The sequence below is a fragment of the Pedomonas sp. V897 genome, from assembly GCF_051304405.1.
Classification (GTDB): Bacteria; Pseudomonadota; Alphaproteobacteria; order Sphingomonadales; family Sphingomonadaceae; genus Pedomonas.
Genome location: NZ_JBPPGG010000004.1, coordinates 29,544 through 83,599 on the forward strand (window position 1 = coordinate 29,544; position 54,056 = coordinate 83,599).

A 54,056-nucleotide genomic window follows, 5' to 3' on the forward strand; every position below is an offset into this window, starting at 1 on the left:
GGGGGGGGGGGGGTTTTTTTTTGGGGGGGGGGGGGGGGGGGGGTTTTTCCCCCCCCCCCCCCCCCCCCACCCCCATTCGTTTGCCGGGAAATGCCCGGCATCAACCGCTGCGCCTTTGCGCCTTGAAGTCATTGATCGGGACGTGCACGGCATCAGCCGTCGAGGGCAGGCTGGCGCCGACCGGAAACCCGGGTGCGGCCCCATATTCCCCGGTCAGCCCGAAAAACGCCGGACACGCGGCCCGATGAAGGAATGGGAGGTGCAGGAGGGGCAAGCCCCTCCTGCAAAAGATCCCCTCCATCACACGGCAAAGCTAGAAATTCACCTCGATGTGCGACTTGACCGAGTTGGCGAGGAAGCAGAGCGCGTGGGAGCGGTGGTGGAGGTCGGCTTCCGTCTCCCGGTCGGGCGCTTGCCCTGAATAGACCACCCGGGGATTGAGGGTGACGCGGGTGACCTGCGTCTTGCCGTCGATGGTTTCCAGCACGCCTTCCGCCGTGTCGGTATAGCTGTCGATCACCAGTCCCTTCTTCGCGGCGAGCGAGAGGAAGAACAGCATGTGGCAGCTGGACAGGGCGGCGACGAAGGCTTCCTCCGGGTCCACGTTCTCGGCGATGGAGTAGGGCAGCGGCACCACATCGGGCGAGGAGGATGCAGGGACCACCGCGCCGCCATCGAAGCGCCAGAAATGGCCGCGGCTGTATCTGTTGTCCGTGAAGCGGGCGTCGCCGCGCTCCCAGGATACTTCGGCGCTGAAGCGGCTCATGCGGGGTCTCCTTGCGGTTGGTGAAGACAGGGGGCGACGTTGGACAGGTGGGCCGAGAGGGCCGCGACCGCTGCCTCGATGTCCTGCCGCGCGCATGCCGCCAAGAGGGCCCGGTGCTCGTCGTAGAGCGTGGCGCGCTGGGGGCTGCCCCTGGGCTGCAGGGCGTAGATGCGGCGGCTCTCGCGGCGCGCCTCCTCGATCATGGTCAGGAGCCGCAGGTTGCCGCACGCGCCATAGAGGAGGCGGTGGAACCGGATGTCCATCTCCTCCAGCTCGGCGGGGTCATCCTCCTGCGCGATCGCGTCGCAGAGGCGGGCCGCCTTGCGGAGGGTGCCCTCGTCCAGCCGGGGCAGGGACAGGCGCAGGGCGTGGGTTTCAAGCGCCACCCGCACGCCGATCAGATCAAGGGCCTGCCGGGCGCTCCATTCGGTCACGACGACGCTGCGGTCCGACCGGTGGGTCAGGAGCCCGGCCACCAGCAGCCGCTCCAGCACGCGGCGGACCGGCTGGCGGCTGACGCCGAAGCGGGCGGCAAGCTCCTCCTGCTTCAGCGGCGTGCCCGGCGGCAGCAGCCCCTGTTCGATCTCGTCCCGCAGGATGGTTTCCATCGAGTTTGGATCCATGGATCCAAATTAGCGCAGGGAAACGCCGCGTCAATGCCGGTCGCACCGGCGGAAGGGGTGAGTGTTCGGGGAAGCCGTGAGTCGGGAGGATCGGCGGGAGTCCGCGCGGGCCGGGGGGTCAGTGCGTGGTGATCACACCGGCCGCGAAGTCCTTGAGGTTTTCGAAGCGCAGGTTGAAGTGGGGCAGGGGCCGGGGCAGGCGGGTGGCGCCGGGCTTGCCCTGGGTGCGGTCGATCCACACGGTCTTGAGCCCGGCGGCCTGCGCCGGGCCGTGGTCGTGGTAGAGGGACTGGGCCACGTGCACCACCTCGTGCGGTTCGATGCCCCGCGCCGCCAACTGGGCCAGCAGGAAGTCGAAGTTGCGGGGGTTGGGCTTGTAGGAGCCGATCTGTTCGGCGGTGAACACGCCGTCAAACGGCACGTCCAGCTGCTTGAGCGAGCCGAGGATGCTGGCTTCATCGACGTTGGAGAGGATGAACAGCCGGAACCGGGTCTTCAGCCGCTTGAGGGCGGGCACCGTATCGGCGAACGGCGGCCAGGAGGTGATGGAGTCGGCGAAGCGGGCGGCGGCCTCTTCGTCCACGGCCACGTCCAGTTCCTGCGCCATCTGGCGGTAGACCTCCGCCACCACCTGCCGGTAGGGCCAGCTGGGGTGGGCGTGCTCCAGATCGGGCTCCACCGCGCCGAAGCCCGCCAGCACCTTGGCGGCCCCGAACCGGCTGACCCAGGGAGCGAGCGCCTCAAGGATGCCGCGCTCCCAGTCGATCAGGGTGCCGTAGCAGTCAAAGCTGAGGGCGCGGACTTGAGACCAGTCGATCATCCTGTCTCTCCGATTATGGGGACGTGGGGGGCGGCGTCTTGCGGCAGCAGGCCGGTGAGCCGGGGGTCCGGCGCGATTTCCACCTTGCGGGCGTAGGCACGAAAGCCGTGTTTCAGATAAAAGGCCAGCGCTCGGGGGTGGTCAAGGGTGCAGGTGTGCAGCCAGACCCGCCGGGGCTTGCGCGCCCAGGCAAGGGCCAGCGCCTGCGTCATCAGCCATGAGCCCGCGCCGCGCCCGGTGAGCCGGGGCAGCAGGCCGAGGAACACGATCTCCACCTCGCCCTCGACCGAGGCATCCAGCTCCAGAAGCCCGACATCCGCCCCGCGCTCGCGCACCGCATAGAGCAGGGTACCGGGGGCGGTGAGCCGGGCGCGCAGGGCCGCGTCGTCGAGCAACAGGCGGCTGAACCACAGCCAGGGCGCGCCGATCGCGCGGAACAGGGCGCGGTACCAGTCCGGCTCGGGATCGGATACCGGCACGAGCTGCAAGGTCATCATCACCGGCCCGGGTTTGGGCCGGGGGCGCTCGGTCATTTCCAGACAGGTCACGACGCTGGCGATGGCGCCGGCGGGAACGTCGATAAGCTGGACCATCACAAACCACGGGTCAGGAAGGAGCGGGCCGCACGCCGGGGGCCCGCGCACCGGCTTTCCTTGTGCCGCAAGCAGCCCCGATGGAAAAGGGGGCGTTGCCGCCCCCTCTCGCAGTAATGCAGTTGTTTGTGGCTTTTCTGCCCGCCCGGCGGACCCGGCTCAGCCCTCGGTCGGGAGGAAGTCGGGGACCGAGAGGTAGCGCTCGCCGGTGTCGTAGTTGAAGCCGAGGATGCGGCTGCCGGCCGGCACCTCCTTCAGCTTGCTGGCGATGGCGGCGAGAGTCGCGCCGGAGGAGACGCCGACGAGCAGGCCTTCCTCGCGGGCGGCACGGCGGGCCATTTCGCGGGCGTCTTCCGCCTCCACCTGAATGACGCCGTCCAGCAGGCGGGTGTCGAGGATGGCGGGGACGAAGCCCGCGCCGATGCCCTGAATGGGGTGCGGGCCGGGCTGGCCGCCGGAGAGCACGGGCGACAGGTTGGGCTCCACCGCGAACACCTGGAGGTTCGGCCACTTCTCCTTCAGCACCTTGGCAACGCCGGTGATATGGCCGCCGGTGCCGACGCCGGTGATGAGGCAGTCCAGCCCCTCGGGGAAGTCGGCGAGGATTTCCTGCGCGGTGGTGCGCTCGTGCACCGACACGTTGGCCGGGTTCTCGAACTGCTGGGGCATCCACGCGCCCGGGGTCTCGTTCACGATCTCGGTGGCCTTTTCCACCGCGCCCTTCATGCCCTTCTCGCGCGGGGTGAGCACGAAGCTGGCACCATAGGCCAGCATCAGGCGGCGGCGCTCGATCGACATGCTCTCGGGCATGACGAGGATGAGCTTGTAGCCCTTGACGGCCGCGACCATGGCAAGGCCAATGCCGGTGTTGCCCGAGGTGGGCTCGACGATCACGCCGCCCGGCTTGAGGGCGCCGGAGCGCTCCGCATCCTCGATCATGGCGAGGGCAATGCGATCCTTGATCGAACCGCCCGGGTTCGACCGCTCCGACTTGACCCACACTTCATGTGTGCCGCCAAAGAGGCGGTTGATGCGGATGTGCGGCGTCTTACCGATGGTGTCGAGAATGCTGTTCGCTTTCATCAATGCCTCCAAATGCCGATCCGGCGCTGTCAGCGAACAAGATAAAGGGAAGCCCTTTCAGGCCAAGGGAGAATTTCTTCTCAGGAGCCGGATGCGGCTTTGGCTTTCCCGGACGGGGCGTGTTCGGGCCCGGCTTCGGGCCCGGATTCGGGCCTGGAGTCCGGCCTGGACTCCGGCTCGGGCGGCACCAGCTTGTTGGCCTTGCGCAGCTCGGGGAAGGCCCAGGCCCACAGCGCGGTGACCAGCATCGCCGCGCAGCCGCCCATCACCACCGCCGGAACCGCGCCGAGGAGGCGGGCGACGAGACCGGCGTAGAACTCGCCCAGCTCGTTGGAGGCGCTGACGAACAGCGTGCCCGCCGAGGCGACGCGGCCGCGCATCTCGTCGGGCGTGTAGAGCTGGAGCAGGGACTGGCGCACGTAGACGCTCACCATGTCCGCCCCGCCCAGCACCGTGAGCGCCGCCAGCGACAGCGGGAAGGAGCGGGACAGGCCGAACACCACCGTGCACAGGCCAAAGAGGCCGACGCAGGCGAACATCCACAGCCCCACGTTGCGGCGCAGGCCGAAGCGGGCCAGCAGCACCGCCACGATGGCCGCGCCCACGGCCGGGGCGGCGCGCAGGTTGCCCAGCCCCTCCGGCCCCACCATCAGCACGTCGCGGGCGTAGACCGGCAGCATGGCCGTGGCCGAGCCCAGCAGCACGGCGAACAGGTCGAGCGTGATGGCGCCCAGAATGATGCGGTTGGTGCGGATGTACTTGAGCCCGGCGAGGATGGACTTCCACGGCCGGTCCTTGGGGGCGACGGTGTGCGGCACGGGCCGGATGCAGAACATGGCGGCGAGCGCCAGGCTCAGCAGCGCCAGACAGGTGCCGTAGACCCACTGCGGGCCGCCCGCCATCAGGTAGCCGCACGCGGCCGGGCCGCCGACGGCCGCCGTCTGCCAGGCGATGGAGTTCCAGGCAATGGCGTTGGGCAGGATCTTCAGCGGCACCAGATTGGGCGCCAGCGCCTGAAGCGACGGCCCCATGAAGGCGCGGCCCACGCCCAGCAGGGTGGCGGCGACGAAGATCGGCCACAGGGTCTGGCCGTCCAGGATCGTGTGGCCGAACAGCCAGGCGAGCGCCACGATCTCCAGCGCGATCGCGCCGCGGGCGACCCAGCGGCGGTCCACCCGGTCGATGACATGCCCGGCGAACAGGCTGCATCCGGCCAGCGCCACGAACTGCACCAGGCCGATCAGGCCGAGGTAGAGCGAGGCTTCCTTGATGGTGTGGGTGCGCCGGGCGATCTCGTAGACCTGCCAGCCGATCCCGACCACGGTCATGAGGCTGGAGAAGCTGGCGAGAAAGCGGGCAGCCCAGAAAAAGCGGAAATCCCGGACGGCGAAGGCCGACTTGGGTGCGGCGTCTGGGGCGGCAGTGTGGCTGTCGGACATGAAAATTGCCTATGGCAGTGAGTCCGGGGCCCGTCGAGAGGGTTCCTTGGTCGCTCATTGGCAACCGTGTGTTCGTGTTCAGGCAACAGTTTGGCCGCGTGCGGGTTCTGGCAACGCTCCGTGCTGGCAGTGGCGCGGCGGGCCGGGATGGGCGATGATGGCCGGGAAGCCGGATTGTTCCGGCGGAAATGCAATGGACGGGTTCAGAAAGACCGAAACGGTTCCTATGTCCTGGTCATGGCTCGCCCGGCCGGCATGCGCGCCGGCCGGACAGCTTGCCGCGCTCCGCCGTTCTTTCGTACCGGGGCGCGTCCCGATGCGTTTGGTGTCCTTAACGAGTGATGGATTCTTATGACTGCTGATGTCTCCCAACCCCGACGGATCTTCCCCAGCGCCACGGAGGAAGCCGGGATCGCCGACAAGGTGGAGGGCACGCCCCAGACCAACCACCCGAGCTATCGCCTGGCCATCGCCGACCGCGATTTCCTGCTGCGCGATGAGCTGCGCCCGGTGCGCTTCCAGCTGGAGATGCTGAAGCCCGAGCTGATCCTCAAGGAGCATAAGATCGCCTCGACGGTGGTGTTTTACGGCTCGGCCCGGATTCCGTCGCCGCAGGCTGCGGAGGCGCTGGTGGCGGCCGCCCGGACCCCGCGCGAGAAGCTGGTGGCTGAGCGGCTGAAGGAGAAGTCGCGCTATTACGACGAGGCCTACAAGCTGGCCTACCGCTTCTCCAGCATCCCGCAGGACCCGGACGGCGAGCGGCATTACGTGGTCTGCTCCGGCGGCGGCCCGAGCATCATGGAGGCGGCCAACAAGGGCGCGCATGACGCCGGCGCGCCCACCATCGGCCTCAACATCGTGCTGCCGCACGAGCAGTACCCCAACGAATACGTGACCCCGTCGCTGAGCTTCCAGTTCCACTACTTCGCGCTGCGCAAGATGCACTTCCTGATGCGCGCGCGGGCGGTGGTGGCGTTCCCCGGCGGCTTCGGCACGTTCGACGAGCTGTTCGAGGCGCTCACCCTGGTCCAGACCGGCAAGATGAAGCCCATCCCCATCCTGCTGTTCGGCCGGGAATTCTGGAACCGGGTCGTGAACTTCGAGGCGCTGGCGGAGGAAGGCACCATCTCGCCGCGGGATCTGGAGCTGTTCCGGTTCGTGGAGACCGCCGAGGAGGCGTGGCAGGTGCTGCACGAGTGCTGGGGCCTGCCGGCCGAATAGCCCCCGGCGTTGCAGCCATCAGGAGAGGCCGGGCCGCCGCCGCGCGCGCCCGGCGTACCCTCAGTTGAGGGCGAGGTCGCCGCAGGGACTGCCGGAGAGGATGTCGGACTCGTAGGTGTAGCAGTGCCCGGGGTAGAGATGGACCGCGCAGGCCATCAGCTCGTCCCGGAGGTCGAGGCAGGCGTAGGTGATGCGCAGGCACGGCGAGAGCGCCGCGACGCCCAGAAGGCGCGCCTCGCTCTGGTGGGGCGTGACGGACTGCGCCTTCATCCGCACCCGACCCGGCGGCTCGCCCAGCGCTTTCAGCTGCTGCCAGACCGGCTCGTGGCCCGGCTGGATCTGCCCGGCCAGCTGCTTCAGGCGCTCGGGCAGGAAAATCTCCACAAGCATGGTGGGCGACGCGCACACCGCCGAGCGGATCGCCCAGCGGCTGCCGACGGCGCAGCCGAGCCGCTGCGCCAACCGCTCGTCGGCCGCCAGCGTGGTCGCGCCGCCGAAGCGGCCGGGCTGAAGAAGCATGGGCGCGGGCTCGGGGCACGCGCTCATCTGCGGGTCGAGAACCGGAGCCGGGGCGGCCCCGTCATGGCGGATGAGCGTGCCCGCGCCGCGACGGCGGGAGATCAGCCCTTCCTGCTGAAGCTGGCGCAGCGCCTCGCGAATGGTGAAACGGCTGACCTGATAATGGGCGCAGAGTTTCTCCTCGGTCGGGAGATATGTGCCCGCAGCGAATTCCTGGCTGGTGATGCGCGCGCGCAGGTCCGCTGCAATCTGGAGGTAGAGCGGCTGGCCTGTCAGCTCGGCTATGTGAGCCGCTTCGGATAAGGTCTCGCTCATCGCACCGACACCCGTCTCGCCGTTAATCTCGACAGACTAGAATAATTCTAGCCGTTTTCAACCTTCGCATTCGTGGGCGCGGCGGACGAAGCGGCGGGGGCCAGCAGCCCGCGACCGGCCGGACGGGCGCGGGCAGACGGGAGTCAGGCGGGGGCAGACGTGAGTCTGGCGGGGTCAGGCGGGATCGGGCCGACTCAGCCGGCGGGGCGGACCGCGCCGCGCGCCGCCCCGAGCGCGCCGTAGACCTTGATGTCGATGACGGCGCCGCGCCTGCGCTGGGCGGCCAGCCAGTCCTCGATGCCTTCGAGCGGCACCACATGGACGGTGATGTTCTCGTGCTCCGTGCCGCCGCCCGGGCCGGCGCGGGTGAGGCCGGTCGCCAGGTAAATGTGCACGGTCTCGGGCGTCAGGCCGGCGGAGGAAGCGCCTTCGTACAGGAAGGTCCAGTGGTCGGCGCGGAAGCCGGTCTCCTCCTCCAGCTCGCGCCGGGCGGCGACCAGCATGTCCTCGTCGGCGTCGTCCTCGTCGCCGACAAGCCCGGCGGGCAGCTCGACGGACGGGCCGCCGAGCGCCGCCCGCCACTGCTCCACCAGCACCAGCTCGCCCGCTTCCGTGACCGGGACAATGCCCACGACCCCGGAGCCGCGATTCCGAACGGCGAACTCCCAGCCATCCTCGCAGACCAGCTCCAGATACCTGCCGGTGCCAAGCACCTCCCGTTTGCGCGCCATGCACGAGGCCCTTTCGTGAAACTCGCGTACCGTTTAAACGCTCAGGTTATGTCCTGCGTCATCCCGCCTGTCAGCTACCGTCTTTATGAAGCCGACTTTCCGGCCTTTGCCAATGCCCTCGGCGAGTCGTATGCGCGCTATGGCTTCGCCGTCGTCTCCGACCATGACGTGCCGGAAGGGCTGATCGAGGGAACGCTCGACCGCTTCAAGACCTTCTTCGCCTGGCCCGAGGCGGACAAGCGCCGCTACCACCGCCCCGGCATCGCCGGTGCGCGCGGCTATACGCCCTTCGGCATCGAGACCGCCAAGGGCGCCCGCGTCCATGACCTGAAGGAATTCTGGCACCTGGGGCGGGAGCTGCCCGATGGCCACGCCTATCGCGCGTTCATGCCGGAGAACGTGTGGGTGGCGGAAATCGAGGGCTTCCGCGAGACGGCCTATGGCCTCTACGAGGCGCTCGACGGCTTCGGCCAGCGGATGCTGCGGGCGATCGCCCGGTATCTGGGCCTCGACCCCGCCTTCTTCGACGACAAGGTGAACGCGGGCAACAGCCTGCTGCGGGTGCTGCATTACCCGCCGGTGCCTGCGGACGCGGCAGGGGCGGTGCGGGCGGCGGCCCACGAGGACATCAACGTCATCACCCTGCTCCTGGGCGCGGAGGAAGGCGGGCTGGAAATCCTCACCCGGGATGGCCGCTGGCTGCCGATCAATCCGCCGCCGGGGTGCATCGTCGTCAACATCGGCGACATGCTCCAGCGCATGACCAACCACGCGCTGCCCTCGACCACCCACCGGGTGGTCAACCCGCCGCCCGAGCGGGCACACCGGCCGCGCTATTCCATGCCCTTCTTCCTCCACTTCAACCCGGATGTGGCGATCGAGCCGCTGCCGCAGTGCGTGACGGCGGACAACCCCTGCCGCTATCCCCGGCCGATCACGGCGCAGGCCTATCTGGAGGAGCGGCTGCGGGAAATCCGCCTGCTCTGAGGGACGGCAGGGTCTCCCGCTCAGTCATCGTCCCATTCGGGGAGCGCCCTCAGCTGCTCGGCGGTCAGCCGGGTGCGGAACTGGCCGTTGTGCACGGTCAGCTGCTCCAGGGGGACAAGCACTTCCCTGTCGCGCAGGCCAAGGAACGTGCCCACCTCGACCGTCACGCCCACGATCTGGTCGCGGTTGTTGGCGATCACCTCCTCCACCTCGCCGATGCGCTTGCCGTCGGCGTCGTAGACCATCGCGTCCTCCATCTGGCGCACGGTCATGTTGGCGGGGCCGCGCAGCGGCTCGTCGTCATCCACTTCGCGCAGGTAGGTGCCGGCCGGGGCCATGCGGTCCTGCTGCCGGGGCTGGGGCTGCGCCTGCTGGCCGCCGAGCTGGCGGTTGATCGCGTCGCGCACGTCCTGAACGACGCCGCCGCTGCCCGGGGAGGTCTGGGTGTCCTGAGCCAGGGCGGAGGCGCTGCCTCCCGCCATCGCCAACACGGTCGCAATCACCATTGCCGTTTTCATGGCGCACCTCGCTTTCCTGAAATTGCGCTTCTGGTCGAACGAGGCAAGCCGCTTCCGCGTTCCCCCCGCGCTCAGGGTTCGGCGGGCGCGGCAGCCTGGCGGCGCTGGTCGTTGGCGGCTTCGTGGGCGAGGCGGGTGGGCTCGGGCAGACGGTAGCCGCGCGTCGCCCGCAGCACCCACTCGACCGCCGTTTCCAGCGACACCCGGTGGCCGGTCGAAATGTAGAGCGGGCGGGCGCGGCGGCGGGTGCGCAGCACCATGGCGATGGTCTCCCCCTTCCACACCAGCGGGGTGCGGTCGCCCGGCTCCTCCCCCAGCGGCCCGAGCGGCTCGCCGACGAGGATGCTCTTGGCAACGCCGATGCTGGGCCGGTCGAGCAGCACCCCCAGATGGCTGGCGATGCCGAGCCCGCGCGGGTGGCTGATGCCGTGGCCATCGACGAACAGGAGGTCGGGCGGCGCGGGCAGCTGGCGGTAGGCTCCCACCAGGCTCGGGCATTCCCGAAAGCCGAGGTAGCCGGGCACGTAGGGGATGGGGCTGGGGGCGCTGAGGGCGGCGGTGGCCTCCCGCTCCAGCGAGGGCCAGCGGAGGAGGACGATGGCGGCATGGATCGGGCCGGTCGAGTCCCGCCATTTCATGCTGGTGTCCACCCCCGCCAGGCGATGGACCGGGCCGAGAGCGTCCTCCCGCACCACCCGCCGGGCCAGCGCGCGCTGCACCTCCGCCGCGACGGCGAGGGAGGGCGGGGAGAGCCAGTCGGTGGGGATCTGCGGGTCGGTCATCGGTTCCACGTCCATGGCCTGTCCTGCCGCGAGCGACAGCTTTTCCGCAAGGGCGATTGTTTGGTAGGACACGCCCGGGGGAAAGGAGAGTTTCATGACCGCACAGTTCCGTCGGCGTCGCAGCGCCCTGTACATGCCCGCTTCCAACGCCCGCGCCCTGGAGAAGGCCAAAACGCTGGAGTGCGATGTGGTGATCCTCGATCTGGAGGACGCGGTCGCACCCGAGGCGAAGGCCGAGGCCCGGGCGGCGGCCGCGGCGGCGGTGCGCGGCGGCGGCTATGGCGAGCGCGAACTGGTCATCCGCGTCAACCGCCTCGACACGCCCTGGGGTCTGGCGGACGTGGAGGAGGCAACCCGGGCAGGGCCGCACGCCATTCTCCTGCCCAAGGTGGAAAGCGCCGCCGAGGTGCAGCAGCTGGACGCGGCGATGGCCGGGCGGGACGGCGGGGCGGGCCCGCGCATCTGGTGCATGATCGAGACGCCGAAGGGCTTCCTCAGGCTGGAGGAAATCGCCGCCGCCAGCCCGCGGCTTGCGTGTCTGGTGATGGGCTTTGCGGATCTGGTGAAGGACTTGCGCGCCATCGACACCGTGGACCGCGCGCCGCTGCATTTCGCCATGAGCCGGGCGGTGATGGTGGCGCGGGCCATGGGTCTCGACGTGCTGGACGGCATGTATCCCAACATCCGCGACGAGGAGGGGCTGGTGCGCCAGTGCCGGCAGGCACGCGAATTCGGCTTTGACGGCAAGACGCTGATCCACCCGAGCCAGATCGGCCCGGCCAACGCGGCCTTCTCGCCCTCCGAGGCGGAGGTGGCGCAGGCCCGGCGCATCGTGGCAGCGTTCGAGGCCGCCGAGCGGGAGGGCAAGGGGCTGGCCGTGCTCGACGGGCAGATGATCGAGGCGCTGCACGCCGTGGCGGCGCGGCGCGTGCTGGCCATGGCGGGCGAGCGCTGAAGGAATTGAGGGACATGAATCGAGAGACGGGGCGCGGCAACCCTGCGGCCGCGCCCCGCCTGCCGGCATGATTACCGCTGGCGGCGATTGGCGGGGCCGCCGCCGCTCCCACCCCCACTACCCTTGTCCGGGCTGTTCGGATCGCCGTTCTCCGCCCGGTCGGCGGTGGGGCGGTCGGCGGCGGTGTTGGCGGCGGGTTCGGCGTGCTGGCCGCCCTCAAGGCTGGTCTGGGTTGCCTGCTGGCCGCCGCTTGTCTGTGTCCAGGTGCGGCTCGACTTGAAGCCGCCGGGCAGGGAGGTCTGCGCCATCGCCCCGCGATCGCCGCTCTCGCGCACCCCGGTCCCCTCGCCCTGCTGCTGGCCCTGTTGCTGGTCCGGCTGTTGCCCCGGCTGGGGCGAGAAGGCGGCGTTCTGGTCGGCGATGCCCTGCACCGCCTGCGCCTGACGCGGCACGCGCGGCACGGAGCCGGATTGCAGGAACTGGCGGCCCTCATCGGCCAGCCCGCCGGAGCGCTGGCCGCTTTGCAGCCGCTCCATCGGGTCGCGGTGGGCCTGCTGCGCCTGCCGGTTGGAGCCGGAGCCCTCGCCCCGGATGTTCTGAAGGGAATCGGTCTCGTCCGCCCGGCCCTGCTGGCTCTGCTGACGGTCCGCCTGCATGCCCTGGCCAAGCTGGCCCTGCTGGTGGGCCTGCTGGTGGGCTTGACCCTGCTGTTGCCCCTGCTGAGCCTGCCCGCCCCTGTTCTGGTTCCGCTTGTCGTTCGTCATTCTCGTCTCTCCCGCTACCCGATCGGCGGATTGCTCACTGGTCAGGGGCAACGGATCGGGGGCCGGCCTGTTCCGCCGCATCCCGGCGAAGCGCCGCCGTCCGCCCGGCAGGCGGGACGGATGGAGACACCCCGGGCCCGGAGCGTTGCTCGGCGCGTTGCTCGGCGTTCTGTTGGGCTCAGCGTTTGGTGGCGCCGGGGGTGCGGGTGCCGGGCGCGTTCTCCGCCTGCTGCTGGGTCTGCTCGCGGGAGCGGCGCTCGTCCTGCTGGCGGGCGCGCTCCTTCGGCGCGGTGTCCGGCCCGGTGCTGACCGTGCCGCGGTTGTCCTGACCGGGCTGGCCGCCTGCGTCCCAGTTGCGGGGCATGGACGACTCGCCAAGCCCGCGCCCGCTCTGCTGGGCGCTGGCGTACATGCCGGCGCCGTGGAGAACCTGCCCGCCGGCGGCGGTCATGCCGGCTTTCAGCGGGTCCTCCACCGCGCCGCCGTGCTGCGTCTGGCGGGGCGTGGTCTGGTTCGGTTGCGCGTTCTGTTGGCTGTTCGGTTGTCTGTCTGGTTGCCTGGGGGGCTTGCGGTCCTGGGTCATGGGCGGCTCCTTGCCGGAGAGAGGAAAGTCTCTCCCCGGGCAACGCCGCCCACGGAGCGCCTGTTCCGCCCGCCGGGACGAGGGGCTAGCCGGACACGCCCGCCCGTTCGAGCCAGGGCTTCAGGCGGCCCGTCAGCCACAGCCCGTACATGCGGAAGTCCGAAATCAGCGACCAGAAGGGATAGCGGAACGTGGCGGGCCGGTTCTTCTCCACGAAGAAGTGCCCGATCCACGCCGGGCCGTAGCCCGCCACCAGCAGCGCCGGCAGCCAGGCCAGCTTGCCCGTTGCAATGATGGCGGCAGCGCCGAGGAGAACCAGTGTGGTGCCCGCATAGTGCCAGCGCCGCGTCGAGGGGAGGCGATGCTCCCGCAGGTAATAGAGGAAGAACGCGTCGTAGGATTCAATGCGGTTGCTTGAGCGATGGTCGGTCATGTCCCTCTCTCCCGGCTCCCCTGCTTCTGGCTCCCGCTGTCTGGTTGGCTGTTCCCTATTCTACCACACGGCCGACCGGCGGGGTGTTGCCCGGCCGGGGGGTATGCCCGGGTCGCGATTGACGTTTACGTAAACGTCAACTAGAGTCCGGGCCATGACAGCCGAAGCCGCAGATCGCATCCAGTCCTTCTTCTCGGGACTGCGCATCCCGGATCTTCCCGGGCCATTCACGATCACCGATCTGGCCGTGGCGTTCAACATCACGCCGCGCGCCATCCGCTTCTACGAGGATCAGGGGCTCATCAATCCCGAGCGGCGCGGCCAGAACCGTATCTATCACCGCCGGGACTTCGTGCGCCTGGCCTGGATCCTGCGCGGCAAGCGGGTGGGTTTCTCCCTCGCTGAAATCCGCGAAATGCTCGACCTCTACGATCTCGACGACGGCCGCGCGCGCCAGCGGCAGGTGACGCTGGAGAAATGCCGCGCCCGCATCAGCGCGCTTCAGGAGCAGCGGGCCGACATCGACAACATGATCGACGAGCTGGAACAATTCTGCCTCATGCTCGAGTCCCTCGTGCCGTCCGACGCGAAGGGCGCGAAGGAAACCAACAAGGAGTAGGACATGCCTGTCTATGCCGCACCGGTGAAGGAAACCCAGTTCATTCTGAACAACGTTCTGAAGCTGGAGTCTTACGCCAACCTTCCCGGCTTTGCCGAGGCGACGCCCGACATGGTGCAGGCGATCCTCGATGAGGCGGCGAGCTTCGTCGAGGGCGTGGTCCAGCCGACCAATCAGCCGGGCGACGAACACGGCTGCACCCGGCACGAGGACGGCAGCGTCACCACCCCGCCGGGCTTCAAGGAAGCCTACGAGAAGTTCGTCGAGGGCGGCTGGGGCACGCTGACCGCCTCGCCGGAGTACGGCGGCCAGGGCCTGCCCTATGTGCTCGGCACCGCCTTCGAGGAATTCCTGATCTCGGCGAACCTGGCCTTTGCCATGTACCCCGGCCTTACCCACGGCGCGGTGGCGGCCCTCGAGGCGGTGGGCTCGGAGGAGCAGAAGCGCAAGTATCTGCCCAACATGGTCTCGGGCAAATGGTGCGGCACCATGAACCTGACCGAGCCGCACTGCGGCACGGATCTGGGCCTCCTGCGCACCCGGGCCGAGCCGCAGCCGGACGGCACCTACAAGATCACCGGCACCAAGATCTTCATCTCGGCGGGCGAGCATGACCTCGCCGAGAACATCATCCATCTGGTGCTGGCGAAGATGCCGGACTCGCCGGACAACGTGAAGGGCATCTCCCTGTTCCTCGTGCCCAAGTTCCTGGTGAACGACGATGGCACGCTCGGCGCGCGCAACGCGGTTTCCTGCGGCTCCATCGAGAAGAAGATGGGCATCCACGGCAACGCCACCTGCGTGCTCAACTACGACGGCGCGACCGGCTGGCTGGTGGGCGAGAAGGAAAAGGGCCTCGCCGCCATGTTCATCATGATGAACGCGGCGCGGCTGGGCGTCGGCCTTCAGGGCCTCGCCCTTTCCGAGGTGGCCTACCAGAACGCCGTCCGCTACGCCCGCGAGCGCTTGCAGGGGCGGGCGCTCACCGGGCCGGTGAACACGGAGGGCAAGGCCGATCCGATCATCGTCCACCCGGACGTGCGGCGCATGTTGATGGACATGCGCGCCTTCAACGAGGGCGCGCGGGCGCTCGCCCTGTGGGCGGGCCTGCTGGTGGACCTCACCCGCAAGGCCCCGACCGAGGAGGAGCGGCAGCAGGCGGATGACCTGATCGGCCTCCTGACGCCGGTCATCAAGGGCTACTTCACCGATCGCGGCTTCGAGAACGCGGTGGCGGCCCAGCAGGTGTTCGGCGGCCACGGCTACATCCGCGAGAACGGCATGGAGCAGTTCGTGCGCGATGCCCGCATCGCCCAGATCTACGAAGGCGCCAACGGCGTGCAGGCGATGGATCTGGTGGGCCGCAAGCTGGCCCGCAACGGCGGCCGGGCGCTGCAAGCCTTCAACAAGCTGGTGATGGAGGAAATCGCCAGCGCCAAGGGCGACGCGCAGCTGAAGCCGCTGGCGGAGGCGCTGGAGCGCTCGCTGGGCCACCTCCAGGCCGCCACCATGTGGCTGATGCAGAACGCCATGACCAACCCCAACAACGCGGGCGCGGCGGCCTATCCCTACATGCATCTGGCCGGGCTGGTCGGCGTTGGCCTCATGTGGCTGAAGATCGCCCGGGCCAGCCTTGACGCGCTGGCCAGCGGCGAGGGCGACGAGCGCTGGCTGCGCAACAAGCTGGTGACCGCGCGCTACTTCGCCGAGCGGCACCTGCCCGACACGGCCAGCCTGCGCCGCAAGGTGGAGGCGGGCGCGGAGACGGTGATGGCGCTGGCCGCGGAGGATTTCTGAGGCAGTTCCCAGGGCGAGGATTTCCCAGACGCACCCTGCGCATCCGGGACGGAAGGACCAAGGAGAGGGAAAGACATGGCTGAAGCCTATATCTACGATGCGGTCCGCACCCCGCGCGGCCGGGGCAAGCCCGACGGCGCGCTGCATGAAATCACGCCGATCCAGCTGGCGACGCAGGTGTTGCAGGCGCTGCGCGACCGCAACCGGATCGACACGGCGGACGTGGACGACGTGATCCTCGGCTGCGTCACCCCCGTGGCGGAGCAGGGCGCGGACATCGCCCGCGTCGCGGTGCTGAACGCGGACTATGCCGAGACCACCGCGGGCGTGCAGATCAACCGCTTCTGCGCCTCCGGCCTTGAGGCGGTGAACATGGCGGCGGCCAAGGTGATCTCGGGCGAGGCGGACATGGCCATCGGCGGCGGTGTCGAGTCCATGAGCCGTATCCCCATGGCGTCGGACGGCGGCGCGTGGGCCACCGACCCGGCGGTCGCCATGAAGACCTACTTCGTGCCGCAGGGCATCTCGGCCGACCTCATCGCCACCAAGTACGGCTTCAGCCGCGACGACGTGGACGCCTACGCCGTCGAGAGCCAGAAGCGCGCGGCGCAGGCCTGGGCGGAGGGGCGCTTCGCCAAATCGATCGTGCCGGTGAAGGACGTGATGGGCGAGGTGGTTCTCGACCGCGACGAGCACATGCGCCCCGAAACCGACATGCAGTCGCTGGCGCAGCTGCGGCCCTCCTTTATCGACCTCGGCGAGACCATGCCGGGCTTCGACCATGTGGCGCTGCTGAAATACCCGGAGGTGGCGCGCATCAACCATGTGCACCACGCCGGCAATTCCTCCGGCATCGTGGACGGCGCGGCGGGCGTGCTCATCGGCTCGAAGGAAATGGGCGAGAAATACGGCCTCAAGCCGCGCGCCCGCATCCGGGCCATGGCGTCCATCGGCTCCGAGCCCACCATCATGCTGACCGGCCCCTCCTTCGCCACCGAAAAGGCGCTGAAGAAGCTGGGCATGACCCCGGCGGACATCGACCTGTTCGAGCTGAACGAGGCCTTCGCCGCCGTGGTGCTGCGCTACATGCAGGCGCTCGACATCCCGCACGACAAGATCAACGTGAACGGCGGGGCCATCGCCATGGGCCACCCGCTCGGCGCGACCGGCGCCATGATCCTCGGCACCGCGCTCGACGAACTGGAGCGGCGCGACCTGGCGACGGCGGTCGTCACCCTGTGCATCGGCGCGGGCATGGGCACCGCCACCGTGATCGAGCGGATCTGATTTAGGCGCAAAGGAGCGGTTCCCATGTTTGACACGATCAAATTCGATGTGGATGCGGACGGCGTTGCGCTGCTCGTGATCGACGTGCCCGGCCAGTCGATGAACGTCATCACGCCGGATTTTGTGCGCGACCTCAACGCTGCCATCGACCGCATCAGCGGCGAGGACGCCATCAAGGGCGCGGTCATAACCTCGGGCAAGGACAGCGGCTTCATGGCCGGCGCCGACCTCAAGTGGATCGGCGGCCTCATCGCCAGCGTGCGCGCCAGCGGCGGCGCGAGCGCAGGCCAGATCTTCGAGCAGGCGTTCTCGCTCAACGCCGTGTTCCGGCGGCTGGAGACCTGCGGCAAGCCGGTGGCCATCGCCATCAACGGCCTCGCCATGGGCGGCGGGCTGGAACTGGCGCTCGCCTGCCACTACCGGGTGGTGGCGGACAACCCGAAAATCCAGCTGGGCGTGCCGGAAGTGCTGGTGGGCCTGCTGCCCGGCGCGGGCGGCACCCAGCGCCTGCCGCGCCTCATGGGCATTCAGGCCGCGCTCATGACCATGGCGCAGGGCAAGAGCCTGCACCCGGCCGAGGCCAAGGCGATGAACGTGGTGCACGAAGTGGCCCCGGCGGCGGAAATCGTCGCCCGCGCCAAGGCGTGGGTGCTCGCCAATCCCAAGGCCGTCCAGCCGTGGGACGTGAAGGGCTTCAAGATCCCCGGCGGCTCGGGGCCGTTCAACCCGGCCATTGCCCAGCTGTTCATGGGCGCCGCGCCCATGGTGATGAAGGAGACGCTGGGCAACTACAACGCGCCCAAGGCCATTCTCTCGGCGGTCTACGAGGGCACGCAGCTGCCGTTCGACCGGGCGATCCGGCTGGAGAGCAAGTATTTCACCAAGCTGCTGATGGACCCGCAGGCGGGCAACATGATCCGCACGCTGTTCGTCAACAAGCAGGCCGCCGAGCGCGGCGCGCGCCGCCCGAAGGACATCGAGAAGCTGCCGACAAAAAAGCTCGGCATGTTGGGCGCGGGGCTCATGGGCGCGGGTATCGCCTACGTCTCCGCCAAGGCGGGCATCGAGGTGGTGCTGCTCGACCGGGACATGGCCAGCGCCGAGAAGGGCAAGGACTACTCCCGCAAGCTGGTGGAGAAGGACGTGAAGCGCGGCAAGCTCAGCGCCGAGAAGGGCGAGGCGCTGCTGGCCCGCATCACGCCGACGGCGGACTTCGCGGATCTCAAAGGCTGCGACCTCATCATCGAGGCGGTGTTTGAAGACCGCGCGGTGAAGGCGGACGCCACGCAGAAGACCGAGGCGGTGATGGGAGCGGAGACCATCTTCGGCTCCAACACCTCGACGCTGCCCATCACCTCGCTGGCGGAGAGCTGGAGCCGGCAGGAAAACTTCATCGGCATCCACTTCTTCTCGCCCGTCGAGAAAATGCCGCTCGTCGAGATCATCACCGGCAGGAACACCGGCCCCAAGGCCATCGCCAAGGCGCTGGACTATGTGGCGCAGATCAAGAAGACGCCGATCGTCGTCAACGACAGCCGAGGCTTCTACACCTCGCGCTGCTTCGGCACCTACGTGATGGAAGGCTACACGCTGGTGGGCGAGGGGGTGAACCCGGCGCTCATCGAGAATTGCGGACGGCAGGCGGGTATGCCGGTCGGCCCGCTGGCGGTGGGCGACGAGACCGCCATCGATCTGGCCTGGAAAATCAAGAAGCAGACCATGCTCGACCTGGGCGACGCCTACCGGCCGACCGAGGGCGACCGGGTGGTCGATCGCATGTACGAACTGGGCCGCTATGGCCGCAAGGCGGGCAAGGGCTTCTACGAATACCCGAGCGACGGCGGGAAGAAATATCTCTGGCCGGATATCGCCAGGGAATTCGGCCGCCTGCCCGAGGACGAACAGCCGGACCCGGCCCTGGTGCGCAAGCGCCTCATCTACCGCCAGCTGGCCGAATGCGCCCGCTGCTATGAGGAGGGCGTGCTGACCACCCCGGAGGACGGCGATCTCGGGGCCATCTTCGGCTGGGGCTTTGCGCCCTTCACCGGCGGTCCGTTCAGCCTGATGGATACGATCGGCATCGCCAAGGTGGTGGAGGAACTGGATCGCCTCGCCCAGCAGTACGGCGAGCGCTTCAACCCGCCCCAGCTGCTGCGCGAAATGGCCGCCCGGGGCGAGACCTTCTACAGCACCGCAGGCGCCCGCAAGGCAGCGTGACGGCGTGACGGTGTGACGGGGTTTGTGAGCAGGGGGAACGTGTTCCCCCTGCGACCCCGCGCCTGAAGCCTCGTTCCTTTCAGGTTGATTTGAATGGCCAGGAGGGTCTCGGACCCTCCTGGCAACCTCCCTTTCGTTTTCAGGATGTGTCCGGCAGCCGCCGCTGGCGCGAACTGACGACCGGGTGCGGCCGGACATGAAGTGGGGGGATAAGGGGGGGGCTGCTTGAGCCCTTTTCACAGAGCCGCGCCCGTCATCCCGCGCACGGCCCGAAAAACAAACGGGCGTGCAGAGGGTCCGAGACCCTCTGCGAAAAAATCACCCCGGCTGGCGGCTGAGCGATGGGCGCCCGTCACGCGCGGCGAGGCGGGCGCCGAGCCGCAGGCCCGGCACTTCGATCCAGCGGTAGCCGGCGTAGGAGAGCAGCAGCGTCAGGCCCGCTGCCAGGGGGATGAACATGGAGCGGTACTGGCTGGGGGTCAGCTCCAGGGCGTTGAAGACGAGCATCAGTGCGAAAATCGCCACCGTGTGCAGGACAAAGGTGGAATAGGCCATGCGGCTCAGTTGCAGCAGCCCCGGGTGGGCGAGCACGCCCTTGACCAGGCTCATGCCCGGCTTGCGCGGCGCGTAGAGCGCGCCCAGCACGCCGAACCAGATCACCATCGCCGGCTTCAGCACCGCGACGGCCGTCACGATGATCGCCGCCAGCAGGCCCGGCATCAGCCAGCGCAGCCGGTCGCGCGAGAGGAAGAAGTAGGTGACGATGCCGACACCGAACAGCCAGAGGTGGTCCGGCAGGAAGGCGCTGCCTGCCCGCTCCTGAAGCAGCAGGACCGCGACGGCGACGAGCCCGAGCACGACCCAGCGGCGGCCGACGATCGCCGCGTAGAGCAGCGGGGCGATCAGGCAGAACTGCCATTCCAGCGAAATCCACCACCCCTGCGGGAGAAAGGCAAACTCCCCCTGCGGGACGAGCGCGGGCGGCACCAGCCCCTGCGCCAGGGCGAGATGGCTCAGCACATTGGGCCAGAACTGCGCCCGGGCCGCGGCGATGTTTTCCACCTGCGCGACGGCCCACTCCGACTCCGCGAAGGGGGAGCCGAGCACGGCGGCCGCCTGCAAGCCAAGCGTCAGCGCCAGCACCGCGAGGGCGGCGAGGTAGACCGGAAAGAGCCGGAAGCCGCGCCGCAGGACGTAGGAGCCCCAGCTGTCCTCCTTGCGGTCGAGAAGCTGGAAGGCGGTGAAGCCGGACAGGAGAATGAACAGGTCGATGGCGTGGTTCGCCTCGAAAACCCACGGCACATGCATGCCGGTCGCCAACGCCAGATGGGCCGCCACCACCCACCACACACTCAGGCTGCGCAGCCCTTCCAGCTCATGGATTCTTCCCACCAACACAACTCCCCGAAGGTTTTAGCCAGGGAGCATTAAACCATCCGAAGCGTGGCAGGACAAGGAAACGGCCCGAACCCCCGGGCGCAAGACGAACAAGGCCCGCCGGTTGGCGGGCCTTGCTCTGTCGGAACGTGCCGTTTCCGTGCGGCTTGCCAGCCGCGAAGTGACGGTCTCCGTGCGGCTTGCCAGCCGCGAAGTGACGGTCTCCGTGCGGCTTGCCAGCCGCAAAGTGACGGTCTTCGTGCGGCTTACCAGCCGCACTGGCGTCCCTTGTTCTGCTGCTTCAGGTACGCCATCAGCGGCGCGAAGTAGTTCTGCATGGAGCGGGCGCTCATCTGGCTGGTGCCGGTGAAGGCCTTCAGCGCCTCCGGCCAGGGCTTGGACGCGCCCATGGTCAGCATCTCGTTGAGCTTCTCGCCCACCTGCTTGTTGCCATAGATGGAGCAGCGGTGGAGCGGCCCCTTCCAGCCCGCCATCTTGCACGCCGCCTCGTGGAACTGGAACTGGAGGATGCGGGCCAGGAAGTAGCGCATGTAGGGCGTGTTGCCCGCCACGTGGAACTTCGCACCCGGGTCGAAATCCTCCTCGCTGCGCGGCTCGGGCGGCACGATGCCCTGGTAGTCCTGCCGCAGCCTGGTCCAGGCGGCATTGTAGTTGGCCGGGGTGACCTCGCCCGAGAACACCTTCCAGCGCCACTTGTCCACCAGCAGGCCGAACGGCAGGAACGCCACCTTGTCCAGCGCCTGGGACATGAGCAGGCCCACGTCGCCCTTGGCGTCCGGCTCCTTGTCGAGGAGGCCCAGCTTCACCAGGTAGTCCGGCGTCACCGAGAGGGCGATGAAGTCGCCGATCGCCTCGTGGAAGCCGTCGTTCGCGCCGTTCATGTAGAGCAGCGGCTGCTGGTTGTAGGCGCGCTGGTAGAAGTTGTGACCCAGCTCGTGGTGGGCGGTGACGAAATCGTCGCCGTTCACCTTGGTGCACATCTTCACGCGCAGGTCTTCCTTGTTGTCCACGTTCCAGGCGCTGGCGTGGCACACCACCTCGCGATCGGCCGGCTTGACGATCATCGAGCGCTCCCAGAAGGTCTCGGGCAGCGGCGCAAAGCCGAGCGAGGTGAAAAAGCCCTCGGCGGTCTGCATGATCTTGACGGGCGAGTAGTCCCTGGCGACCAGCAGCTCGGTCAGGTCATAGCCCTTGTCCGCATTCGGCGGGGCCACCACCTCGTAGATGTTGCCCCACTCCTGCGCCCACATGTTGCCGAGCAGGTCGGCGCGGATCGGGCCGGTCTTGGGCTGCACGTCGTCGCCGTACTTCTTGTTGAGCTCGGCGCGGACATAGCAGTGCAGCTGCTCGTAGAGCGGCTTCACGTCGGCCCACAGGCCGTCCACCATCTTCTCGAACTCTTCCGGCTTCATGTCGTAGCCGCTGCGCCACATGGCGCCGGTGTCCGCATAGCCCAGCTCGCGCGCGCCTTCGTTGGCGATCTCCACCAGGCGGGCGTAGTCCTGCCGCATCGGGCGGCCGACGTTGTTGTGCCAGCTGACCCACATTTCCTTCAGCTTGGCCGGATCGCGGACAAGGCCCATCTGCTCCTCGATGTCGGAACCGGAGATTTCCTTGCCGTCGAGGGTGCCGCGCCCCTTGCCGTAGGTGGATTGCAGGCGGGTGGCGATCTCGCTCAGCTCTTGCGCCGCGCCCGGCCGGTCGGGGGCGGCGAGGGTGAGGCCCTGCTTCAGGATTTCCAGCTTGCGGCGGGTGTCGTAGTCCAGCGACAGGGCGTTGTAGCGGGCCGCCTGCTTGGCGTACTTCACGCCCAGCTCGGTCAGTTCCGCGCCGGATCTGGCGGCCAGCCAGTCGGAATCGAAGTTGATGTAGGTGGCGTTCAGCCAGGCGATGCGCCCGGCGTATTCGCTGAGATCGCCCAGCACCTTCTCGGCCTCGGCGACGAAGGCCCGGGCCTCCTCGGCGGTGGGCGCGCTGGCGGCCGGGGCCGCCTCGGCCTGGGTCTGCTGCGCCATCGCCTGGCCTGCGGCCATCGTCGGCAGGCTGAGCGCCAGGGCGATTGCAGTTGCGGTTCTGCGCATGGGTCTGTCCCCCAATATCGGTTCAGTATGGGGCGCAGAAAACTCCGTTTCGCCGTCAGCGTCAACGGCGCAGCCCGCGCAAAAGCGCAATTCCCGGGGGGTGCCGGGGCGCTGCCCTATGCCGCGTTGGCGCAGGGGCGCCCGGCATGGCATGAAGGGAGAAGACCCCAGGGGACAAGATCCCAGACCGGCCAAGGAGGCTGTTGTTCCATGTCGGCATCCATTCCCGCCCGTCCCGCGCCCCAGGCGCTCAGCCCCGAGGATCAGCGGGCCCGCGCGCAGATCGATGACGCGCTGATCGAACGGCTGGTGCGCGGCTTCTACGACAAGGTGCGCGCCGATGATCTCATCGGCCCGGTGTTCGCGGAGCGCATCAGCGACTGGGAGCCCCACCTCCAGAAGATGTTCGCCTTCTGGTCGTCGGTGGCGCTGGGCACGGGCCGCTACGAGGGCAACCCGATGGGGGCACACCTGCCCCTGCCGGTGGAGCGCGCCCACTTCGACCGCTGGCTGGCCCTGTTCGAGGAGACGGCGCACGCGGTCTGCCCGCCCGAGGTGGCGGAATACTTCATCGCCCGCGCCTGGCGCATCGCCGCCAGCTTCGAGATGGGCATCCATGCGCGCCGGGGCGAGATCGTGCCCACCCGCCAGCGGCCCTGGACGCCCGGCCAGAGCCGGTGAGCGGCCGAGGGCGGCGCACGCCCTAGCTTGAGGTGGGCACGCCCTTCTCGGACGGCGGCCGGGAGGGCGGCTGGCGGCGATCCGTCGAGCCGTCCCCGCCCTGGGTGTCCGCCGCCGCGCCCGCCGCGCCCGCGCCCAGCGCGGGATCGGGCATTCTGTCATTGCCGTCAGCGGTCTCCGGCCGGCCGCGCCGCTCGATGCCCGGGGCATCGGGCGGATCGCTGGCGCGGCGGTTTCGCGATGACTGCGGATGGCGGCGCATGGCGGCCAGCTCCTCGGGCGAGAGCGGCGGGTCGTCCCAGCGGCGGCGCAGGGCCTGGGGCGAGTGGGCCGGCCAGTCCGGCGAGGGAATGGAGCGGTAGGCCTCGCGCAGCGCCTCGGCCCAGCGCTGGCGCAGCATGGTGTAGTAGGGATCGTGCTCGTGCAGGCGCTGGCGGTAGCCCACCTGGAGGCTGTCGCGCTTGTAGACGAGCACGTCGATCGGCATCCCGACCGTGAGATTGGAGCGGATGGTGGCGTCCATCGACAGCAGGCACAGCTTGACGCCATCCATGAGCGGCGTCTCGAAGGTGGCGTTGCGGTCGAGCACGGGCTTGCCGTACTTGGTCTCGCCGATCTGCATGAAGGGGGTGTCGGCCGTCGCCTGGATGAAGTTCCCGGCCGAGTAAATGTGGATGAGCTTCATCGGCCCGCCCTCCACCTGCCCGGCGAGGATGACCGAAATATCGAAGTGCACATGCTGCTCGCGCAGCGCCTCGCCATCGTATTCGTGCACCCGGCGGATGGCCGCGCCGACAAGCTGGGCCGCCTTCAGGATGGACGAGACGGTGTAGATCGTCTCGGTGCGGTGGGTGTCGGGATCTTCCAGCCCGTCCTCGATGAGGCTCATGACATGCTGGGTCACGGCCAGGTTGCCCGAGGTCATGGCGACGATGACCCGCTCCCCCGGCCGCTCGAACACGTGCATCTTGTTGTAGACGGCGATGTTGTCCACGCCCGCGCTGGTGCGGGTATCGGAGACCAGCACCAGCCCTTCCCGTAGGAACAGCCCTACGCAATAGGTCATGTCCGCCTTCTCCCTCCGCCGGGGAACCTCTGTTGCAGGGGAAAACGCCCGACGGGGGAAAAACGGCGAAGCCGGATGCGCCAAAATGCGGTCAGGCTCGCGCCAACCCGCGCTACTGGCTGAGGAAATCGGCGATCGCCGCGCCGAATTCCGGCTTGGTGATGGCGCTCATGTGGTCGCCCGGCACCTCGGCGAAGCGCGCGCCGGGAATGTATCCGGCCAGATCTGCGGCGGAGCCGTTGTCGTCATCGTCCCGGCCGGCGAGCACCAGCACCGGCAGGTCAAGCGTTGCCAGCGTCTCGGGCGGGGTGTCCACATGGCTTTGCAGCACGTGGATTGCCGCCTCCGGGTTGGTGCCGGTGGACTTGAGAAACCGGGCGACGCGCCCTTCCGGGGTGAGGGGGCGGGCGGTGTCGCGGTTGCGGATGGTCTCGACGAACCAGCGGATGCGCGGGCCCGCATCGGTGATGCCCGCCGCGCCCATGCCCGCCAGGATCAGCCGCCGGGGCGCGAGGCCATGGGCGACGACCCCGCGCAGCACGGTGCGGCTGCCAAGCGAATAGCCGACGAGGTCATAGTCCGTGAGCCCCAGTTGCCCGATGATCTCCGCCAGATCCCGCGCCAGCACGTCCTTGGGGTAAGCGGCGGCGTCGGTCGGCACGTCGGAGTCGCCGTGGGCGCGCAGGTCCGGCAGGATCACCTGAAAGCCGCGCTCCACCAGCAGCGCGGCGGTGCCGTAGTCCTCCCAGTTCACCTTGCCCGAGGAGAGGAAGCCGTGAACCAGGATCACGGGACGGCCTGCGCCCAGAACCTTGACCGCAAGCTCAACACTATCGAAGCTCTTGATACGCATGCCGAACCTATATCGCTGGCGGGAGGGGCCTCCCGCAGGGTGCAACAACCAGGGACGCGGGACCAGACCCGCGCGACCGGAGACGCGAGGCGGCCTCGCCCGTTTTTCGTCCAGTGGCAATACAATGCCTGTTGAACTATGCAACCTTTGAACAATTTCCATACGGACCCGGCCCTTGTGCCGTCAGGAGGGAGATCACTCATGCACAATCGAACCGTTTTCGCGCTCGCCGTGATGACCGCCACCGCCATCAGCGGCGCCGCCCTCGCCAAGGGGGAGCGCGCCACGGCCGAGCTGAGGAACCTGGCAGGAGAGGTGGTGGGGACGGCCGAGCTGACCCAGCAGGGCGATGACGTGGTGGTGAAGGGCACCGTCAAGGGCCTGCCCGCCGGTGTTCATGCCTTCCACATTCACGAGACCGGCAAGTGCGAGCCGCCGTTCACCTCGGCCGGCGGCCACTACAACCCGCACAAGAAGGCGCATGGGCACGAGAACCCGCAGGGCGCGCACGTGGGCGATCTGATGAACATCGAGGTCAAGGGCGAGGGGGCGGAGACCGCCTTCGAGCAGACGGTCAAGGCCGTGCGTCTCCAGGCCGAGGAAGGGCCTGCCATTCTGGATGCCGATGGCGCGGCCCTGGTGTTCCACGCCGACGCGGACGACTACAAGTCCGATCCGGCGGGCAACGCGGGCGGCCGCCTGGTCTGCGGCGTGATCGAGGTGAAGTGATTTTGGTTTTTTTGCAGGAGGGTCGCGGACCCTCCTGCACATCCCTTGTCCTTGCGGGCCTTGTCCTTGCGGGCCTTGTCCTTGCGGGGGCTTGCGCGTGACAAAGGGCGCGGCCCGAAAAACGAAAGGGAGCGCGAGGGTCCGAGACCCTCGCAGAATTCAATCCATCCCCCGGGGGAAAACTCACGCCGTCGGGCGGGTGGCGATCCATGTGCCGCCGATGAGCGCCACGGCGGTCGGGATGTAGGCGGCGGGCGGCTGGAGCAGGACAAAGCCGATGATCGCGCTGCCCGCGAAGGTGAGGAGCGCGGCGTATTTGCCCTTGCGGCTGATGGCGCCCCGCTCGCGCCAGGCGACGATATGGGGGCCGAGCCGCGGATGGTTCAGCAGCCAGCGTTCGATGCGCGGGTCGCCCTTGGCGAAGAAGTAGGCGGCGAGAATGACGAACGGCACCGTCGGCAGCAGGGGCAGCACCGCCCCGAACCCGGCAAGGACAAGGCTTGCATAGCCCAGGATGGCGTAGACGCGGCGCATGGCGCGAGCCTACCAGAGCCATTCCCCGAAACCAAAGAAAAGCTGCGAGGTATTCGCAAAAACGCCGGGGGGATGGGGGCTGGGAGACGGCCCCCTGTGCAGCGGGGAGATTGGTGAAAACCTTTTGATGATCGTTGTTTCCCATGTCAGGATGCGCGTTGCACGGACAGAGAGACAGATCGGCCGAATTTCAGCAGCGAACCCAATGCGCTGTGTGGTGCCAATGCGGACGGACCAACCCTATGCTTGGCTGGCAGCGTCCGCAGAAAGTACCCCCGTTATGTAGAGTTATTGGAGGTTATACACAGTTATACACGGTTATAGCGTTTTCTCTTTATAAGTTGGTATAACTGCATAAAGCGCTTCAAGGTTGGTATGTGCCTATGGACCCCCTACGCAATCCATTCGCGCCGGGTGCCGGTTCGCGTCCTCCTGAACTCGCGGGGCGGGAGACGATCATAAGCGAAGCACGGACAGCACTGGGCCGTATTATCGCTGGCCGGAGCGCGCAATCTCAAATTCTGTTGGGACTGCGTGGAACCGGCAAAACCGTGTTGCTTAACGAGATTGAGAACATCGCTGAGGACGAGGACTATCTAACGTCCTTGATCGAGGCACCGGAAGACAAAACGCTTGCGGAGCTGCTTTATCCGCAAATGCGGCAGGTGTTACGCAAGCTTTCCACGATTGAGGGTGCGCGGACGGCAGTGAATGCGGCCCTGTCGGCGCTTCGGAATTTCGCATCGGTTTTCAAGATATCGGTCGGTGAAATCGAGATCGGCGTTGAGCCAACGCCTGGCTATGCGGACAGCGGTGACCTCGAATTCGATGTGACCGAGATGTTTGAGTTGATTGGCAAGGCTGCGCGCACCGCAGGGCGGGGGTGGGCCTTGTTCATCGACGAAGTTCAATATCTAAAGGAAAAGGAATTGGCCGCGATTATTGTTGCGGTCCACCGCATCAACCAGAAAAGCCTGCCCGTTGTCGTTTTCGCTGCGGGTTTGCCTCAGATGGCGCAACTCTCGGGCGACACGAAATCCTACTCTGAACGTCTTTTCACCTATCCCAGCGTTGGCGCTCTGGATGCGGTGGCTGCCAGGGATGCCATTCGTAACCCGCTTCACAAGGAAGATGTGGAGATCACGGACGAAGCGCTTGCTCGTATCGTAGAGAAAACCGAAGGCTATCCCTTCTTCATTCAGGAATGGGGGCATCATGCCTGGAACGTGGCGGAGAAAAGCCCCATTACCCTGGAAGACGTCGAGAGAGCCTCTGTGCGCGCTTTGGAGCGGCTCGACAGGGGCTTCTTCAAGGTGCGGATGGATCGTCTCACCAACGCCGAAATCTTGTATGTCAATGGCATGGCCCGCTTGGGGCGCGGACCTTACAAATCAACAGATGTTGCCAATATGCTCGGGAAAAAGCCGACGTCCCTTGGTCCAACCCGCGCAAGTATCATACAGAAAGGCATGATATACAGCCCGAGCTACGGCACCGTGGATTTTACCGTGCCTCTTTTTGATGATTTTCTGAGACGGCGATCCGGCTTCTGATTGCGGCTTGTCCTGCCTTGATCGAACTTCAAGGCGTTTTAACACGCTTCCTTAAACTAAAAAGGCCCGCCGGTTGGCGGGCCTTTCGGTTCGGGACAGGGCTGAACCCCGCGTGCCGCTTAGCCCTTCTTGAGGTGGCGGCGGCCGAGAAGCTCGGCGATCTGGACGGCGTTGAGGGCCGCACCCTTGCGGAGGTTGTCGGAGACGCACCACAGGGCAAGGCCGTTCTCCACGGTCGGATCCTTGCGGATGCGGCTGACGTAGGTGGCAAAGTCGCCCACGCACTCAACCGGCGTGGTGTAGCCGCCGTTCTCGCGCTTATCGACCACCATCACGCCCGGCGCCTCGCGCAGGATCTCGCGGGCCTGGCGCTCGGTGATCGGGTTCTCGAACTCGATGTTGATGGCTTCCGAGTGGCCCACAAACACCGGAACGCGCACGCAGGTGGCGGTCACCTTGATGTCCGGGTCGAGAATCTTGTTGGTCTCGACCGCCATCTTCCACTCTTCCTTGGTGTAGCCATCGTCCATGAAGACGTCGATGTGGGGGATGACGTTGAACGCGATCGGCTTGGTGAACTTCTTCGGCTCCTCGCGGTCGCCAACGAAAATGGCCCGGGTCTGCTCGAACAGCTCGTCCATGCCCGCCTTGCCCGCGCCGGAGACCGACTGGTAGGTGGAGACCACCACGCGCTTGATCTTCGCCACATCGTGCAGCGGCTTCAGCGCCACCACCATCTGCGCCGTGGAGCAGTTGGGATTGGCGATGATGTTCTTCTTCTTGTAGGCGTCGATGGCGTCCGGGTTCACCTCGGGCACGATGAGGGGAACATCCGGGTCCATGCGGTAATAGGAGGCGTTGTCGATGACGACGCAGCCCGCCGCCGCGATCTTGGGCGCATAGGCCTTCGAGACGTCCGAGCCCGCGGACATCAGGGCGATGTCGACGCCGGTGAAATCAAAGGTGTCGAGGTTCTTGCACTTGAGGGTCTTGCCGGTATCGCCCAGCTCCACCTCGACGCCAACGGAGCGCGAGGAGGCAAGGGGGATGATCTCGTCCGCCGGGAATTCCCTCTCGGCCAGGATGTTCAGCATTTCGCGGCCCACATTCCCGGTGGCGCCGACGACGGCAACACGGTAGCCCATGTCAGTCTCCAGTTACATAATGCGCGTGGGTTATGTCCGCGCGCCCCGAATATTTCAAGAAACGAATTGTTTCTTGTCTAAAATAGCAATTTTGTTGCTCACCTCGTTGCAGAGCCGTCAGGCGGCAAGGCGTTTGAGAATGGCGTCACCCATCTCCGCCGTGCCCACCTTCCGGCAGCCCTCGACCCAGATATCGGGCGTGCGGATGCCGTCGGCCAGGGTCTGGGCCACCGCCGCCTCCAGCCGGTCGGCGTCCTCGCCGCGGTCGAAGCTGAAGCGCAGGCACATGGCGAGCGACAGGATGGTGGCGCAGGGGTTGGCAACACCCTTGCCGGCGATGTCCGGCGCGGAGCCGTGGATCGGCTCGTAGAGCGCCGGCTGCTTGCCGGTCACCGGGTCCTTCGCGCCGAGCGAGGCGGAAGGCAGCATGCCGAGCGAGCCCGTCAGCATGGCCGCCTGGTCGGAGAGGATGTCGCCGAACAGGTTGTCGGTGAGGATCACGTCGAACTGCTTGGGCGCACGCACCAGCTGCATGGCGCAGTTGTCGGCCAGGATGTGCTCCAGCCGGACGTCCGCGTACTCGGCGTCGTGCAGCTTCTGCACCTCCTCCTTCCAGAGCAGGCCCGATTCCATCACGTTGTGCTTCTCGGCCGAGTGCACCGTGTTGCGGCGCTTGCGCGCCAGCTCGAACGCCACGCGGGCGACGCGGTGGATCTCCGAGGTGGTGTAGACCTGGGTGTTGACGCCCCGGCGCTCGCCGTTGCCCAGATCCTCGATGCCGCGCGGGGTGCCGAAGTAGACGCCGCCGGTCAGCTCGCGCACGAACAGGAGGTCCAGCCCCTCCACAACCTCCCGCTTGAGGGTGGAGGAATCCGCCAGCGCCGGGAAGCAGATGGCCGGGCGCAGGTTGGCAAACAGGTCCAGATCCTTGCGCAGACGCAGGAGGCCCGCCTCCGGGCGCTTGTCATAGGGCTGGCCCGCCCACTTGGGCCCGCCGACCGAACCCATCAGCACCGCATCGGCCGCCCTGGCCTTCTCCAGCGCCGCGTCGGTGAGCGGCACGCCGTGAACGTCGATGGAGGCGCCGCCCAGCAGATCCTCGCTGACGGCAACATCGAAACCGCGATGCGCGCGCAGCCAGTTCACGATCTTCACAGCCTCGGCCGCCACTTCCGGGCCGATGCCGTCGCCGGGGAGAATGAGAAGGGTTTTGGTCATGGTTTCGTCCCTGGTGTGCGTGTTCCAAGGCCTTCGGCCCCGCCTGCGGCGGGCTTTCCGGGGGATTTCCCATCCCCCGGACCCCCTTCGGGATGATTGGGCCGCGCCCTTCATCACGGGTGCGGCCCTGTTCTGCCAGGGGGTGTGGGGGGCAAAGACCCCCACGAAAAGCTCCGCGCAGCGGAAAAGCCGAAGGCTTCAATTCAACGGCCGAGCCCGGCGGCGCCCGCCAGCCACGGTTTGGTGGCCTTCTGGTTGGCCTCGTAGGCGCTGATCCTGTCTTCCATCTGGAGGGTGATGCCGATTTCGTCGAGGCCGTTCAGCAGGCAGTGCTTGCGGAACGGGTCGATCTCGAAGGCGAAGCGGTCCTGGAACGGCGTCGTCACCACCTGGTTTTCCAGGTCGATGGTGATCTCGGCCTCCTTCGCCACTTCGAGCAGGCGATCGACGGCCGCCTGCGGCAGCACCACGGCGAGGATGCCGTTCTTGAAGGCGTTGCCGGAGAAGATGTCCGAATAGGACGGGGCGATGATCGCCCGGATGCCGAGGTCGCCCAGCGCCCAGGCCGCGTGCTCGCGGGAGGAGCCGCAGCCGAAGTTGTCGCCCGCGATGAGGATCGGCGCGCCGCGATAGCGCTCCTGATTGAAGATGGCGTCCGGATTTTCCGAGCCGTCCTCGTTGTAGCGGATGGTCTCGAACGCCCACTTGCCGAGGCCGGAGCGGGTGATGGACTTCAGGTGGCGCGCCGGGATGATGACGTCCGTGTCCACGTTGCGCTGGCCGAAGGGAATGGCCGTGCCGGTGAGCAGCTTGAATGCCTGCATGGAACTGTCCTCCTGAATCTTAGCCGACCAGCTGGCGCACGTCGGTGAGGCGGCCGGTGATGGCCGCCGCGGCCGCCATCGCCGGGGAGACCAGGTGGGTGCGCGCACCCGGGCCCTGGCGGCCGACGAAGTTGCGGTTGGAGGTGGAGGCGCAGCGCTCGCCCGCGGGCACCTTGTCCGGGTTCATGGCGAGGCACATGGAGCAGCCGGGCTCGCGCCATTCAAAGCCGGCCTCGATGAAGATGCGGTCCAGACCCTCCGCCTCGGCCTGACGCTTGACGAGGCCCGAGCCGGGGACAACGAGCGCCTGCCGGATGGTCGCGGCCACCTTGCGGCCCTTCACCACGGCGGCGGCGGCGCGCAGGTCCTCGATGCGGCTGTTGGTGCAGGAGCCGATGAAGATGTGCTGCACTTCCACGTCCTCCAGCCGCTGGCCGGGGGTGAGGCCCAGGTACTCCAGCGCCTTGGCGACAGCCGCCTGCTTGGACGGCTCGGCGAAATCGGCGGGCGAGGGCACAACGCCGGTGATGGGCGCCACGTCCTCCGGGCTGGTGCCCCAGGTGACCAGCGGCGCGATCTTGGTGGCGTCGATGTACACCGAGCGGGCGTATTCGGCGCCCGGGTCCGTCGGCAGGGTGCGCCACCAGGCCAGCGCCTGCTCCCACGCCGCGCCCTTGGGCGCGCGGGGCTTGCCCTGGAAGTAGGCGAAGGTCTTCTCGTCCGGCGCGACAAGGCCGGAGCGGGCGCCCGCCTCGATCGACATGTTGCAGACGGTCATCCGCCCTTCGATGGACATGTCGCGGATGGTGGAGCCGGTGTACTCGAGCACGTGGCCGGTGCCGCCCGCCGCGCCCAGCGCGCCGCTGATGGCCAGCGCCACGTCCTTGGGGGTGATGGAGAAGCCGAGCGGACCCTCGACGCGCACCTCCATGGGCTTGGACTGCTTCAGCAGCAGGGTCTGGGTCGCCAGCACATGCTCGACCTCGGACGTGCCGATGCCGAAGGCCAGCGCGCCAAACGCGCCGTGGGTGGAGGTGTGGCTGTCGCCGCACACCACCGTGGTGCCGGGCAGCGTGAAGCCCTGCTCCGGGCCGACCACGTGGACAATGCCCTGCTCGGCGGCGGTCATCTCGATGTGCTCGATGCCGAACTCGGCGCAGTTGGCGCGCAGCGTCGCCACCTGGGTTGCCGACTGCGGGTCCTTGATCGGCAGCACTTCGCCATTCTCGACGCGCTTGGTCGTCGGCACGTTGTGATCGGGCACGGCAAGGACAAGATCCGGGCGGCGGACGCGCCGGCCAGCGGCGCGCAGCCCCTCGAACGCCTGCGGGGTGGTCACCTCATGGATGATGTGCCGGTCGATGTAGAGGAGGCTGGTGCCGTCCGGACGCGACTCGACAACGTGATCATCCCAGATCTTTTCATAAAGGGTACGCGGGCGGCTCATGATCTGTCCTTCAATGTGCCGTGAACGTTATTTTCTGTCTGGTATAAGGCAAAGAAAAGCCGCGCCAGCGGATTTTCCACCGGCGCGGCTCTTTGTCTTTCTGGCTTTGGTCCGCTGACTTGCGGATCAGGCCTCGCCGCCGCCGGATGCCGGCTTGTCCCGAAGTTCGGCAATACGGGCGGATTTGCCCGAGCGCTGACGCAGGTAGTAAAGCTTCGCGCGCCGGACGTCGCCACGGCGGACCACTTCGATCGAATCGATCACCGGGCCATACAGCGGGAACACACGCTCCACGCCTTCGCCGAACGAAATCTTGCGGACGGTGAAGCTCGAGCCCAGGCCCTTGTTGGAGCGGGCGATGCACATGCCCTCGAAGTACTGAACGCGGGTGCGGTCGCCTTCCTTCACGCGCACGCCCACGCGCAGCGTGTCGCCCGCGCGGAACTGCGGAATGGCCTTGCTCTCGGTGAGCTTGGCAATCTGCTCTTTCTCGAGCTTTTCGATCAGGTTCATGGTCCTGTCCTTACCTTCTCAAGCTGCTCGCCAGAGGGCGACCGTGCTGATCCCCGACAGCCCCTACCGGCCCTTGCGCGCCAGGTAGGTCTCCCAGAGATCCGGCCGCCATAGCCGGGTTCTCTCCTCCGCCTGGGCCCTTCGCCAGGCGGAGATCCGCGCATGATTTCCGGAGAGCAGCACCTCCGGGATCGTGCGCCCCTCCCACTCGCGTGGTCGGGTGTAGTGCGGATACTCCAGGAGCCCGTCCCAGGAGGCATCCACACTGAAACTCTCTTCGGACTCGCTTTCCGCCGCACCCATGACGCCGGGCAGCAGGCGGACCACCGAGTCCAGGATCACCATTGCCGCCATTTCGCCGCCGGAGAGCACATAGTCCCCGATCGAGACCTGTTCGATTCGGGCGCCGTTGCTGAACGTGTGCTCGAACACCCGCTCGTCGATGCCCTCGAACCGGCCGCACAGCAAAATGACACCCGGCCCCTCGCTCAAGGCCTTGACCCGGCGTTGAGTCAGAGGCGTGCCCCGAGGGGTCGGTGCAATCACCGGAACATCCGGCTGCGCTGCAATGGCTGCCTCGACGCTACGGCCCACCACATCGGCCCGCATGACCATGCCGGGGCCTCCGCCGGCGGGCGTGTCGTCGACGGATCGGTGCTTATCGCTCGCAAAATCCCGGATGTCCAGCGTTTTTAGGGACCACAGACCCCTGGAAAGCGCTGTCCCCGCCAGGCTGTGGCCGAGCGGGCCGGGAAACATGTCCGGCAGGATGGTCAGCACGGTGGCGGCAAAGGTCATGGGGTCTTCTCTTGGTGTCCTCAAGCGGGTTCCTGTTAGCGGCAAGGGCGCCCATTGACCAGCCCCGCATGACCGGCCCCGGGGGCGGGCAAGCGGGGCGGAACGGCGGCGGAATGGGGCTAAGTCCTTGTTCATACGGCGTTCAGCCATTCGTCGGCCCAGACGAACGACCCATCCGGTGGTCGTATGCAAGCGGCGGTCCATCCGGTTCGGGTGGGTCGAACGGGGGAGGGGACGGTTTCTGCTCACGGGCGACGGGCTCGGCCATACGTCCGGCCCGCCCTTTGCGTCTCATGACACCAGTCAACGGAGAGTACACGATGATCACGTTGAAAACCGCCCTCTTTGCCGGCGTTGCGGGCCTCCTCCTGGCCTCGGGCGCGGCCCATGCCCAGTCCTCCGCCACCCCGGACGAGGCGCCGCCGACCGTCACGCAGGACCCCACGCCGGGCACGCCGTCCCCGGGCACGACGGCGCCGGACCGGGTGCCGGGCACCACGCCGGGGGCGCCGACGCCGGGTGCTCCCTATGCGACCGACCCATACGGAAACATCAACCCCGAAGCCGGCTTCCCCGACTCCGCCACCACGCCGGACGCGCAGCAGACTCCCGAGCAGAAGCGCCGGGCAGCGCTGCAGCGCCAGGCTGAGGAGGAGCGCGACAGGGAGCGCCAGCAGCAGGAGGGAGAGGGGCCGGAAGAGGGCCCGAAGGCTTGACCGGGAGGGTCCGGTCAGGCTGACCAGATATCCGTGTAACGGCCTGACGTTTCAGGCCACAGCCATCAGGCGAGAAAGGCCGGGTCGATCACGATCCGGCCTTCGTCCTGCAGGACATCGGGCACGGCGTCGTCGATGAACGGCACCAGGTGGGTCTTGCCCGCCGTGGTGCGGATTTCGAGCAGGTCGCTCGATCCGTAGTTGGGAATGGCCACCACCTCGCCGATCACGGCGCCATCCGGGGTGACGGCGGTCAGGCCGATCAGGTCGATCTGGTAGAATTCGCCCTCCTCCGGCGCGGGCAGGGCCTCGCGGGGGATGGAGAGTTCAACGCCGCGCATCTGTTCGGCGGCGGTGCGGTCGGTGATTTCCCGGAACCGGGCAATGACACCATTGGGCTGGACGCGGACCTTGACCACCGTGAGCGTGCGGTTGCCCGCGTGCAGGGTCTTGTAGCGCTCCAGCCCCCCGGGATCATCGGTGAAGGGGCGGATGCGCACCTCCCCTTGCAGGCCTTGCGGGCCGGTGATGACCCCCAGGAGAATGGATTTTCCGGCGGGCGGGTTGCCGGCCGTTCGCCCGGTATCGTCTCCCTTGCGGGGGGCTTCGTCGCGAACGGCCATGCAACTCTACTCCGTCTGGAATGCCGGGCGATGCTTACTCGGCAGCGCCTTCGCCAGCAGCCTCGGCGGCAGCCGCAGCAGCGGCGGCGGCCTTCTCGGCACGCTCCTCGGCGCGCTCCTTGGCCTTCTGACCCGGCTCACCCTTCTTCGGGTTGTTGCGGGCCGGACGCTTGGCAACGCCGGCGGCGTCCAGGAAGCGCAGGACGCGGTCGGTCGGCTGGGCGCCCTTGGACAGCCACTCCTTCGCCTTCTCGACGTCGAGCTTCACGCGCTCCGGGTTGTCCTTCGCCAGCAGCGGGTTGTAGGTGCCGATCTTCTCGATGAAGCGGCCATCGCGCGGGGAGCGCGAGTCGGCCACGACGATCCGGTAGTACGGGCGCTTCTTGGCACCGCCGCGCGCCAGACGAATTGAAAGAGCCATGGGTTCGTTTCCTTCCTAACGTGTCGAGCCTGTCGTATTCGGTCCGCGCCGTGGCGCGGTGCGCCGTCCTTCCCGCGACAGGTGCCGGTCGGACGGCGGGTGTTCGCCTATTTCTTGATAAACTTCTGCCAGCCCGGCGGCAGCTTGGGGCCGCCAAGGCCCGGCATGCCGCCCGGAAGGCCCCCGGGCAGACCCGGCGGCATCCCGCCGGGAAGGTCGCCGCCCGGCATGCCGCCCGGCAGACCCCCGGGCAGGCCTTTCGCGCCCTTGCCGCCGAACAGGCCGGCGAGCGCGCCGAGGCCGCCCATCTTCTTGATCTTCTTCATCGCCGTGGACATGTCCTGATGCATCTTCAGGAGCTTGTTCACGTCCTGCACCGTGGTGCCGGACCCCTTGGCGATGCGGATCTTGCGCTTGGCGTTGATGAGCTCGGGCTTGGCCCGCTCCTTCGGCGTCATCGAGAGGATGATCGCCTCCAGCCGGTTCAGCGCCTTGTCGTCCACGCCCGCGGCATCGATCTGCTTCTGCATCTTGCCGAGGCCCGGCAGCAGGCCAATCACGCCCTTGAGGCCGCCGATGCGCTTCATCTGCCGGAACTGCATCCGCAGGTCGTCCATGTCGAACTTGCCCGCCGCCATCTTCTTGGCGAGCTTCTCGACCTCGTCCGCCTCCACGGCTTCCGCCGCCTTCTCGACCAGGCTGACCACGTCGCCCATGCCGAGGATGCGGCCCGCCACGCGGGAGGGGTTGAATTCCTCAAGCTGATCCAGCTTTTCGCCGACGCCGACGAACTTGATCGGCTGGCCGGTGACCGCGCGCATGGAAAGCGCCGCACCGCCGCGGCCGTCGCCGTCCATGCGGGTCAGCACCACGCCGGTCAGGCCCACCTGATCGGTGAACTGGCGGGCGACGTTCACCGCGTCCTGACCCGTCAGCGCATCGACGACCAGCAGCGATTCCTGGGGATTCGCCTCCGCCTTCACGGCGGCCAGCTCCGCCATCAGCTGGGCATCGATGTGCAGGCGGCCCGCCGTGTCGAGCATCAGCACGTCGAAGCCCTGAAGCCGTGCCGCCTGAAGCGCGCGCTTGGTGATGTCCACCGGCATCTGGCCGGGGATGATCGGGAGCGTGGCGACGCCGATCTGCTCGCCCAGCACCCGCAGCTGCTCCTGCGCGGCCGGACGCTGCACGTCGAGCGAGGCCATCAGCACCTTCTTGCGCTCGCGGGTCTGCAAGCGGCGGGCGATCTTGGCGGTGGAGGTGGTCTTGCCCGAGCCCTGAAGGCCGATCATCATGATGACGGCGGGCGGGGTGACGTTGATGTTGAGCTTGCCGGCCTCGGCCGCTTCCTCGCCGCCCAGCATCTCGACCAGGGCGTCGTTGACGATCTTGACGACCATCTGGCCCGGCTTGACCGACTTGATGACTTCCTGGCCGATCGCGCGCTCGGTGGCCCGGGCCACGAAATCCTTCACCACGGGCAGGGCAACGTCCGCCTCGAGAAGCGCCACGCGAACCTCGCGCATCGCCTCCCTGACATCCGCCTCGCTCAACGCTCCACGGCCGGTCAGCTTGTCGAAAACCGATCCCAGCCGTTCGCTCAGAGACTCGAACATGCCCGTTCCCCGTCTGGCCCTTGTCCGTCGCCGGCCAGGACCGTTTGCACAAAACACGTATGGCGCCGGTGGGCGAAACCTCGCTGACCGGCGGGCATCCGTGGATGCTTAAAAATGTACCGCTTCTTTGGAAGCCTGCTGGCGATACACCTCTCCACCCATGGAGTCAATGTGCGGGGCGTCAATGTGCGGGGAAGCGCCCGGGTGCGATACAAGGCAGGGCGTGGGTTAGGCAGGGCGTGGGGGAGGAGAGGCCGGCACCGGCATGAAAAGACCCTGCGAGACAGGAACCCGCAGGGTCTTGGTCGAAAGGAGGCCATTCGCATGACCATCTGGATGTGGAACAGATTAAGCCATTTTCCTGTCGGCGCAACGGCCGAGTGGTCGAATATGAGACGCATTTCTTTCGATCATCTGTCTTAAATTACTTTAATTACAATGACATACGACCATAACATCCTTGCGAAGGCCCGCTTCGCCTGCTCCCATGCTCTGACCCGGCTGGCTGGTTGACAGGACGGCGGCGCGTCTGCCGGCAACCGCCAGGATCCGTGCTCTTGCATCAAGACAAGGGGCGGAAATCGACGGGTTGGAAAGGGGGGAACCATGAAGCATGGTTAATCTGGATCTGCTGGCGGTGATGATCTCACTGCTGGCGTTGCTGATCGCGGCTGTCCGTCTCGGGCAGTCGCTTGAGCGGCGTCGCAGGGATTAGCCTGCCAGCGGGGGAAGGGCCGGGCGGCGAGCGGACGCGCCGGACGCCGCCCGGCGTCCCTTGGCGGGTTACGCGCCGCCGAAGTACCGCCGCAGCCGGGCGACGCCCTCGTCCAGCACCACGTCCTGCTTGGCGAAGCAGAAGCGGATGAGACGGTGGGGCCAATCCCCCTCCACGAAGGGACTCAAGGGGATGGTGGCGACGCCCGCCTCGGCCACCAGCCGCCTGGCGAAGGTGACGTCATCCTCGCCCGAGAGCCGGGAGTAGTCGCAGGTGAGGAAGTAGGTGCCCTCGGTGGGCAGCACGTCGAAGCCGAGGGCGGCGAGCCCGGCGGCGAGCCGGTCGCGCCGCGCCTGCATGTCGGCAACGAGGCCGGCGTAATAGCTGTCGTCCTTCCCGAGCCCGTAGGCGACGGCAGCCTGGAGGTTGGGCGGCGTGGTGAAGGTGAGGAACTGGTGGACCTTGGCCACCTGGTCGATGAGCGCGGGCGCGCCCGTCACCATGCCCACCTTCCAGCCCGTGAGGGAAAAGGTCTTGCCCGCCGAGGCGATCTTGAGGGTGCGCTCCGCCATGCCGGGGAAGGTGATGAGCGGGCGATGGCGCCTGCCGTCAAAGACGAGGTGCTCGTAGACCTCGTCCGACACCACGAGGAAATCGTGGGTGGCGGCGAGGCGGGCGAGCATGGCCAGCTCCTCATCCGAGAACACCCGGCCCACCGGGTTGTGCGGCGTGTTGAGGACGAGCAGCCGGGTCTTGTCCGTGATCAGCGCGGCGAGCCTGTCTTCCTCCAGCCGCCAGTGGGGCGGGTCGAGCCGGAGAAAGCGCGGCGTCGCCCCGGTGTTGCGGATGATCGGCAGGTAGGAATCATACGCCGGTTCGATGAGAATGGCCTCGTCGCCCGGGCTCAGGAACGCCATCAGCGAGGCGGTCAGCGCTTCCGTCGCGCCGGAGGTGACAAGCACCTGCCGGTCCGGGTCTACCGCCAGGCCATAGAACCGGGCCTCATGGTCCGCCACCGCCTGCCGCAGGGCGGGCAGGCCGCGCATGGGCGGATACTGGTTGGAGTGTTCCATCAGCGCGCGGGCGGCGACGGCGCGCACGTCCTCCGGCCCGTCCGTGTCGGGGAAGCCCTGGCCCAGGTTGACCGCGCCGTGCTCGCTGGCGAGCGCCGACATCACGGTGAAGACGGTGGTGCCAAGGGCGGCGAAAGTGGCGTTGGGAGTGATGCTCATGGGGGCACTCTAGCCGGGTTTTGTCCGTTTTGCAGGGGGCGTCGGGCCTTCTCCCGCTGTCGCCGACTGGACAGTTGCCAGGCGGCGGCATAAAGCGGTGTGCCATGACACACGCTGCTTCCACCCTCTGGCCGTTCCGCAAGATGCACGGCCTTGGCAATGACTTCGTGATCTTCGATGCGCGCGAGCGCAGCCTGCCGCTCACGGCCGACATGGTGCGACGGCTGAGCCACCGCCAGACCGGCATCGGCTGCGACCAGCTGATCGTGATGGAGCCGTCGGAGTCGGCGGACGTGTTCATGCGGATCTACAATGCGGACGGCAGCGAGGTCTCCGCCTGCGGCAACGCTACCCGCTGCGTCGCCTCGCTGGTGGGCAGCGAGGCGGTGGAAATCCAGACCAAGGTGGGCGTGCTCAAGGCATCGCTGAACGACGGCACGGCGACGGTGGACATGGGGACGCCCCGCTTCGGCTGGGACGAGATTCCGCTCTCCATGCCGATGGACACCCTGTCCATGCCGGTGGGCTGGGAGCTGCTGGGCGCGCCCTCGGCGGTGAACGTGGGCAACCCGCATGTGATCTTCTTCGTCGAGAACACGGACAAGGTGGACCTGGGCCGCCTCGGCCCGCTCATCGAGCGCGACCCGCTGTTCCCGGAGCGGGTGAACGTCAACGTCGCGCAGGTGCTGGCGCGCAACGAAATCCGCCTCCGGGTGTGGGAGCGCGGCGCGGGGCTGACGCTGGCCTGCGGCACCGGCGCGTGCGCCACCGTTGCGGCGGCGGTGCGGCGTCGTCTGACCGAGCGGCGGGTGACCGTGCATCTGCCGGGCGGCGTGCTGAACATCGAGATCACCGACGACAACCGCATTCTGATGGGCGGCCCTGTCGCCACGGCGTTCACCGGACAGGTTGATCTGGCGCTCTACGCCTGACAAGAGGCCGATTTTACGGTATGAGCGCGCCATGACCGCGCTTCAGCCCCATTTCCGCAAGGCGCGCGGCGCCGGTGACTCCGGCGTCGACGCCCATGACCACGCCGAGACTTCGGCGCCGCAGACGCATGTCTCGGGCACGGGGGCGAAGATCGTCACCTTCGGCTGCCGCCTCAACACCTACGAGTCCGAGGCGATGCGGGCGCACGCGGACGCCAGCGGCGACCCCAACCTGGTGGTGGTGAACACCTGCGCGGTAACGGCCGAGGCGGTGCGGCAGGCGCGCCAGCAGATCCGCAAGATGAAGCGCGAGAACCCGGCGGCGAAGATCATCGTCACCGGCTGCGCGGCGCAGATCGAGCCGGAGACCTTCGCCAGCATGGGCGAGGTCTCGCGCGTGCTCGGCAACATGGAGAAGTTCGACCCGAAGAACTTCCGCTTCGACGACGGCTCCAACGCCTATGTACGCGTCAACGACATCATGAGCGTGAAGGAGACGGCGGGCCACCTGATCGACGGCTTCGCCGAGCGGGCGCGCGCGTTCGTCGAGGTGCAGAACGGCTGCGACCACCGCTGCACCTTCTGCATCATCCCCTACGGCCGGGGCAATTCGCGCTCCGTGCCCGCGGGCGTGGTGGTGGAGCGCATCAAGCGGCTGGTGGACAACGGCTTCAAGGAAGTGGTGCTGACCGGCGTCGATATCACCTCCTTCGGGGCCGATCTGCCGGGCAAGCCCACCCTCGGCAATCTGGTGCAGCGCATCCTCAAGCTGGTGCCGGACCTGCCGCGCCTGCGGCTGTCCTCCATCGACTCGATCGAGGCGGACGAGGCGCTGATGGAAGCGATTACCGGCGAGGCGCGGGTGATGCCGCACCTGCACCTGTCCTTGCAGGCGGGCGACGACATGATCCTGAAGCGCATGAAGCGCCGCCACCTGCGCGATGACGCCATCCGCTTCTGCGAGACTGTCCGCGCCCGGCGGCCGGAGGTGGCCTTCGGCGCGGACCTGATCGCCGGCTTCCCCACCGAGACCGAGGACATGTTCGAGAACACCCTGCGGCTGGTGGAGGAGTGCGGCCTGACCTACCTCCACGTGTTCCCCTACTCGGAGCGGGCCGGAACGCCCGCTGCCCGTATGCCGCAGGTGGACAAGCACGTCCGCAAGCAGCGGGCGGCGCGTCTGCGCGCGCTTGGCGAGGCCCGTCTGGCGGCCTATCTGAACAGCCAGGTGGGACAGCGGGCCGATGTTCTGGTGGAAACGGTCGAGGCGGGCATGGCGTCCGGTCACACGCCCGGCTTTGCGCCGGTGCGGTTTGCGGCGGCGGACGAGGGCGCGGTGACGCCGGGGGCGATCGTGCCGGTGGAGATCACGGGCATGGATGGAAATCATCTGCAAGGCAGGGTTGCGTGAGCGAAGAAACAACCGAAACGACGGGCGAAAAGAAGGGCTGGTTCGGCCGCCTGCGGCAAGGGCTGTCCCGTTCGGCGGAGAAGCTGACCTCGGGCATTACGGGCCTGTTCACCAAGGCCAAGCTGGATGCCGAGACGCTGGAAGAGCTGGAGGAGTGGCTGATCGCCTCGGATCTGGGCATCGCCACGTCGTCGGAGGTGTGCGAGCGGCTTCGCCGCGAGCGCTACGAGAAGGACATCACCGCGGAGGAAGTGCGACAGGTGCTGGCCGACACGGTGGTCGAGGTGCTCGATCCCGTCGCCAAGGCGTTGGAGATCCGGCGTGACCTGAAGCCGCACGTGGTGCTGGTGGTGGGCGTCAACGGCTCGGGCAAGACCACCACCATCGCCAAGCTGGCCTCGCTCTATCAGGAGCAGGGGCTGAAGGTGATGCTGGCGGCGGGCGACACCTTCCGCGCGGCGGCCGTCGAGCAGCTTCAGGTGTGGGGCCAGCGCATCGGCGCGCCGGTCATCACCACCAAGGTGGGCGGCGACGCGGCGGGCCTCGCCTATGGCGCGCTCGAAAAGGCGAAGGCGGAGGGCTACGACCTCCTGCTCATCGACACGGCGGGCCGGCTCCAGAACAAGAGCCACCTCATGGACGAGCTGGCCAAGATCCGCCGCGTCATCACCAAGCTGGACCCGGAGGCCCCCCACGATACCCTGTTGGTGCTGGACGCGACCACCGGTCAGAATGCGCTGAACCAGATCGAGGTCTTCCGCAACGTGGCGGGTGTGACCGGCCTCGTGATGACCAAGCTGGACGGCACGGCGCGCGGCGGCGTGCTGGTGGCGGCGGCGGAGAAGTTCAAGCTGCCGATTCACGCCATCGGCGTCGGCGAGAAGATCGGCGATCTGCGGCCGTTCGAGCCGCGCAGCTTCGCGCGGGCGCTGGTGGGCCTGGAAGGATAACGCATGGCGAGCGAACACAAGGACCCCGTGCTGATGCCGGACCCGGAGGCAACCCCGGTGCCGGTGGTGGACAGCAAGACCCCCCAGAGCCCGTGGGTCCGTCTCGCCATCGATTTCGTGCCGCTGCTGATCTTCTTCGGCGTGAACAGCTGGCTCGGCATCTACTGGGCGACGGGCACCTTCATGGTAGCCATGATTGCCTCCATGGTCGCCTCGCGGGTGCTGCTGCACGAAATCCCGAAGATGCTGTGGGTGAACGCCGCCATCGTGCTGGTGTTCGGCGGCCTGACCCTGTGGCTGCACAACGATGTCTTCATCAAGATCAAGCCGACCATCCTCTACTCCATGTTCGCCGTCATCCTGTTCTGGGGGCTGATCACCGGCCGCCCGGTGCTCAAATCGGTTCTGGAGGCCGCCTACCCGGCGATGAAGGACGAAGGCTGGCGGCTGCTGACCCGCAACTGGGCCTGGTTCTTCCTCGCCATGGCCGTGCTCAACGAGGCGGTGTGGCGCAATGTCTCCACCGACACCTGGGTCACGTTCAAGGCCTGGGCGGTGCTGCCGCTCTCCATGCTGTTCGCCATCACCCAGGCGCCGATCATGACCCGCTACGCGGCGGACGAGGACAAGGGCACGTCGGATACGCCGAAGTCCTGAGGCGCGAAGCGTAGGGCATGATGTGTCTTGCAGGGGTCTTGGACCCCTGCACCCCGTTCGTATTCAACGGACGCGCCCCGTATGCACCGCGTGCGGTCCGGGTTGACCGCCGCACACGCTCCTTAAAATCATTCAGCGATCTTTTTGTCCCGGTGCCCCGGTTGGGCGAGTGCTGGCGGGGCGGCTCGGTGGCCCCCCGAGCGGTTGCGGTTCCTCGTATCCTGCTTTTTTGATTGGGCCGCGTTCGCCCGTGGCCGTTCCGCTTGCTGGAACCAGGGGCGTGACTGCTCCTTAAAATCATTCGAAAATTATTGAGGGCGCCGGGATCGGGCCGGGGCTGCTGCGGGGGAGGCTCCGGTGGTGGGTCGCCTCAAGAAGCTCTGTCGCTGCGGCCGGGCGCGGCCGTATTCTCCTTATCAAGAGGCCCTGCTCCTGCGGCCAGGTGCGGCCGTTTCATTTCCTTAAGAGGCTCTGCCGTTGCGACTGGGTGCGGCCCTATGATCCCCGCCCGGTGATACTCTGTCAGGGCGGCCGGGCGCGGCGCGAAACGACAGGGAGCGCGAGGGTCCGCGACCCTCGCAAAGAAAACGAAATCGCAATCCGGCCAAAAACTTTCCCCGCCAGAATTCAACCGCAAGGAGCGGGGTGCGGGGGAGGCGCGGGCGCGCCATTCTGCGGGCGATTGGCAGAGGGGGCGATTGGCAGAGGGAAGGAACAGCGTCATGTTGCAGAGGATGGCAGAGCGGAACACCCTGACCGAGACCGATGACGCCCGCTGGGACGCCGTGTTGCGGCGCGATGCCGGCTGGGACGGCCGCTTTTTCACCTGCGTCAGGACGACCGGGATCTACTGCCGCCCGTCGTGCGGGGCGAAGAAGCCGAAGCGGGAGAATGTGTTTTTCGTGGCGACGCGGGAGGAGGCGGAGGCCGCGGGCTTCCGGCCGTGCAAGCGTTGCCGCCCGGAGGCGGCGGTGCCGCCCGATGTGCGGGGGGAAATTATCGCCCGGGCCTGCCGGATGATCGAGGCGGCGGAGGAGCCGCCGACCCTTGAGGCGCTGGCGGCGCGCGCCGGGCTGAGCCCGTTCCATTTTCACCGCCTGTTCCGGCAGGCGACGGGCGTGACGCCCAAGGCCTATGCGGATGCCGCCCGCGCCCGGCGGTTGCGGGAGAGTTTGCCGGCGAGCGGGAGCGTGACCGGCGCGCTGTACGAGGCCGGGTTCGGCTCCAGCAGCCGGTTCTATGCCAAGGCCGAGGGGATGCTGGGCATGGCGCCCCGGCGCTATCGCAAGGGCGGCGCGGGTGAGGTGATCCGTCATGCCATTGTGCCGTGTTCGCTGGGGTTCCTGTCGGTCGCGGCCACGAATAAGGGCATCTGCTCCATGATGCTGGATGACGCGCCGGAGCCGCTGGAGGTGGAGCTGCGCCAGCGGTTCCCCAATGCGCAGATCGTGGAGGGCGACGCCGCGTTCGCCGCGCTGGTGGCGCAGGCGGTGCGGCTGGTGGAGGAGCCCGCCTCGAACATCACGCTGCCGCTCGATGTGCGCGGCACGGCCTTGCAGCAGAAGGTGTGGGCGGCCCTGCGTGACATCCCGCCGGGCGAGACGGTGAGCTATGCCGAGCTGGCGGCGAAGGTGGGCGCGCCGAAGGCGGTGCGGGCGGTGGCGAGTGCGTGCGCGAAAAATACGGTGGCGGTTGCCATTCCCTGTCACCGGGTGGTGCGCGGCACGGGCGAGCTTGCGGGCTACCGCTGGGGGCTGGCGCGCAAGCGGGCGCTGCTGGAGCGGGAGCGAAAGGAGTGACCGGGGATCTGTTTGCGGCGCTGGGCGCGCCGGACGCGGGCCGGGCCGAGCCCCTGCGTGAAGGGGCGGTGGTGCTGCGCGGCTTCGCTCTGGACGATGCCCCGGCATTGCTCGCGGCGGTGGCGCGCATCGCGGCGGCTTCGCCCTTCCGGCATCTGGAGACGCCGGGCGGGCGGCGCATGTCCGTCGCCATGACCAACTGCGGCGCGGTCGGCTGGGTGTCGGACCGGCGCGGCTACCGCTACCAGCCGCAGGACCCGCTCACCGGCCAGCCCTGGCCCGCTATGCCGCCGCTGTTCGGAAACCTCGCGCGGCGGGCGGCGGCAGCCGCGGGCTACGCCGACTTCCAGACGGACGTCTGCCTTATCAACCGCTACGCCCCCGGCGCGCGGCTGACCCTGCATCAGGACCGGGACGAGAAGGGCTACGCGGACCCCATCGTCTCCGTCTCCCTCGGCCTGCCCGCCGTCTTCCTGTTCGGCGGCCTCAAGCGCACCGACAGAACCCGCCGCATCCGGCTGGAACACGGCGACGTGACGGTGTGGGGCGGCCCTGCACGCCTCGCCTTCCACGGCGTCGCACCGCTGGCGGAGGGCGAACACCCGGCAACCGGCCCCTGCCGTATCAACCTGACGTTCCGCCGGGCGCTGTAAGCCGGGCGGGACGTGTGGGCTTTTTTGCAGGAGGGTCTTGGACCCTCCTGCACCTCCCTGCTTTTTTTTCGGGACGCGCCTGATTGGACTGGCGCGCCTGCTGGAGGAAGGGCGCGGCCCATTTCATTCTTGGAAACTGGAACGCGCCCTTGTTTGAAGCGCGGCCCGAAAAACGAAAGGGGGATCCAAGGGGGTCCGAGACCCCCTTGGGAGAAAATCAAAAAACCTAAAAACTCGACCCCGGCTGCTTGAGGAATTCCACCTCCTCCGGGGTGCTCTCCCGTCCGAGGATGGCGTTGCGGTGGGGGTAGCGGCCGAACCGGTCGATGATGGCCTTGTGCTGGAGGGCGAAGTCGTAGGCCACATCGTTGCCGATGGTGGCGAACAGCTTGACCGAGAGTGCCTGCATCTCGGGGTCTTCGCTGTGCATCAGGGGCATGTAGAGGAACTGGAGCTGGTCGCCGCGCAGTTGCCGGTCGAAGCCTTGGGCGATGGCCTCCCGGGTGAGCGCCAGTGCGGCCGGGTCGCAGGCCCAGGCGCGGGGCGTGCCGCGATGGAGATTGCGGGAGAACTGGTCGAGCACGATGATGGCGGCGAGCAGGCGCTCGGGCGTGGCGCGCCAGTCGCCGGGCACGTCTGCCGCGAGCCGCGCGTGCAGCGTGCCGAAGCGCCGGGCGATGGCGGCATCGAGCGCGGGATCGACGGCGAAGCGCTTCTCGGGCGGCACTTCGCCCAGCCAGAAGGCGAGCACCTCGATGGCCTCGGCGGCAGCGGACATGGCAATCCCCTCTCGTAACCTCGCGTTTCCGTGCGCGGGCGAGTGTAGCGCAGCGGGGCCGTGAGGGCGCGGAAAAACCGCCTGCCCGCGCCGTGCGTGCGGGTGATTACTGGTGGTTGGCGTTGCCGCTGCCGAAGCCGTGCATGCGGAAGGCCCATTGCAGGCTGATCACTGCGCCCTTGAACGGCTGGATGAGGGCACCGGCCATGATGAGCGTGATCAGCGGCCAGGTGATCATGTGAAAGGCCATGGACGGATGGTAGGCCATCTCCACCTCAAGGACGATGGGCACCACCACGTGGCCGGTGACGATGATGGAGAGGTAGGGCGGCAGGTCGTCCGCCGAATGGCGGGTCATGTCCTCGCCGCAGAAGTCGCACGCCGGGGTCGCCTTCAGGAAGCGGGCGAACAGGCGGCCCTTGCCGCAGGCCGGGCAGCGGTTGCGGAACCCGCGCAGCATGGCCTCCTTGAGCGGCCGTTCGGCGGTGTCTGCGCTGATCTGCTCGGTCATGAGGCTCCCCGTATGTCGATGGTCCGGTGCGTCGGGAATGCTCCTGCGGGCAAAGCGGACAATTGTCCAGCCTTTGGCGGGCCATGCGGCGATATTACCGGGGGGAGCGGGGCGTTCTCATCCGTCAATCGGTCAATCCGTCGATCCGGCTTAGCGCGGGCCGGGCCCCTCGCCATTCGGCACGGCGCGCACGGACCCGGCGCGCGGCAGCAGCACGTAGGGGAGCGGGCGGCGGGAGGTGGCGCGCGCCGGCCGCGTGGCATAGCCCATCCGCAGGCCGAGGACCATGGTGCCGCGCCCGCCCGCAAGGGTGGCGATCCGGCCGGTGAAGCTGCCTCTGAAGCTGAAGGCCTGCCGCCGGGCGATTTCCCGGTCCGCCATCCAGTTCGGGTAAGACAGGGCCTGAAGCGCCAGCCCCTGGGCGGTGGCCTCGAGGTGGAGGCGCTGGAGCAGGCGCCCGGCTTCCAGCATCTGCGCCGGGTCATCGGCGTTGTCGACCGTGAGGACGCCGAACAGCGCCGAATTGGGAAGCTGAACGGTGCGGGTCTGGTCCAGCATGAAGGTGGCGTAGTCGTCTTCGCGCAGCGTCGGCAGGGCCATGGCGGTGCGGACCTGGAGGTCGGTCAGGCCGGTGCCGATGAAGCTGAGGCCGTCCTTGGTGGTCTGAACCTGGGTCATGGTCTGGCGGAACCAGCGGAACTGCTCGATCAGCATGGCGGGATCTTCAAGCGAGGCCCGGGCGGCGAGAAGGACGCTTTCGGCGAAATACCGGCCCTTCGGGCTGGCGGCGGGGAACAGATCGAGGTGCGCCCGGCTGCCGGGGGCCAGGCCCAGGAGGGTGGGCATCACGTCCGGCGGGGGGAGCTGGCCCGGCTCGTAGGCGCTGCGGTTGGTGTGCCGGTTGCCGATGGCGAGGAAGCGGGGCGTCTGGCGCGGCTTGCTTGGGGCGAGCGTGAGGCGGGCGATGTGGTCGTGGTCCTCCCGGTCGGGGAAGAGCGTGACGGAGGCCGAGAGCCCCAGCCCTTCCGCGCCGGTGACCATGTTCTCGATGCAGGCGCCCAAGCCAATGAGGGCCGAGCGGAAGTAGGGGTCGAGAAGGGGAGTGGTGGCGCGCCGGTTGAAGAACAGGTCGATGACATCCCCGTACAGGCGCAGCAGCCAGGGCTGGGTGTTGAAGAAGGAGGAGGCCAGCGTGCCGGCAAGGGCCACGCCCTCGATGTCGCTCATCTGCCGGTGCCGCCATTCGTGCCAGGGCTCGAACGGCTGGCCGGACTGGAGATCGGAGAAGCTGCCGCGATCGACCGCGCGATACAGGAACCCGGCGCCGGTGAGCGCGGCCACGGAGGCGCCGCCTATGCCCAGGAAGAAGACGAAGTTCCGGCGGCTGGTGGCCATGGGTCTCACGCGGTTTCTGGCATCCGGCACAGGAAACGCACGGGTGCGGCCGGAGGGTGCTCCGGTGACGGGCAAATACCACCGGTGCGCCGCAGGAGGGGCGGGCATCAGCGGGCGGGCGTTACCGGAACGGCGGCTCGTCGAAGCTGCGCAGCTTGCGGGAGTGGAGGCTGCCCATCTCCCCGCGCAGGAGGGCGATGGTCTTGAGGCCGATCGCCAGATGCTCGCCGATGGCCCGTTCGTAGAAGGCGTTGGCCGCGCCGGGCAGCTTGATCTCGCCGTGCAGCGGCTTGTCGGAGACGCACAGCAGGGTGCCGTAGGGCACACGCAGGCGATACCCTTGCGCCGCGATGGTGCCGCTTTCCATGTCGATGGCGATGGCGCGGGAGAGGTTGATGATGCGCCGCTCCTGCGCCCAGCGCAGCTCCCAGTTGCGGTCGTCGTTGGTGACGATCGTGCCGGTGCGCAGGCGGCGTTTCAGCTCCGCGCCGTGCTCGCCGGTGACAGCGGCGGCGGCCTCCTGCAACGCGGTCTGGATTTCGGCGAGCGCGGGCAGCGGGATGTGGGGCGGCACCGCGTCGTCCAGGATGTTGTCCAGCCGCAGGTAGGCGTGGGCCAGCACATAGTCGCCAATGCGCTGGGAGGCGCGCAGGCCGCCGCAGTGGCCCACCATCAGCCAGCAGTGGGGGCGCAGCACGGCCAGGTGATCGGTGATGGTCTTGGCGTTGGAGGGGCCGACGCCGATGTTGACCAGGGTGACGCCCTGATTGTCCGGCGTGACCAGATGATAGGCGGGCATCTGGTGCCGCCGCCAGGGCGCGGCGGCGATGCGCTCGAAGGCGTTCTCCGGCACCGCGCCGCGCTCGATGCGCACCCCGCCCGAGGCGACCAGCGCCGTATAGGGGCTGCTCTCGCTGGTGAGCTGGGCGATGGACCAGCGGATGAATTCGTCCACGTAGCGGTGGTAGTTGGTGAACAGGATCCACGGCTGCACCGCGCGCCAGTCGGTGCCGGTGTAGTGGATGAGGCGCTTCAGCGAATAGTCCACCCGGAGCGCGTCGAACAGCGCCAGCGGGCGCGGCGCCTCCTCCGGGCCGCACCACAGGCCGTCGGCCACGTCGTCGCTCACGTGGGCGAGCGCGGTGGTGGGGAACCAGCGGGCCAGTTCGGCGGGGGAGACGTTGCCCGCCATCAGCTCGTCGCCGCCTTCGAGCACGAAGGGGTAGGGGATCTCCTGCCGGCTGGGGACCACCTCGATCCGCACGTCGTAATCTTCTACCAGAAGGCTCAGCTGCTCCACGAGGTAGGCGCGGAATGCCTCCGGCTGGGTGACGGTGGTGGCATAGACGCCGGGCGCCTGGAGCTTCGCATAGGCGCGCGGCCCCGGATTGCGGGCGGCAGCGCCGGGGTAGATGACCCGCAGCAGGGGGTAGCAGAACCGCTGCCGCTCCTCCGGCGTCGGGGGCACGCCGGTGGCGGCGAACCGGTCGAGCGCCTCCCGCAGGGCAGCGACAGCGGAGCCGTGGAGGGCGGCGAGGGTGGCGACCGCCTCCTCGGGCGACAGGGAGGCGGCGAAGTCAGGCTGGGTCATGGCGTCTCGATCGGCTCCTTCCGGCTCCCGGGCCGGGGCTGGTCAGGGCGGGGGAAAGGTGTCCCCGGTCATGCCCTGCGGGTTGACGAACGGCACGCAGGCGGTGCTCTCCCACACCGCGCGGCGGTGGTGCAGCGCCCAGTGCACGCTGGGGAAGGCCAGTTCGTCCCAGGGGATGTCCTCCCACGCGAACAGGCGCACCTCCAGGCTCTCCGGGCCGGGGGCGAAGCCGCCCTCCAGCTCGGCGATGTGGATCAGCTGCACCTGGGAGATGCGGGGGATGGAATAGACCGCCAGCAGCCCGGTGATGCGGATGTTGGCGCAGGCTTCCTCCCGCGCCTCGCGCCGGGCGCCCTCCTCGGCGGTCTCGTTCTGCTCCATGAAGCCGGCGGGCAGGGTCCAGTATCCCCGGCGCGGCTCGATGGCGCGGCGGCAGAGCAGGATGCGCTCTCCCTGGCGGACAACCGCGCCCACCACGATCCGGGGGTTTTCATAGTCGATGAAGCCACAGATGTCGCAGACGCGCCGGTGCAGCGTGTCGCCGGCGGGGATGCGGCGGGAGAAACGGTGGCTCGCGGACATGCCTCTGACTCTAGCGAAAGTAGCCGGCAAGGGAAGTCCACGGGCACGCCCGGACCTGTCAGGTCGGACAGTTTGACCGGAACAAACGAACACGTTAAGGTGCCGCAGTTCAGCAATGAACCGTCGGGCGACCAGAGGGGGGGACGCTTGTCACACGAAAAGGCATGGCCGGAGGCCACAGCCGGGCGGCGGCTCGAATCGAGCATGCCCCGGTGTGGCGCCCATTTGCATCCATACGCACCGTTCTATCCAGACGTACAGGTGTCTTCGGGCACACTGTCCACGCACGAGTTTCCGCGGTTCTCCGCCCTGTCCTGAAGGGCAGGGCGGCGACGCGGCGGCGTACCAGTCCCTTATAGCCTCGGGGTGCTGGTCTCCGGACGTTAGGTCAGCTCTAGCGTCCGGAAATTGAAAGGGCCGCCGGTGGGTGTCACCGGCGGCCCCTTTTTCTGGTTTGCTGGCTTTATTGCCTGCTGGCTTTATTGCCTGCTGGCTTTATTGCCTGCTGGATCTATTGCCTGCTGGATTTACTGGTGCAGGCCTGGCCGCCCGCCTGCTCGGGAGGGGGCGGCGCGCCGTCCCGGCCAGGCTCAGGCCGAGGCCAGGTTCTGGTTCACGAAGTCCCAGTTGACCAGATGATCCAGGAACGCCTGGACGAAGTCCGGGCGGCGGTTCTGGTAGTCGAGGTAGTAGGCGTGCTCCCACACGTCGCAGGTGAGCAGCGCCTTCTGGCCGTGGGCCAGCGGCAGGTCGGCATTGCCGGTCTTGGTGATGGCGAGCTTGCCGTTGTCCAGCACCAGCCAGGCCCAGCCCGAGCCGAACTGGGTGGTGGCGGCCGCCTTGAACTGCTCGACAAACTTGTCGTAGCCGCCCAGATCCGCGTCGATCTTCTCCGCGATCGCGCCGGTCGGCTTGCCGCCGCCGTTCGGCTTCATGCCGTTCCAGAAGAAGGTGTGGTTCCACACCTGCGCGGCATTGTTGAAAATGCCCGCCTTGGAGGCATCGCCCGCCACCGCGAGGATGATTTCCTCAAGCGACTTGTTCTCCAGGTCGGTGCCCTTGATCAGGTTGTTCAGGTTGGTGACGTAGGCGGCGTGGTGCTTGCCGTGATGGAAGCCCAGCGTGTTGGCCGACATGTGCGGCTCAAGGGCGTTGGCGGGATAGGGCAGGTCTGGGAGCGTGAATGCCATCTGGAAATGCCTCCGTGCATGGGTTGTCGTTGAAAAATCACCGGAAGATGTAGGCATTGAACACCGTCAGGGCAACTGGCGGTGAAACGATTGGCGGCGATTTCCGTCTAACGCATGGGGATTGGCGGGGGCTGCATCCGGGCAGGCGCGGCGCAAGGCCCGGCTTACAGCAGGCCGTGCTTGCGCAGGGCGTGGCGGCACTGGTCGTAGGTGAGGCCGAGCGCGGCGGCGGCTTCCCGCTGGTTGAAGCGGGCACGCTCCAGCGCCGCGCTCAGGAGGCGGCGCTCGTAGGCGGCAACGGCGGCGCGGAAATCGCCCACGGGCTCGTCGGCGGCGGGCGCCCGCGCCGGCGTCTGTTTCCCCTCCCGCTCCGGCACCCGCTCCGGGCTCTGCGGCTTGGGCAAAGGCCTGGGCCGCCAGGGTGATTCGAAGGGGTCGAGCACCAGCCGTTCGATGGGGCGGTCGGGGTCGCCCCAGCGGTAGACGGCGCGCTCCACCGCGTTCTTCAGCTCGCGCACGTTGCCGGGCCAGTCGTGGGCGAGCAGCTGCTCCATGCAGGCGTCGCTGAAGCCGGGGAAGCCCTCCCACCCCATCTCCACCGCCATGCGCTGGCCGAAGTGCTCGGCAAGGACGGGAATGTCCTCGCGCCGGTGCCGCAGCGGCGGCAGCGTCACCACGTCGAAGGACAGGCGGTCGAGCAGGTCGGCGCGGAACCGCCCTTCCTCGGCGAGGCGGGGCAGGTCCTCGTTGGTTGCGCCCACCACGCGCACGTCCACCTCGATGGGCCGACTCGCGCCGATGCGCTGGAGCTGGCCGTATTCGATCACTCGCAGCAGCTTCTCCTGCGCCTGGGGCGAGAGGGTGGCGATCTCGTCGAGGAACAGGGTGCCGCCATCCGCCTCCTCGAAGCGGCCTGCGCGCGCCCGGGTCGCCCCGGTGAACGCGCCCGTCTCGTGGCCGAACAGTTCGGCGTCGATCAGGGACTCGGGCAGGGTGGCGCAGTTGAGCTGCACGAACGGCCCGTCCCAGCGGCGGGAGAGGCGGTGCAGGCGCTCGGCGATCAGCTCCTTGCCGGTGCCGCGCTCCCCGATCACCAGCACCGGGCGGTTGAGCGGCGCCATGGCCGACACGCGATCGAGCGCGTCGAGAAACGGGCCGGACTGGCCGACGAGACGGGGCGCTTCCGCAATCATGGCCAATAATTAGCAAAAAACACCAGAAATTGGCAAATCATTAAGCGGGGTGGTCGGGGTGGCTTCGTGGAAAATCATTTGTTTTCAATAATTTAGTCATGTGTCGGCGAGTTGGCACGCATCCTGCTTTTCTCCTGACAGAGCGGCGGCGCATCGCCTGCCGCACCGGGACAACGGCCCCAAGGGGCCAAAGGGGAAGGGGATCACGAGATGAAGACCATTTTCGAGAACGCCACCCGTCATCTGGTTTGCGCTCTGGCGGCCTTGGTGGCCGGCGCCATCGCCCTCGGCATGGCCGCGGGCCCGGTCGAGGCTCACGCCAGCCTCCCGGCTGCCACCGTGGCGGTGGCGGAGGCCGCGAGCGCGCTCTGACTTGCACGCCGGCCGCCGGCTCCGGGGTGGGGCGGGCGGCCGGGAGACGGGTTCGCCGCCAATTCGCGGCAGGGTTTTCAGGGCAGGGTCTGCACAGCACCGGTGAGGCGCACAGTCGAAGGAGTTGGACGATGGGAATTTTCTCGCGCCTGGGCGATATCATCGCCGCGAACATGAACGACATTCTGGACCGGGCCGAAGATCCGGCGAAGATGATCCGTCTCATCATCATGGAGATGGAGGAAACCCTGGTGGAAGTGCGGGCCTCGGCGGCGCGCACCATCGCGGATCAGAAGGAAGCCCGGCGCACCCTGAAGCGGCTTGACGCGGCCCAGCAGTCGTGGGCGGAAAAGGCGGAGCTGGCGCTCTCCAAGGGGCGCGAGGATCTGGCCAAGGCGGCGCTGGTGGAGAAGCAGAAGCTGGCCCAGATGGCGACCCAGATCGAGCACGACATGCTGCTGATGGACGAGGCGCTGGCCAAGCACGAGGAGGACATCCAGAAGCTGGAGGCCAAGCTGCGCGAGGCGCGGGCCCGGCAGAAGACGATCCTCGCCCGGCTGGAGACGCTGGAGAACCGGGCGCGGATGCGCCGCATGATCTCCAGCCCGCGCATCGATGAGGCCTTTCAGCGGTTCGAGATGCTGGAGCGCCGGGTGGACCTGGCCGAGGGCCGGGTGGAATCCTACGACCTTGGCCGCGCCCGCACGCTGGAGGAGGAGTTCGCCGAGCTCAAGGCCAACGACGAGGTGGAGGCCGAACTGGCCGCCCTCAAGGCTCGCGTCGGGAGTGGTGAAAACAAGTAGGCCCTCAGCAAGGGCGGCAGGCAG

The 54,056-nt window shown here is 67.8% G+C and carries 54 protein-coding genes; 19 read left to right on the plus strand and 35 right to left on the minus strand.

Annotated elements, in window-relative coordinates; genetic code table 11:
- Positions 1–313: 313 nt before the first annotated feature.
- From ACSJJU_RS10870 to ACSJJU_RS10895, 6 genes are all read right to left on the minus strand, one after another.
- Positions 314–766 (minus strand): OsmC family protein, encoded by a 453-nt coding sequence (locus tag ACSJJU_RS10870; RefSeq protein ID WP_435915476.1) that lies wholly within the window; start codon positions 764–766, stop codon positions 314–316.
- Entirely contained in the window at positions 763–1,374 is a 612-nt protein-coding gene (locus tag ACSJJU_RS10875) for a GntR family transcriptional regulator (protein ID WP_435915477.1), read from the minus strand. The genes ACSJJU_RS10870 and ACSJJU_RS10875 overlap by 4 nt, the downstream gene beginning before the upstream one ends.
- 133 nt (positions 1,375–1,507) lie before the next feature.
- Complete coding sequence (locus ACSJJU_RS10880) at positions 1,508–2,209, minus strand: haloacid dehalogenase type II (protein ID WP_435915478.1); 702 nt, start codon at positions 2,207–2,209, stop codon at positions 1,508–1,510.
- A complete protein-coding gene (locus ACSJJU_RS10885; RefSeq protein WP_435915479.1) occupies positions 2,206–2,802 on the minus strand; it encodes a GNAT family N-acetyltransferase in 597 nt (198 codons plus the stop codon). Before ACSJJU_RS10885 ends, ACSJJU_RS10880 begins: the two co-directional genes overlap by 4 nt.
- A gap of 159 nt (positions 2,803–2,961) precedes the next feature.
- Positions 2,962–3,885 (minus strand): cysteine synthase A, encoded by a 924-nt coding sequence (gene cysK / locus ACSJJU_RS10890; protein ID WP_435915480.1) that lies wholly within the window; start codon positions 3,883–3,885, stop codon positions 2,962–2,964.
- A gap of 80 nt (positions 3,886–3,965) precedes the next feature.
- A complete protein-coding gene (locus tag ACSJJU_RS10895) occupies positions 3,966–5,324 on the minus strand; it encodes an MFS transporter (RefSeq protein WP_435915482.1) in 1,359 nt (452 codons plus the stop codon).
- Between the two features lie 351 nt (positions 5,325–5,675).
- Between ACSJJU_RS10895 and ACSJJU_RS10900 the strand changes: the two genes are divergently transcribed.
- A complete protein-coding gene (locus ACSJJU_RS10900) occupies positions 5,676–6,545 on the plus strand; it encodes a TIGR00730 family Rossman fold protein (RefSeq protein WP_435915483.1) in 870 nt (289 codons plus the stop codon).
- A gap of 60 nt (positions 6,546–6,605) precedes the next feature.
- Here the strand turns inward: ACSJJU_RS10900 and ACSJJU_RS10905 are convergent, their stop codons facing one another.
- Positions 6,606–7,379: a GntR family transcriptional regulator gene (locus ACSJJU_RS10905; protein WP_435915485.1), complete on the minus strand. Its 774-nt coding sequence runs from the start codon at positions 7,377–7,379 to the stop codon at positions 6,606–6,608.
- 194 nt (positions 7,380–7,573) lie between these two features.
- Positions 7,574–8,110, minus strand: a complete 537-nt coding sequence (locus ACSJJU_RS10910; protein WP_435915486.1) for an NUDIX hydrolase — start codon at positions 8,108–8,110, stop codon at positions 7,574–7,576.
- Positions 8,111–8,158: 48 nt separating this feature from the next.
- On the opposite strand from ACSJJU_RS10910, the gene ACSJJU_RS10915 reads away from it, so the two are divergent.
- On the plus strand, positions 8,159–9,097 hold the full coding sequence (locus tag ACSJJU_RS10915; protein ID WP_435915487.1) for an isopenicillin N synthase family dioxygenase: 939 nt from the start codon (positions 8,159–8,161) through the stop codon (positions 9,095–9,097).
- A gap of 20 nt (positions 9,098–9,117) precedes the next feature.
- Here the strand turns inward: ACSJJU_RS10915 and ACSJJU_RS10920 are convergent, their stop codons facing one another.
- Together ACSJJU_RS10920 and nfi are read right to left on the minus strand one after the other, a co-directional pair.
- Positions 9,118–9,615: a PRC-barrel domain-containing protein gene (locus tag ACSJJU_RS10920; RefSeq protein ID WP_435915488.1), complete on the minus strand. Its 498-nt coding sequence runs from the start codon at positions 9,613–9,615 to the stop codon at positions 9,118–9,120.
- Positions 9,616–9,686: 71 nt separating this feature from the next.
- Entirely contained in the window at positions 9,687–10,493 is an 807-nt protein-coding gene (gene nfi / locus ACSJJU_RS10925) for a deoxyribonuclease V (protein ID WP_435915490.1), read from the minus strand.
- On the opposite strand from nfi, the gene ACSJJU_RS10930 reads away from it, so the two are divergent.
- Positions 10,492–11,352, plus strand: a complete 861-nt coding sequence (locus ACSJJU_RS10930) for an HpcH/HpaI aldolase/citrate lyase family protein (RefSeq protein WP_435915491.1) — start codon at positions 10,492–10,494, stop codon at positions 11,350–11,352. The two genes, nfi and ACSJJU_RS10930, sit on opposite strands and share 2 nt — an antisense overlap.
- A gap of 71 nt (positions 11,353–11,423) precedes the next feature.
- On the opposite strand, the gene ACSJJU_RS10935 is transcribed toward ACSJJU_RS10930, so the two are convergent.
- From ACSJJU_RS10935 to ACSJJU_RS10945, 3 genes are all read right to left on the minus strand, one after another.
- Entirely contained in the window at positions 11,424–12,116 is a 693-nt protein-coding gene (locus tag ACSJJU_RS10935; RefSeq protein WP_435915492.1) for a hypothetical protein, read from the minus strand.
- A 178-nt stretch (positions 12,117–12,294) separates the two neighbouring features.
- Complete coding sequence (locus ACSJJU_RS10940; protein WP_435915493.1) at positions 12,295–12,699, minus strand: hypothetical protein; 405 nt, start codon at positions 12,697–12,699, stop codon at positions 12,295–12,297.
- Positions 12,700–12,784: 85 nt separating this feature from the next.
- The gene (locus ACSJJU_RS10945) at positions 12,785–13,132 is read right to left on the minus strand and encodes an Mpo1-like protein (protein WP_435915494.1); all 348 of its coding nucleotides are present in this window, start codon (positions 13,130–13,132) and stop codon (positions 12,785–12,787) included.
- Between the two features lie 154 nt (positions 13,133–13,286).
- On the opposite strand from ACSJJU_RS10945, the gene ACSJJU_RS10950 reads away from it, so the two are divergent.
- From ACSJJU_RS10950 to ACSJJU_RS10965, 4 genes are all read left to right on the plus strand, one after another.
- The gene (locus tag ACSJJU_RS10950; RefSeq protein WP_435915495.1) at positions 13,287–13,751 is read left to right on the plus strand and encodes a MerR family transcriptional regulator; all 465 of its coding nucleotides are present in this window, start codon (positions 13,287–13,289) and stop codon (positions 13,749–13,751) included.
- Positions 13,752–13,754: 3 nt separating this feature from the next.
- Complete coding sequence (locus ACSJJU_RS10955) at positions 13,755–15,548, plus strand: acyl-CoA dehydrogenase C-terminal domain-containing protein (RefSeq protein ID WP_435915496.1); 1,794 nt, start codon at positions 13,755–13,757, stop codon at positions 15,546–15,548.
- 75 nt (positions 15,549–15,623) lie between these two features.
- Positions 15,624–16,835, plus strand: coding sequence for an acetyl-CoA C-acetyltransferase (locus ACSJJU_RS10960; protein ID WP_435915497.1), 1,212 nt, complete (start codon positions 15,624–15,626; stop codon positions 16,833–16,835).
- Between the two features lie 24 nt (positions 16,836–16,859).
- Entirely contained in the window at positions 16,860–19,052 is a 2,193-nt protein-coding gene (locus ACSJJU_RS10965) for a 3-hydroxyacyl-CoA dehydrogenase NAD-binding domain-containing protein (protein ID WP_435915499.1), read from the plus strand.
- A 318-nt stretch (positions 19,053–19,370) separates the two neighbouring features.
- Here ACSJJU_RS10965 and ACSJJU_RS10970 read toward each other — a convergent pair whose 3' ends face one another.
- Together ACSJJU_RS10970 and ACSJJU_RS10975 are read right to left on the minus strand one after the other, a co-directional pair.
- A complete protein-coding gene (locus tag ACSJJU_RS10970) occupies positions 19,371–20,444 on the minus strand; it encodes an acyltransferase family protein (RefSeq protein WP_435915500.1) in 1,074 nt (357 codons plus the stop codon).
- Positions 20,445–20,695: 251 nt separating this feature from the next.
- Positions 20,696–22,531: a M2 family metallopeptidase gene (locus ACSJJU_RS10975; RefSeq protein WP_435915501.1), complete on the minus strand. Its 1,836-nt coding sequence runs from the start codon at positions 22,529–22,531 to the stop codon at positions 20,696–20,698.
- A gap of 210 nt (positions 22,532–22,741) precedes the next feature.
- Between ACSJJU_RS10975 and ACSJJU_RS10980 the strand changes: the two genes are divergently transcribed.
- Positions 22,742–23,212, plus strand: coding sequence for a group III truncated hemoglobin (locus ACSJJU_RS10980; protein WP_435915502.1), 471 nt, complete (start codon positions 22,742–22,744; stop codon positions 23,210–23,212).
- Between the two features lie 22 nt (positions 23,213–23,234).
- Here the strand turns inward: ACSJJU_RS10980 and ACSJJU_RS10985 are convergent, their stop codons facing one another.
- Positions 23,235–24,278 carry a peptidase gene (locus ACSJJU_RS10985; RefSeq protein WP_435915503.1) on the minus strand — a complete coding sequence of 348 codons (1,044 nt, stop codon included), beginning with the start codon at positions 24,276–24,278 and terminating at the stop codon, positions 23,235–23,237.
- Positions 24,279–24,390: 112 nt separating this feature from the next.
- Positions 24,391–25,131 (minus strand): alpha/beta fold hydrolase, encoded by a 741-nt coding sequence (locus ACSJJU_RS10990; protein ID WP_435915504.1) that lies wholly within the window; start codon positions 25,129–25,131, stop codon positions 24,391–24,393.
- A gap of 201 nt (positions 25,132–25,332) precedes the next feature.
- Between ACSJJU_RS10990 and ACSJJU_RS10995 the strand changes: the two genes are divergently transcribed.
- The gene (locus tag ACSJJU_RS10995; RefSeq protein WP_435915505.1) at positions 25,333–25,860 is read left to right on the plus strand and encodes a superoxide dismutase family protein; all 528 of its coding nucleotides are present in this window, start codon (positions 25,333–25,335) and stop codon (positions 25,858–25,860) included.
- A gap of 183 nt (positions 25,861–26,043) precedes the next feature.
- On the opposite strand, the gene ACSJJU_RS11000 is transcribed toward ACSJJU_RS10995, so the two are convergent.
- Positions 26,044–26,394, minus strand: a complete 351-nt coding sequence (locus ACSJJU_RS11000) for a YbaN family protein (RefSeq protein WP_435915506.1) — start codon at positions 26,392–26,394, stop codon at positions 26,044–26,046.
- 383 nt (positions 26,395–26,777) lie between these two features.
- Between ACSJJU_RS11000 and ACSJJU_RS11005 the strand changes: the two genes are divergently transcribed.
- Entirely contained in the window at positions 26,778–27,947 is a 1,170-nt protein-coding gene (locus tag ACSJJU_RS11005) for an ATP-binding protein (protein ID WP_435915507.1), read from the plus strand.
- A 119-nt stretch (positions 27,948–28,066) separates the two neighbouring features.
- Here the strand turns inward: ACSJJU_RS11005 and ACSJJU_RS11010 are convergent, their stop codons facing one another.
- The 6 genes from ACSJJU_RS11010 to trmD form a co-directional block, all read right to left on the minus strand.
- The gene (locus ACSJJU_RS11010; RefSeq protein WP_435915508.1) at positions 28,067–29,092 is read right to left on the minus strand and encodes an aspartate-semialdehyde dehydrogenase; all 1,026 of its coding nucleotides are present in this window, start codon (positions 29,090–29,092) and stop codon (positions 28,067–28,069) included.
- A gap of 117 nt (positions 29,093–29,209) precedes the next feature.
- Positions 29,210–30,310 (minus strand): 3-isopropylmalate dehydrogenase, encoded by a 1,101-nt coding sequence (leuB, locus tag ACSJJU_RS11015; RefSeq protein WP_435915509.1) that lies wholly within the window; start codon positions 30,308–30,310, stop codon positions 29,210–29,212.
- Positions 30,311–30,513: 203 nt separating this feature from the next.
- A complete protein-coding gene (gene leuD, locus ACSJJU_RS11020) occupies positions 30,514–31,134 on the minus strand; it encodes a 3-isopropylmalate dehydratase small subunit (RefSeq protein WP_435915510.1) in 621 nt (206 codons plus the stop codon).
- A gap of 19 nt (positions 31,135–31,153) precedes the next feature.
- Positions 31,154–32,581, minus strand: a complete 1,428-nt coding sequence (gene leuC, locus ACSJJU_RS11025) for a 3-isopropylmalate dehydratase large subunit (protein ID WP_435915511.1) — start codon at positions 32,579–32,581, stop codon at positions 31,154–31,156.
- A 126-nt stretch (positions 32,582–32,707) separates the two neighbouring features.
- Positions 32,708–33,094 (minus strand): 50S ribosomal protein L19, encoded by a 387-nt coding sequence (gene rplS, locus ACSJJU_RS11030; protein ID WP_435915512.1) that lies wholly within the window; start codon positions 33,092–33,094, stop codon positions 32,708–32,710.
- Between the two features lie 63 nt (positions 33,095–33,157).
- Entirely contained in the window at positions 33,158–33,892 is a 735-nt protein-coding gene (trmD, locus tag ACSJJU_RS11035; RefSeq protein WP_435915513.1) for a tRNA (guanosine(37)-N1)-methyltransferase TrmD, read from the minus strand.
- 320 nt (positions 33,893–34,212) lie between these two features.
- Between trmD and ACSJJU_RS11040 the strand changes: the two genes are divergently transcribed.
- Positions 34,213–34,608 carry a hypothetical protein gene (locus tag ACSJJU_RS11040; protein ID WP_435915514.1) on the plus strand — a complete coding sequence of 132 codons (396 nt, stop codon included), beginning with the start codon at positions 34,213–34,215 and terminating at the stop codon, positions 34,606–34,608.
- 65 nt (positions 34,609–34,673) lie between these two features.
- Here ACSJJU_RS11040 and rimM read toward each other — a convergent pair whose 3' ends face one another.
- The 4 genes from rimM to ACSJJU_RS11060 form a co-directional block, all read right to left on the minus strand.
- Positions 34,674–35,231 carry a ribosome maturation factor RimM gene (gene rimM / locus ACSJJU_RS11045; RefSeq protein WP_435915515.1) on the minus strand — a complete coding sequence of 186 codons (558 nt, stop codon included), beginning with the start codon at positions 35,229–35,231 and terminating at the stop codon, positions 34,674–34,676.
- 34 nt (positions 35,232–35,265) lie between these two features.
- Positions 35,266–35,652, minus strand: a complete 387-nt coding sequence (gene rpsP, locus ACSJJU_RS11050) for a 30S ribosomal protein S16 (RefSeq protein ID WP_435915516.1) — start codon at positions 35,650–35,652, stop codon at positions 35,266–35,268.
- 107 nt (positions 35,653–35,759) lie between these two features.
- Positions 35,760–37,268 carry a signal recognition particle protein gene (ffh, locus tag ACSJJU_RS11055; protein WP_435915517.1) on the minus strand — a complete coding sequence of 503 codons (1,509 nt, stop codon included), beginning with the start codon at positions 37,266–37,268 and terminating at the stop codon, positions 35,760–35,762.
- A 783-nt stretch (positions 37,269–38,051) separates the two neighbouring features.
- Entirely contained in the window at positions 38,052–39,215 is a 1,164-nt protein-coding gene (locus tag ACSJJU_RS11060; protein ID WP_435915518.1) for an aminotransferase, read from the minus strand.
- A 104-nt stretch (positions 39,216–39,319) separates the two neighbouring features.
- Between ACSJJU_RS11060 and dapF the strand changes: the two genes are divergently transcribed.
- The 6 genes from dapF (at position 39,320) to alkB (ending at position 45,617) form a co-directional block, all read left to right on the plus strand.
- Entirely contained in the window at positions 39,320–40,147 is an 828-nt protein-coding gene (dapF, locus tag ACSJJU_RS11065) for a diaminopimelate epimerase (RefSeq protein WP_435915519.1), read from the plus strand.
- Between the two features lie 31 nt (positions 40,148–40,178).
- Complete coding sequence (mtaB, locus tag ACSJJU_RS11070) at positions 40,179–41,558, plus strand: tRNA (N(6)-L-threonylcarbamoyladenosine(37)-C(2))-methylthiotransferase MtaB (protein WP_435915521.1); 1,380 nt, start codon at positions 40,179–40,181, stop codon at positions 41,556–41,558.
- Entirely contained in the window at positions 41,555–42,508 is a 954-nt protein-coding gene (ftsY, locus tag ACSJJU_RS11075) for a signal recognition particle-docking protein FtsY (RefSeq protein ID WP_435915523.1), read from the plus strand. The genes mtaB and ftsY overlap by 4 nt, the downstream gene beginning before the upstream one ends.
- A 3-nt stretch (positions 42,509–42,511) precedes the next feature.
- The gene (locus ACSJJU_RS11080; RefSeq protein ID WP_435915524.1) at positions 42,512–43,165 is read left to right on the plus strand and encodes a septation protein A; all 654 of its coding nucleotides are present in this window, start codon (positions 42,512–42,514) and stop codon (positions 43,163–43,165) included.
- Between the two features lie 722 nt (positions 43,166–43,887).
- On the plus strand, positions 43,888–44,964 hold the full coding sequence (gene ada, locus ACSJJU_RS11085; protein ID WP_435915525.1) for a bifunctional DNA-binding transcriptional regulator/O6-methylguanine-DNA methyltransferase Ada: 1,077 nt from the start codon (positions 43,888–43,890) through the stop codon (positions 44,962–44,964).
- On the plus strand, positions 44,961–45,617 hold the full coding sequence (gene alkB / locus ACSJJU_RS11090; RefSeq protein ID WP_435915526.1) for a DNA oxidative demethylase AlkB: 657 nt from the start codon (positions 44,961–44,963) through the stop codon (positions 45,615–45,617). Before ada ends, alkB begins: the two co-directional genes overlap by 4 nt.
- Before the next feature lie 226 nt (positions 45,618–45,843).
- Here alkB and ACSJJU_RS11095 read toward each other — a convergent pair whose 3' ends face one another.
- The 7 genes from ACSJJU_RS11095 to pspF form a co-directional block, all read right to left on the minus strand.
- Positions 45,844–46,395 (minus strand): DUF924 family protein, encoded by a 552-nt coding sequence (locus tag ACSJJU_RS11095; protein ID WP_435915527.1) that lies wholly within the window; start codon positions 46,393–46,395, stop codon positions 45,844–45,846.
- A gap of 106 nt (positions 46,396–46,501) precedes the next feature.
- Complete coding sequence (locus ACSJJU_RS11100; protein ID WP_435915528.1) at positions 46,502–46,906, minus strand: DUF983 domain-containing protein; 405 nt, start codon at positions 46,904–46,906, stop codon at positions 46,502–46,504.
- A gap of 150 nt (positions 46,907–47,056) precedes the next feature.
- Positions 47,057–48,301, minus strand: coding sequence for a hypothetical protein (locus tag ACSJJU_RS11105; RefSeq protein ID WP_435915529.1), 1,245 nt, complete (start codon positions 48,299–48,301; stop codon positions 47,057–47,059).
- Positions 48,302–48,422: 121 nt separating this feature from the next.
- The gene (locus ACSJJU_RS11110; RefSeq protein WP_435915530.1) at positions 48,423–49,892 is read right to left on the minus strand and encodes an AMP nucleosidase; all 1,470 of its coding nucleotides are present in this window, start codon (positions 49,890–49,892) and stop codon (positions 48,423–48,425) included.
- A gap of 42 nt (positions 49,893–49,934) precedes the next feature.
- Positions 49,935–50,474 carry an NUDIX domain-containing protein gene (locus tag ACSJJU_RS11115; protein WP_435915531.1) on the minus strand — a complete coding sequence of 180 codons (540 nt, stop codon included), beginning with the start codon at positions 50,472–50,474 and terminating at the stop codon, positions 49,935–49,937.
- Between the two features lie 590 nt (positions 50,475–51,064).
- Positions 51,065–51,664 (minus strand): superoxide dismutase, encoded by a 600-nt coding sequence (locus tag ACSJJU_RS11120; RefSeq protein ID WP_435915533.1) that lies wholly within the window; start codon positions 51,662–51,664, stop codon positions 51,065–51,067.
- Positions 51,665–51,828: 164 nt separating this feature from the next.
- A complete protein-coding gene (gene pspF / locus ACSJJU_RS11125) occupies positions 51,829–52,854 on the minus strand; it encodes a phage shock protein operon transcriptional activator (RefSeq protein WP_435915897.1) in 1,026 nt (341 codons plus the stop codon).
- A 213-nt stretch (positions 52,855–53,067) separates the two neighbouring features.
- On the opposite strand from pspF, the gene ACSJJU_RS11130 reads away from it, so the two are divergent.
- Together ACSJJU_RS11130 and pspA are read left to right on the plus strand one after the other, a co-directional pair.
- Positions 53,068–53,229 carry a hypothetical protein gene (locus ACSJJU_RS11130; protein ID WP_435915534.1) on the plus strand — a complete coding sequence of 54 codons (162 nt, stop codon included), beginning with the start codon at positions 53,068–53,070 and terminating at the stop codon, positions 53,227–53,229.
- Between the two features lie 131 nt (positions 53,230–53,360).
- Positions 53,361–54,032 (plus strand): phage shock protein PspA, encoded by a 672-nt coding sequence (gene pspA, locus ACSJJU_RS11135; protein WP_435915536.1) that lies wholly within the window; start codon positions 53,361–53,363, stop codon positions 54,030–54,032.
- Positions 54,033–54,056: the final 24 nt, after the last annotated feature.

What these genes read in the sequence shown, in the direction of transcription:
- ACSJJU_RS10870 (WP_435915476.1), bottom strand. Translation starts at nt 766, where the DNA reads ATGAGCCGCTTCAGCGCCGAAGTATCCTGGGAGCGCGGCGACGCCCGC.
- ACSJJU_RS10875 (WP_435915477.1), bottom strand. Translation starts at nt 1,374, where the DNA reads ATGGAAACCATCCTGCGGGACGAGATCGAACAGGGGCTGCTGCCGCCG.
- ACSJJU_RS10880 (WP_435915478.1), bottom strand. Translation starts at nt 2,209, where the DNA reads ATGATCGACTGGTCTCAAGTCCGCGCCCTCAGCTTTGACTGCTACGGC.
- ACSJJU_RS10885 (WP_435915479.1), bottom strand. Translation starts at nt 2,802, where the DNA reads ATGGTCCAGCTTATCGACGTTCCCGCCGGCGCCATCGCCAGCGTCGTG.
- cysK (WP_435915480.1), bottom strand. Translation starts at nt 3,885, where the DNA reads ATGAAAGCGAACAGCATTCTCGACACCATCGGTAAGACGCCGCACATC.
- ACSJJU_RS10895 (WP_435915482.1), bottom strand. Translation starts at nt 5,324, where the DNA reads ATGTCCGACAGCCACACTGCCGCCCCAGACGCCGCACCCAAGTCGGCC.
- ACSJJU_RS10900 (WP_435915483.1), top strand. Translation starts at nt 5,676, where the DNA reads ATGACTGCTGATGTCTCCCAACCCCGACGGATCTTCCCCAGCGCCACG.
- ACSJJU_RS10905 (WP_435915485.1), bottom strand. Translation starts at nt 7,379, where the DNA reads ATGAGCGAGACCTTATCCGAAGCGGCTCACATAGCCGAGCTGACAGGC.
- ACSJJU_RS10910 (WP_435915486.1), bottom strand. Translation starts at nt 8,110, where the DNA reads ATGGCGCGCAAACGGGAGGTGCTTGGCACCGGCAGGTATCTGGAGCTG.
- ACSJJU_RS10915 (WP_435915487.1), top strand. Translation starts at nt 8,159, where the DNA reads ATGTCCTGCGTCATCCCGCCTGTCAGCTACCGTCTTTATGAAGCCGAC.
- ACSJJU_RS10920 (WP_435915488.1), bottom strand. Translation starts at nt 9,615, where the DNA reads ATGAAAACGGCAATGGTGATTGCGACCGTGTTGGCGATGGCGGGAGGC.
- ACSJJU_RS10930 (WP_435915491.1), top strand. Translation starts at nt 10,492, where the DNA reads ATGACCGCACAGTTCCGTCGGCGTCGCAGCGCCCTGTACATGCCCGCT.
- nfi (WP_435915490.1), bottom strand. Translation starts at nt 10,493, where the DNA reads ATGAAACTCTCCTTTCCCCCGGGCGTGTCCTACCAAACAATCGCCCTT.
- ACSJJU_RS10935 (WP_435915492.1), bottom strand. Translation starts at nt 12,116, where the DNA reads ATGACGAACGACAAGCGGAACCAGAACAGGGGCGGGCAGGCTCAGCAG.
- ACSJJU_RS10940 (WP_435915493.1), bottom strand. Translation starts at nt 12,699, where the DNA reads ATGACCCAGGACCGCAAGCCCCCCAGGCAACCAGACAGACAACCGAAC.
- ACSJJU_RS10945 (WP_435915494.1), bottom strand. Translation starts at nt 13,132, where the DNA reads ATGACCGACCATCGCTCAAGCAACCGCATTGAATCCTACGACGCGTTC.
- ACSJJU_RS10950 (WP_435915495.1), top strand. Translation starts at nt 13,287, where the DNA reads ATGACAGCCGAAGCCGCAGATCGCATCCAGTCCTTCTTCTCGGGACTG.
- ACSJJU_RS10955 (WP_435915496.1), top strand. Translation starts at nt 13,755, where the DNA reads ATGCCTGTCTATGCCGCACCGGTGAAGGAAACCCAGTTCATTCTGAAC.
- ACSJJU_RS10960 (WP_435915497.1), top strand. Translation starts at nt 15,624, where the DNA reads ATGGCTGAAGCCTATATCTACGATGCGGTCCGCACCCCGCGCGGCCGG.
- ACSJJU_RS10965 (WP_435915499.1), top strand. Translation starts at nt 16,860, where the DNA reads ATGTTTGACACGATCAAATTCGATGTGGATGCGGACGGCGTTGCGCTG.
- ACSJJU_RS10975 (WP_435915501.1), bottom strand. Translation starts at nt 22,531, where the DNA reads ATGCGCAGAACCGCAACTGCAATCGCCCTGGCGCTCAGCCTGCCGACG.
- ACSJJU_RS10980 (WP_435915502.1), top strand. Translation starts at nt 22,742, where the DNA reads ATGTCGGCATCCATTCCCGCCCGTCCCGCGCCCCAGGCGCTCAGCCCC.
- ACSJJU_RS10985 (WP_435915503.1), bottom strand. Translation starts at nt 24,278, where the DNA reads ATGACCTATTGCGTAGGGCTGTTCCTACGGGAAGGGCTGGTGCTGGTC.
- ACSJJU_RS10990 (WP_435915504.1), bottom strand. Translation starts at nt 25,131, where the DNA reads ATGCGTATCAAGAGCTTCGATAGTGTTGAGCTTGCGGTCAAGGTTCTG.
- ACSJJU_RS10995 (WP_435915505.1), top strand. Translation starts at nt 25,333, where the DNA reads ATGCACAATCGAACCGTTTTCGCGCTCGCCGTGATGACCGCCACCGCC.
- ACSJJU_RS11000 (WP_435915506.1), bottom strand. Translation starts at nt 26,394, where the DNA reads ATGCGCCGCGTCTACGCCATCCTGGGCTATGCAAGCCTTGTCCTTGCC.
- ACSJJU_RS11005 (WP_435915507.1), top strand. Translation starts at nt 26,778, where the DNA reads ATGGACCCCCTACGCAATCCATTCGCGCCGGGTGCCGGTTCGCGTCCT.
- ACSJJU_RS11010 (WP_435915508.1), bottom strand. Translation starts at nt 29,092, where the DNA reads ATGGGCTACCGTGTTGCCGTCGTCGGCGCCACCGGGAATGTGGGCCGC.
- leuB (WP_435915509.1), bottom strand. Translation starts at nt 30,310, where the DNA reads ATGACCAAAACCCTTCTCATTCTCCCCGGCGACGGCATCGGCCCGGAA.
- leuD (WP_435915510.1), bottom strand. Translation starts at nt 31,134, where the DNA reads ATGCAGGCATTCAAGCTGCTCACCGGCACGGCCATTCCCTTCGGCCAG.
- leuC (WP_435915511.1), bottom strand. Translation starts at nt 32,581, where the DNA reads ATGAGCCGCCCGCGTACCCTTTATGAAAAGATCTGGGATGATCACGTT.
- rplS (WP_435915512.1), bottom strand. Translation starts at nt 33,094, where the DNA reads ATGAACCTGATCGAAAAGCTCGAGAAAGAGCAGATTGCCAAGCTCACC.
- trmD (WP_435915513.1), bottom strand. Translation starts at nt 33,892, where the DNA reads ATGACCTTTGCCGCCACCGTGCTGACCATCCTGCCGGACATGTTTCCC.
- ACSJJU_RS11040 (WP_435915514.1), top strand. Translation starts at nt 34,213, where the DNA reads ATGATCACGTTGAAAACCGCCCTCTTTGCCGGCGTTGCGGGCCTCCTC.
- rimM (WP_435915515.1), bottom strand. Translation starts at nt 35,231, where the DNA reads ATGGCCGTTCGCGACGAAGCCCCCCGCAAGGGAGACGATACCGGGCGA.
- rpsP (WP_435915516.1), bottom strand. Translation starts at nt 35,652, where the DNA reads ATGGCTCTTTCAATTCGTCTGGCGCGCGGCGGTGCCAAGAAGCGCCCG.
- ffh (WP_435915517.1), bottom strand. Translation starts at nt 37,268, where the DNA reads ATGTTCGAGTCTCTGAGCGAACGGCTGGGATCGGTTTTCGACAAGCTG.
- ACSJJU_RS11060 (WP_435915518.1), bottom strand. Translation starts at nt 39,215, where the DNA reads ATGAGCATCACTCCCAACGCCACTTTCGCCGCCCTTGGCACCACCGTC.
- dapF (WP_435915519.1), top strand. Translation starts at nt 39,320, where the DNA reads ATGACACACGCTGCTTCCACCCTCTGGCCGTTCCGCAAGATGCACGGC.
- mtaB (WP_435915521.1), top strand. Translation starts at nt 40,179, where the DNA reads ATGACCGCGCTTCAGCCCCATTTCCGCAAGGCGCGCGGCGCCGGTGAC.
- ACSJJU_RS11080 (WP_435915524.1), top strand. Translation starts at nt 42,512, where the DNA reads ATGGCGAGCGAACACAAGGACCCCGTGCTGATGCCGGACCCGGAGGCA.
- ada (WP_435915525.1), top strand. Translation starts at nt 43,888, where the DNA reads ATGTTGCAGAGGATGGCAGAGCGGAACACCCTGACCGAGACCGATGAC.
- ACSJJU_RS11095 (WP_435915527.1), bottom strand. Translation starts at nt 46,395, where the DNA reads ATGTCCGCTGCCGCCGAGGCCATCGAGGTGCTCGCCTTCTGGCTGGGC.
- ACSJJU_RS11100 (WP_435915528.1), bottom strand. Translation starts at nt 46,906, where the DNA reads ATGACCGAGCAGATCAGCGCAGACACCGCCGAACGGCCGCTCAAGGAG.
- ACSJJU_RS11105 (WP_435915529.1), bottom strand. Translation starts at nt 48,301, where the DNA reads ATGGCCACCAGCCGCCGGAACTTCGTCTTCTTCCTGGGCATAGGCGGC.
- ACSJJU_RS11110 (WP_435915530.1), bottom strand. Translation starts at nt 49,892, where the DNA reads ATGACCCAGCCTGACTTCGCCGCCTCCCTGTCGCCCGAGGAGGCGGTC.
- ACSJJU_RS11115 (WP_435915531.1), bottom strand. Translation starts at nt 50,474, where the DNA reads ATGTCCGCGAGCCACCGTTTCTCCCGCCGCATCCCCGCCGGCGACACG.
- ACSJJU_RS11120 (WP_435915533.1), bottom strand. Translation starts at nt 51,664, where the DNA reads ATGGCATTCACGCTCCCAGACCTGCCCTATCCCGCCAACGCCCTTGAG.
- ACSJJU_RS11130 (WP_435915534.1), top strand. Translation starts at nt 53,068, where the DNA reads ATGAAGACCATTTTCGAGAACGCCACCCGTCATCTGGTTTGCGCTCTG.
- pspA (WP_435915536.1), top strand. Translation starts at nt 53,361, where the DNA reads ATGGGAATTTTCTCGCGCCTGGGCGATATCATCGCCGCGAACATGAAC.